This window comes from Actinomadura sp. GTD37, from assembly GCF_041951365.1.
Classification (GTDB): Bacteria; Actinomycetota; Actinomycetes; order Streptosporangiales; family Streptosporangiaceae; genus Spirillospora.
Genome location: NZ_JBGNUS010000003.1, coordinates 567,969 through 625,042, shown reverse-complemented (window position 1 = coordinate 625,042; position 57,074 = coordinate 567,969). Strand labels below are relative to the sequence as shown.

General features: G+C 70.4%; 51 protein-coding genes, 2 tRNA genes, 5 pseudogenes and 1 other annotated feature (1 of these 59 only partly in view). Of the genes and pseudogenes, 29 read left to right on the top strand and 29 right to left on the bottom strand.

Annotated features, from left to right (window positions below; genetic code table 11):
• Positions 1–781, bottom strand: the 5' portion of a protein-coding gene (gene mshD / locus ACA511_RS21340) for a mycothiol synthase (protein ID WP_375026198.1). It extends 80 nt beyond the left edge of the window; the window shows 781 of its 861 coding nt (coding positions 1–781); the start codon lies at positions 779–781; the stop codon falls past the left edge of the window.
• 118 nt (positions 782–899) lie between these two features.
• Between mshD and ACA511_RS21335 the strand changes: the two genes are divergently transcribed.
• A complete protein-coding gene (locus ACA511_RS21335; RefSeq protein WP_375026197.1) occupies positions 900–2,582 on the top strand; it encodes a bifunctional metallophosphatase/5'-nucleotidase in 1,683 nt (560 codons plus the stop codon).
• 298 nt (positions 2,583–2,880) lie between these two features.
• On the opposite strand, the gene ACA511_RS21330 is transcribed toward ACA511_RS21335, so the two are convergent.
• The 5 genes from ACA511_RS21330 to ACA511_RS21310 all read right to left on the bottom strand — a co-directional run bounded on the left by ACA511_RS21330 (position 2,881) and on the right by ACA511_RS21310 (position 10,029).
• Positions 2,881–3,906 (bottom strand): anion permease, encoded by a 1,026-nt coding sequence (locus tag ACA511_RS21330; RefSeq protein WP_375026302.1) that lies wholly within the window; start codon positions 3,904–3,906, stop codon positions 2,881–2,883.
• A 137-nt stretch (positions 3,907–4,043) separates the two neighbouring features.
• The gene (locus ACA511_RS21325) at positions 4,044–4,661 is read right to left on the bottom strand and encodes a DUF47 domain-containing protein (RefSeq protein WP_375026196.1); all 618 of its coding nucleotides are present in this window, start codon (positions 4,659–4,661) and stop codon (positions 4,044–4,046) included.
• Between the two features lie 330 nt (positions 4,662–4,991).
• Positions 4,992–5,189 carry a hypothetical protein gene (locus ACA511_RS21320; RefSeq protein WP_375026195.1) on the bottom strand — a complete coding sequence of 66 codons (198 nt, stop codon included), beginning with the start codon at positions 5,187–5,189 and terminating at the stop codon, positions 4,992–4,994.
• Positions 5,190–5,345: 156 nt separating this feature from the next.
• Entirely contained in the window at positions 5,346–9,380 is a 4,035-nt protein-coding gene (locus tag ACA511_RS21315; RefSeq protein ID WP_375026194.1) for a hypothetical protein, read from the bottom strand.
• 127 nt (positions 9,381–9,507) lie between these two features.
• Positions 9,508–10,029 carry a gamma carbonic anhydrase family protein gene (locus ACA511_RS21310; RefSeq protein WP_375026193.1) on the bottom strand — a complete coding sequence of 174 codons (522 nt, stop codon included), beginning with the start codon at positions 10,027–10,029 and terminating at the stop codon, positions 9,508–9,510.
• Positions 10,030–10,328: 299 nt separating this feature from the next.
• On the opposite strand from ACA511_RS21310, the gene ACA511_RS21305 reads away from it, so the two are divergent.
• The 5 genes from ACA511_RS21305 (at position 10,329) to ACA511_RS21285 (ending at position 15,819) form a co-directional block, all read left to right on the top strand.
• Positions 10,329–11,321, top strand: a complete 993-nt coding sequence (locus ACA511_RS21305; RefSeq protein ID WP_375026192.1) for a DivIVA domain-containing protein — start codon at positions 10,329–10,331, stop codon at positions 11,319–11,321.
• 363 nt (positions 11,322–11,684) lie between these two features.
• Positions 11,685–12,215 carry a peptide deformylase gene (def, locus tag ACA511_RS21300; RefSeq protein ID WP_375026190.1) on the top strand — a complete coding sequence of 177 codons (531 nt, stop codon included), beginning with the start codon at positions 11,685–11,687 and terminating at the stop codon, positions 12,213–12,215.
• Between the two features lie 106 nt (positions 12,216–12,321).
• Positions 12,322–13,059 (top strand): response regulator transcription factor, encoded by a 738-nt coding sequence (locus ACA511_RS21295; RefSeq protein ID WP_375026188.1) that lies wholly within the window; start codon positions 12,322–12,324, stop codon positions 13,057–13,059.
• A complete protein-coding gene (locus tag ACA511_RS21290) occupies positions 13,059–14,582 on the top strand; it encodes an ATP-binding protein (protein ID WP_375026187.1) in 1,524 nt (507 codons plus the stop codon). Before ACA511_RS21295 ends, ACA511_RS21290 begins: the two co-directional genes overlap by 1 nt.
• A 301-nt stretch (positions 14,583–14,883) precedes the next feature.
• Positions 14,884–15,819 carry a S1C family serine protease gene (locus tag ACA511_RS21285; protein WP_375026186.1) on the top strand — a complete coding sequence of 312 codons (936 nt, stop codon included), beginning with the start codon at positions 14,884–14,886 and terminating at the stop codon, positions 15,817–15,819.
• Between the two features lie 145 nt (positions 15,820–15,964).
• Here the strand turns inward: ACA511_RS21285 and ACA511_RS21280 are convergent, their stop codons facing one another.
• Complete coding sequence (locus ACA511_RS21280) at positions 15,965–16,789, bottom strand: oxygenase MpaB family protein (RefSeq protein ID WP_375026185.1); 825 nt, start codon at positions 16,787–16,789, stop codon at positions 15,965–15,967.
• A gap of 89 nt (positions 16,790–16,878) precedes the next feature.
• Between ACA511_RS21280 and arfB the strand changes: the two genes are divergently transcribed.
• Complete coding sequence (gene arfB, locus ACA511_RS21275; protein WP_375026183.1) at positions 16,879–17,304, top strand: alternative ribosome rescue aminoacyl-tRNA hydrolase ArfB; 426 nt, start codon at positions 16,879–16,881, stop codon at positions 17,302–17,304.
• A 114-nt stretch (positions 17,305–17,418) separates the two neighbouring features.
• Here arfB and ACA511_RS21270 read toward each other — a convergent pair whose 3' ends face one another.
• From ACA511_RS21270 to ACA511_RS21250, 5 genes are all read right to left on the bottom strand, one after another.
• Positions 17,419–17,559 carry an SAM-dependent methyltransferase gene (locus ACA511_RS21270; RefSeq protein ID WP_375026300.1) on the bottom strand — a complete coding sequence of 47 codons (141 nt, stop codon included), beginning with the start codon at positions 17,557–17,559 and terminating at the stop codon, positions 17,419–17,421.
• Positions 17,552–17,749, bottom strand: coding sequence for a M4 family metallopeptidase (locus ACA511_RS21265; RefSeq protein ID WP_375026182.1), 198 nt, complete (start codon positions 17,747–17,749; stop codon positions 17,552–17,554). The genes ACA511_RS21270 and ACA511_RS21265 overlap by 8 nt, the downstream gene beginning before the upstream one ends.
• Positions 17,750–17,840: 91 nt before the next feature.
• The gene (locus ACA511_RS21260) at positions 17,841–18,917 is read right to left on the bottom strand and encodes a hypothetical protein (RefSeq protein ID WP_375026181.1); all 1,077 of its coding nucleotides are present in this window, start codon (positions 18,915–18,917) and stop codon (positions 17,841–17,843) included.
• A 170-nt stretch (positions 18,918–19,087) separates the two neighbouring features.
• Positions 19,088–19,891: a crotonase/enoyl-CoA hydratase family protein gene (locus ACA511_RS21255; protein WP_375026180.1), complete on the bottom strand. Its 804-nt coding sequence runs from the start codon at positions 19,889–19,891 to the stop codon at positions 19,088–19,090.
• A gap of 8 nt (positions 19,892–19,899) precedes the next feature.
• Positions 19,900–20,673, bottom strand: a complete 774-nt coding sequence (locus tag ACA511_RS21250) for an SDR family NAD(P)-dependent oxidoreductase (RefSeq protein WP_375026179.1) — start codon at positions 20,671–20,673, stop codon at positions 19,900–19,902.
• Positions 20,674–20,836: 163 nt separating this feature from the next.
• Between ACA511_RS21250 and ACA511_RS21245 the strand changes: the two genes are divergently transcribed.
• Entirely contained in the window at positions 20,837–21,685 is an 849-nt protein-coding gene (locus tag ACA511_RS21245; protein ID WP_375026178.1) for an SDR family oxidoreductase, read from the top strand.
• A gap of 161 nt (positions 21,686–21,846) precedes the next feature.
• On the opposite strand, the gene ACA511_RS21240 is transcribed toward ACA511_RS21245, so the two are convergent.
• From ACA511_RS21240 to ACA511_RS21225, 4 genes are read right to left on the bottom strand one after another with little or no spacing between them, the layout of a single operon-like run.
• A complete protein-coding gene (locus tag ACA511_RS21240; protein WP_375026177.1) occupies positions 21,847–22,605 on the bottom strand; it encodes a metallophosphoesterase in 759 nt (252 codons plus the stop codon).
• Positions 22,602–22,847 carry a BON domain-containing protein gene (locus tag ACA511_RS21235; RefSeq protein WP_375026176.1) on the bottom strand — a complete coding sequence of 82 codons (246 nt, stop codon included), beginning with the start codon at positions 22,845–22,847 and terminating at the stop codon, positions 22,602–22,604. The genes ACA511_RS21240 and ACA511_RS21235 overlap by 4 nt, the downstream gene beginning before the upstream one ends.
• Positions 22,848–22,886: 39 nt before the next feature.
• Positions 22,887–23,525: a hypothetical protein gene (locus tag ACA511_RS21230; RefSeq protein ID WP_375026175.1), complete on the bottom strand. Its 639-nt coding sequence runs from the start codon at positions 23,523–23,525 to the stop codon at positions 22,887–22,889.
• 60 nt (positions 23,526–23,585) lie between these two features.
• On the bottom strand, positions 23,586–24,935 hold the full coding sequence (locus ACA511_RS21225) for a glycoside hydrolase family 1 protein (protein ID WP_375026174.1): 1,350 nt from the start codon (positions 24,933–24,935) through the stop codon (positions 23,586–23,588).
• A gap of 851 nt (positions 24,936–25,786) precedes the next feature.
• Between ACA511_RS21225 and ACA511_RS21220 the strand changes: the two genes are divergently transcribed.
• Positions 25,787–26,287 carry a C40 family peptidase gene (locus ACA511_RS21220; protein ID WP_375026172.1) on the top strand — a complete coding sequence of 167 codons (501 nt, stop codon included), beginning with the start codon at positions 25,787–25,789 and terminating at the stop codon, positions 26,285–26,287.
• A gap of 158 nt (positions 26,288–26,445) precedes the next feature.
• On the opposite strand, the gene ACA511_RS21215 is transcribed toward ACA511_RS21220, so the two are convergent.
• Positions 26,446–27,519 (bottom strand): alkene reductase, encoded by a 1,074-nt coding sequence (locus ACA511_RS21215; protein WP_375026171.1) that lies wholly within the window; start codon positions 27,517–27,519, stop codon positions 26,446–26,448.
• Between the two features lie 101 nt (positions 27,520–27,620).
• Between ACA511_RS21215 and ACA511_RS21210 the strand changes: the two genes are divergently transcribed.
• Positions 27,621–30,230: a helix-turn-helix transcriptional regulator gene (locus ACA511_RS21210; protein ID WP_375026170.1), complete on the top strand. Its 2,610-nt coding sequence runs from the start codon at positions 27,621–27,623 to the stop codon at positions 30,228–30,230.
• Between the two features lie 58 nt (positions 30,231–30,288).
• Here the strand turns inward: ACA511_RS21210 and ACA511_RS21205 are convergent, their stop codons facing one another.
• A complete protein-coding gene (locus tag ACA511_RS21205; RefSeq protein WP_375026169.1) occupies positions 30,289–30,975 on the bottom strand; it encodes a dienelactone hydrolase family protein in 687 nt (228 codons plus the stop codon).
• A 1-nt stretch (position 30,976) separates the two neighbouring features.
• Positions 30,977–31,405: a PaaI family thioesterase gene (locus ACA511_RS21200; RefSeq protein WP_375026168.1), complete on the bottom strand. Its 429-nt coding sequence runs from the start codon at positions 31,403–31,405 to the stop codon at positions 30,977–30,979.
• Between ACA511_RS21200 and ACA511_RS21195 the strand changes: the two genes are divergently transcribed.
• The 5 genes and pseudogenes from ACA511_RS21195 to ACA511_RS21175 all read left to right on the top strand — a co-directional run.
• The gene (locus tag ACA511_RS21195; protein WP_375026167.1) at positions 31,400–32,686 is read left to right on the top strand and encodes a cytochrome P450; all 1,287 of its coding nucleotides are present in this window, start codon (positions 31,400–31,402) and stop codon (positions 32,684–32,686) included. The genes ACA511_RS21200 and ACA511_RS21195 overlap by 6 nt on opposite strands.
• 43 nt (positions 32,687–32,729) lie before the next feature.
• Positions 32,730–32,805, top strand: a tRNA-Lys gene (locus tag ACA511_RS21190).
• 544 nt (positions 32,806–33,349) lie between these two features.
• Entirely contained in the window at positions 33,350–33,646 is a 297-nt protein-coding gene (locus ACA511_RS21185; RefSeq protein WP_375026166.1) for a transposase, read from the top strand.
• Between the two features lie 17 nt (positions 33,647–33,663).
• Positions 33,664–34,569: an integrase core domain-containing protein gene (locus ACA511_RS21180; RefSeq protein ID WP_375026165.1), complete on the top strand. Its 906-nt coding sequence runs from the start codon at positions 33,664–33,666 to the stop codon at positions 34,567–34,569.
• A 37-nt stretch (positions 34,570–34,606) separates the two neighbouring features.
• A pseudogene (locus tag ACA511_RS21175) lies at positions 34,607–34,930 on the top strand (transposase); the annotation flags it as partial.
• A 105-nt stretch (positions 34,931–35,035) separates the two neighbouring features.
• Here the strand turns inward: ACA511_RS21175 and ACA511_RS21170 are convergent.
• Positions 35,036–36,100, bottom strand: a complete 1,065-nt coding sequence (locus tag ACA511_RS21170; RefSeq protein WP_375026164.1) for an IS630 family transposase — start codon at positions 36,098–36,100, stop codon at positions 35,036–35,038.
• A gap of 522 nt (positions 36,101–36,622) precedes the next feature.
• Here ACA511_RS21170 and ACA511_RS21165 point away from each other — a divergent pair.
• Together ACA511_RS21165 and ACA511_RS21160 are read left to right on the top strand one after the other, a co-directional pair.
• Positions 36,623–37,000, top strand: coding sequence for a hypothetical protein (locus tag ACA511_RS21165; RefSeq protein WP_375026163.1), 378 nt, complete (start codon positions 36,623–36,625; stop codon positions 36,998–37,000).
• 336 nt (positions 37,001–37,336) lie between these two features.
• A complete protein-coding gene (locus ACA511_RS21160; RefSeq protein ID WP_375026162.1) occupies positions 37,337–37,675 on the top strand; it encodes a hypothetical protein in 339 nt (112 codons plus the stop codon).
• Between the two features lie 217 nt (positions 37,676–37,892).
• On the opposite strand, the gene ACA511_RS21155 is transcribed toward ACA511_RS21160, so the two are convergent.
• The gene (locus ACA511_RS21155; RefSeq protein ID WP_375026161.1) at positions 37,893–39,344 is read right to left on the bottom strand and encodes a hypothetical protein; all 1,452 of its coding nucleotides are present in this window, start codon (positions 39,342–39,344) and stop codon (positions 37,893–37,895) included.
• A gap of 203 nt (positions 39,345–39,547) precedes the next feature.
• On the opposite strand from ACA511_RS21155, the gene ACA511_RS21150 reads away from it, so the two are divergent.
• A protein-coding gene (locus ACA511_RS21150) for an IS5 family transposase (protein ID WP_375026299.1) occupies positions 39,548–40,413 on the top strand; the annotation gives its coding sequence in 2 pieces (ribosomal slippage) (positions 39,548–39,896 and positions 39,896–40,413; 867 coding nt in all).
• 211 nt (positions 40,414–40,624) lie between these two features.
• Here the strand turns inward: ACA511_RS21150 and ACA511_RS21145 are convergent.
• On the bottom strand, positions 40,625–40,834 hold the full coding sequence (locus tag ACA511_RS21145; protein WP_375026160.1) for a hypothetical protein: 210 nt from the start codon (positions 40,832–40,834) through the stop codon (positions 40,625–40,627).
• 364 nt (positions 40,835–41,198) lie between these two features.
• Here ACA511_RS21145 and ACA511_RS21140 point away from each other — a divergent pair, with 364 nt between their 5' ends.
• The 4 genes from ACA511_RS21140 to ACA511_RS21125 all read left to right on the top strand — a co-directional run bounded on the left by ACA511_RS21140 (position 41,199) and on the right by ACA511_RS21125 (position 43,950).
• A complete protein-coding gene (locus ACA511_RS21140; protein ID WP_375026158.1) occupies positions 41,199–41,975 on the top strand; it encodes a hypothetical protein in 777 nt (258 codons plus the stop codon).
• Positions 41,976–42,424: 449 nt separating this feature from the next.
• A complete protein-coding gene (locus ACA511_RS21135; RefSeq protein ID WP_375026298.1) occupies positions 42,425–42,706 on the top strand; it encodes a LuxR family transcriptional regulator in 282 nt (93 codons plus the stop codon).
• Positions 42,707–42,855: 149 nt separating this feature from the next.
• On the top strand, positions 42,856–43,530 hold the full coding sequence (locus tag ACA511_RS21130) for a hypothetical protein (protein WP_375026157.1): 675 nt from the start codon (positions 42,856–42,858) through the stop codon (positions 43,528–43,530).
• A gap of 18 nt (positions 43,531–43,548) precedes the next feature.
• Entirely contained in the window at positions 43,549–43,950 is a 402-nt protein-coding gene (locus ACA511_RS21125) for an integrase core domain-containing protein (protein WP_375026155.1), read from the top strand.
• Between the two features lie 471 nt (positions 43,951–44,421).
• Here the strand turns inward: ACA511_RS21125 and ACA511_RS21120 are convergent, their stop codons facing one another.
• The 3 genes and pseudogenes from ACA511_RS21120 to ACA511_RS21110 all read right to left on the bottom strand — a co-directional run.
• The gene (locus tag ACA511_RS21120; protein WP_375026297.1) at positions 44,422–45,081 is read right to left on the bottom strand and encodes a WD40 repeat domain-containing protein; all 660 of its coding nucleotides are present in this window, start codon (positions 45,079–45,081) and stop codon (positions 44,422–44,424) included.
• 24 nt (positions 45,082–45,105) lie between these two features.
• Positions 45,106–45,390, bottom strand: a pseudogene (locus ACA511_RS21115) (WD40 repeat domain-containing protein); the annotation flags it as partial.
• Between the two features lie 113 nt (positions 45,391–45,503).
• Positions 45,504–47,894 (bottom strand): annotated as a pseudogene (locus ACA511_RS21110) (WD40 repeat domain-containing serine/threonine protein kinase); the annotation flags it as partial.
• 203 nt (positions 47,895–48,097) lie between these two features.
• On the opposite strand from ACA511_RS21110, the gene ACA511_RS21105 reads away from it, so the two are divergent.
• Positions 48,098–48,247 carry a hypothetical protein gene (locus ACA511_RS21105; protein ID WP_375026154.1) on the top strand — a complete coding sequence of 50 codons (150 nt, stop codon included), beginning with the start codon at positions 48,098–48,100 and terminating at the stop codon, positions 48,245–48,247.
• Positions 48,248–48,564: 317 nt separating this feature from the next.
• Complete coding sequence (locus ACA511_RS21100) at positions 48,565–49,869, top strand: VirB4 family type IV secretion system protein (RefSeq protein WP_375026296.1); 1,305 nt, start codon at positions 48,565–48,567, stop codon at positions 49,867–49,869.
• 14 nt (positions 49,870–49,883) lie between these two features.
• On the opposite strand, the pseudogene ACA511_RS21095 reads toward ACA511_RS21100, so the two are convergent.
• From ACA511_RS21095 to ACA511_RS21085, 3 genes and pseudogenes are all read right to left on the bottom strand, one after another.
• Positions 49,884–49,982, bottom strand: a pseudogene (locus ACA511_RS21095) (hypothetical protein); the annotation flags it as partial.
• Positions 49,983–50,037: 55 nt separating this feature from the next.
• Positions 50,038–50,802, bottom strand: coding sequence for a hypothetical protein (locus ACA511_RS21090; protein WP_375026153.1), 765 nt, complete (start codon positions 50,800–50,802; stop codon positions 50,038–50,040).
• Between the two features lie 82 nt (positions 50,803–50,884).
• Positions 50,885–51,433: a hypothetical protein gene (locus tag ACA511_RS21085; protein WP_375026152.1), complete on the bottom strand. Its 549-nt coding sequence runs from the start codon at positions 51,431–51,433 to the stop codon at positions 50,885–50,887.
• Positions 51,434–51,555: 122 nt separating this feature from the next.
• Between ACA511_RS21085 and ACA511_RS21080 the strand changes: the two are divergent.
• The 3 genes and pseudogenes from ACA511_RS21080 to ACA511_RS21070 all read left to right on the top strand — a co-directional run.
• A pseudogene (locus ACA511_RS21080) lies at positions 51,556–52,031 on the top strand (hypothetical protein); the annotation flags it as partial.
• Positions 51,867–51,995, top strand: a sequence feature (AL1L pseudoknot). It overlaps the preceding pseudogene by 129 nt.
• A 761-nt stretch (positions 52,032–52,792) precedes the next feature.
• Positions 52,793–53,503 (top strand): hypothetical protein, encoded by a 711-nt coding sequence (locus ACA511_RS21075; RefSeq protein ID WP_375026151.1) that lies wholly within the window; start codon positions 52,793–52,795, stop codon positions 53,501–53,503.
• A 417-nt stretch (positions 53,504–53,920) separates the two neighbouring features.
• Positions 53,921–54,032: transfer RNA gene (locus ACA511_RS21070), tRNA-Lys, on the top strand.
• Between the two features lie 237 nt (positions 54,033–54,269).
• Here the strand turns inward: ACA511_RS21070 and ACA511_RS21065 are convergent.
• Entirely contained in the window at positions 54,270–55,571 is a 1,302-nt protein-coding gene (locus ACA511_RS21065; RefSeq protein ID WP_375026150.1) for a site-specific integrase, read from the bottom strand.
• Between ACA511_RS21065 and ACA511_RS21060 the strand changes: the two genes are divergently transcribed.
• Both ACA511_RS21060 and ACA511_RS21055 read left to right on the top strand, forming a co-directional pair.
• Positions 55,555–55,875, top strand: coding sequence for a transposase (locus ACA511_RS21060; protein WP_375026295.1), 321 nt, complete (start codon positions 55,555–55,557; stop codon positions 55,873–55,875). The genes ACA511_RS21065 and ACA511_RS21060 overlap by 17 nt on opposite strands.
• A 25-nt stretch (positions 55,876–55,900) precedes the next feature.
• On the top strand, positions 55,901–56,491 hold the full coding sequence (locus ACA511_RS21055; protein WP_375026148.1) for a hypothetical protein: 591 nt from the start codon (positions 55,901–55,903) through the stop codon (positions 56,489–56,491).
• Positions 56,492–57,074: the final 583 nt, after the last annotated feature.

Here is a 57,074-nt window from a genome sequence, read left to right as displayed (position 1 = left end):
CCACGTAGAGCATGATCTGCTCCATGCCGTTGTCGCGCAGGTGATGCAGGCCCTTCAGGGTGAGGGCGCGGCCGAGCCCGAGGCCCTGCGCGTCGGGGTCGACGCCCACGACATAGACCTCGCCGATCTTGCCGGGATGGACCTTCGTCCAGTGGAACCCGGCGAGCCGCCCATCGCGTTCGGCGAGGAAGAAGCCGGCGGGGTCGAACCAGCCCTCGGCCTCCCGCTCGCGGACGTCGTCCATCGTCCAGGCGCCCTGCTCGGGGTGGTCGGCGAAGGCGCGGGCGTTGACGTCGAGCCACGCCCGCTCGTCCCGTCCGGGCTCGAAGGTCCGGACGGTCACCCCGGCGGCGACGCGCGCCTCCGGCAGCGGATCGGACGCCGGGCGCCGCATCTGGAACAGCGCGCGGACCCGCGCCATCCCCTCCGAGGCGGCCAGCGCGGCGGCCGCCGGAAGATCACCGTGCGCCCACACCCGCAGCGGGGCCTCGTCACGCAGCGCCCGCAGCAGGGCGCGCCCGTGGCCGCGCCGCCGATGCTCCGGATGGACGACCAGCTCCCCGGCCGCCGGCTCGTCCGCGGTGGCCGGGTCGAAGTGCGCGTAGGCCACGATCGCCCCGCCGTCGGAGACCGCCGGGCCGGACCGCCCGCCGCGCAGCGCCAGCACCGCATGCTCCGACAGCGGCCCCACCCCGTCGGCCCGCGCCGCCGCGTCGACCAGCGCAAGCGCCTCCGCGACCTCGGCGTCCCCCAGCGTCCCGCGCGCCCGCAGCTCACTCACGTCCGCAACCCTATGCGGCCGGACGACGATGAAGATCGTCCGGGTCCTGATCGATTCGTCACAGAAACGTCATCGCGCCGCCGGGATCCGTATGCCGGGCGGACCTACCGTCCACAGAATGACTCGACGACGCACCATCCTGGCCTGCGCCGCGGCGGGGCTGACGGTCGTGGGACCGGCCGCGCAACCCGCCGCCGCCCGTCCCGCACCGACCGCGTCCGTTCGCCTGCTCGCGCTGAACGACTTCCACGGCAACCTGGAGCCGCCGTCCGGAAGCTCGGGCAGGGCCATCGACGAGAACGGCGACACCGTCCTCGCCGGCGGCGCCTCCTACATCGCGGCCCACCTCAAGCAGCTGCGGAACCGCGACACCCTCACCGTCGCGCAGGGCGACCTGATCGGCGCCTCGCCGCTGATCTCCGCCGCCTACCATGATGAGCCGTCCGTCCAGTTCATGGGCGACATCGGCGTGACGGCGTCGGCGGTCGGCAACCACGAGTTCGACGAGGGCTACCAGGAGCTGCTGCGCATCCAGAACGGCGGCTGCCACCCCGTCGACGGATGCTCCCCCGAGGGACGCTGGCGCGGCGCGAAGTTCGACTACCTCGCCGCGAACGTCCTGCTGGCGAAGGAGCACGACCGGCCGGCCATGAAGCCGTGGACGATCCGGCGCGTCAACGGCGTCCGCGTCGGGTTCATCGGCGTGGTCACCAAGACCACCCCGAGCATCGTCACCGCCGAGGGCATCAAGGGCCTGGAGTTCGACGACGAGGTCGCCGCGGCGAACCGGGCGGCCCGCGAGCTGAAGCGGCGGCACGTCCGCGCGATGGTGCTGCTCGTCCACGAGGGCGACCAGGTCCAGGCGGGCACCCGTCCCGACCAGTGCGGCACCGTCCCCGGCGCCGGCTCCCGCATCGCGCAGGAGGCCGACCCGGAGATCGACATGGTCCTGTCCGGCCACACGCACCAGCAGTACCTCTGCTCGGTCGAGGACCCGAACGGGCAGCCGCGCCTGTTCTCCTCCGGCTCGTCCTTCGGCCGCGTCATCACCGAGGTGAACCTCAAGGTGAACCGGCGGACCGGCGACATCGTCCGGTCCTCCGTGAACGCCGACAACCACGTCGTCACCCGCGACGTCCCGCCGGACCCGGCGACGGAGAAGTTCGTCCAGACCTGGAAGGACCGCGTCTCCACCATCGCCGACAAGCCCATCGGCAAGATCACCGCCGATCTGACCCGCGCCCCGTCCCCCGCCGGCGAGACCGCGCTCGGCGACGTCATCGCCGACGCCCAGCTCGCCGGGACCAAGGACCTCGGCGCGCAGGTCGCGCTGATGAACCCCGGCGGCGTCCGCACCGACCTCACCTACGCGGCGAGCGGCTCGGAGGGCGACGGCGTCGTCACCTACGGCGAGGCGTTCGCCGTCCAGCCCTTCAGCAACGTGATGGGCGTGACGTCCCTGACCGGGGCGCAGCTCGACGCCCTCCTCGAACAGCAGTGGACGTCCGCGGGCGAGAAGATCCTCCAGCCTTCGGCGAGCCTCCGTTTCACCATCGACCGGACCAGGCCGGTCGGCGACCGCGTCTCCGCCATCACGATCGACGGCGCCCCGGCCGACCCGTCCGCCACCTACAAGGTCGCGGCGAACAACTTCCTGCTCGGCGGCGGCGACGGCTTCACCGTCTTCACCGAGGGCCAGGACCAGGTCCTGGGCGCCATAGACCTGGACACCTTCGTCGCCTACTTCAACGCCCAGGGCACCATCGCCCCACCACCCCTGACCCGCATCTCCGGCCAGTAGAACGTGAGCGTGGCCCGGGTGACCACCCACCCGGGCCACGCACACCAACCCCCAAGCCCCCTCCTGGACGTGTCACAACCGCCCCTCCTGGAGTGGGACCCGAGCATCGACACGGACCTGAGCGACGACCACGGGCAGGCACGCGGAGCGAGCGCAAGCGAGCGCAGCGGGCATGCCCGTCGAGCCGGGCGACCGCAGCGACACGACGCCAACCCGCACGGTCGCGACCAACCCGCACCGTGGCGTGAGGATCGACCGGCTCGTGACGGGGGGAATGGGGGGTCGCCCCCCCAATAAGTCACGCCCCGAAGAAGTGGACGACGTAGTAGACGACCGCGGCGACCGCGGCGGCGGCGGGCATGGTGAGGACCCAGGCCAGGAGGATGTTGCCGGCGACGCCCCAGCGGACGGCGGAGAGGCGCTTGGTGGCGCCCGCGCCCATGATCGCGGAGGTGATGGTGTGGGTCGTGGAGATTGGAGCGTGCCAGATGAACGCGGTGGTGTAGAGGACGATCGAGGCCGTCGCTTCGGCGGCGAAGCCCTTCGGCGGATCGACCTCGATGACCTTGCGGCCGAGGGTGCGCATGATGCGCCAGCCGCCCGCGTACGTCCCGGCGGACAGGGCGCCCGCGCAGGAGATGACGACCCACCAGGGCACCGTGCTGCCGTCCGCGTGCCCGGTGGTGACGAGCGCGAGGACGATGATGCCCATCGTCTTCTGCGCGTCCTGGAGGCCGTGCCCGAGCGCGAGGGACGCGGCGGACATGGTCTGCGCGATGCGGAACCGGCGGCCGACCCGGGACGGGTTGGCTCGCCGGAAGATCCACAGGATGGCGACCATCACCAGGTACGCGAGACAGAACCCGACGACCGGCGACGCCACCATGGGGATGGCGACCTTGTCGACCACGGTGGACCAGTTCACCGAGGACATCGAGGCCAGCCCGGCGCCGACGACGCCGCCGATGAGGGCGTGCGAGGACGACGACGGCAGCCCGAAGTACCAGGTGATCAGGTTCCAGGTGATCGCGCCGAGCACGCCGGCGGCGACCACGGTGAGCCCGTGCAGGCCGGCCGGCGGGCTGATGACCTCGCTGATGGTCTTGGCGACGCCCACGCCGAGCAGGGCGCCGATCATGTTCATGGCCGCGGCCATGCCGAGCGCGACGCGCGGTGTCAGCGCGCGGGTCGACACGGCCGTGGCGATCGCGTTGGCCGCGTCGTGGAAGCCGTTGGTGTAGTCGAAGACGAGCGCGACGACGATGACCAGGATGAGGACGGCCATCTGCGCGTCGGACCGGAGCCCGAGCGCGCCGCCGACCATGACCAGCAGGATGCCGGCCAGCAGCAGCAGCCAGGCCCGGCCGGTGACCCGGCGCGTGGCCTGCTCGCCAAGGGAGGCGGCATCGTCCTCCGCGGACGGTTCCCGGGTGACGGTCACACCGGGGTCTTTGGCCGGGCTCATGATTCCTTGACCGCGATGGTCTCGACCGTGTTGGCGACGTGCTCGAACGCGTCGGCGGCGTCCTCCAGCCGGTCGATGACCTGCTTCATCTTCAGCACGGTCAGCGTGTCGTACTCGCCGCTGAACAGCTGCGCGAGGAGCTTGCGGTAGACCTGGTCACCCTGGTTCTCGAGCCGGTTGATCTCGATCCAGTACTCGTTGAGCTCCTTCATCGAGCGCAGCCTCGGCATGGCCTCGGCGGTCAGTTCGGCGGCGCGCTCCAGGACCTCCACCATGTGGACGATGCCCTTGGGGAACTCCTCGATCTTGTAGAGGACGACGAGGTCGGCCGCCTCCTCCATCTCGTCCATCACGTCGTCTATGGTCGACGCCAGCCGGTAGATGTCCTCGCGATCGAAGGGCGTGATGAACGTTTCGTTCAACCGGCGCATGATCGCGTGGGTGCATTCGTCGCCCGCATGTTCGCAGGCGCGCATCTTCTCCGCGATCGCCGCCCGGTCGGCGCCGTCGCTGATGAGTTCCACGAGCAGCCTGGCGCCGGTGACCAGGTTGTTCGCCGAGTCGGCGAACATGTCGTAGAAGCTGTCCTCACGCGGCGTGAGACGCAAGCGCACGTCGTTCTCCTGATGTGCCGGAACAGTCCGCAGAGGATCGTAGGCGCTACCCGCCGTAAAAAGAACCTTTGCCCCAGCTTCGACTGGTGTCACCCATCCTCTCACCTAGAAGATTGCCCCAGACCACCAGGTACATACCCCTCGCAGGCACCCCTATCTGGAGGAACGCCCGCCGTTTCGGGCGTCTGCGGCGGTCACCTGCGCGGCCGCCCGCGGGCGCGAGTGAGATTGGTTACACCACGCAGGGCGAACCCCCCGGGTGGGACGGCCCTTAAACGACGAACCGGGGACGCCCTGAATCGGCGTCCCCGGAACCTGCGAGCCTCCGGACTACGTGCAGTCCTGTGACGTCAGCTCACGACGACCGGCTTCGTCGGACCGTACCCCGAGCACCATGTCGATTTCCGCGACGGTCAGCGGCCGCTCGGCCGCCGCCACCGCACTGAGCATCTCGGCATAGAGTTCGATCTCGTCCAGCGCAACACGGTCGTGGACGCGCAGATCGAGATTCTGGCGCACCGCGTCCACCTCCGTTCGTTCCCCACACCCAAGTCGAGGCTACGCGTCCGGCCCCGACCGGCACATGACCCAAGAGGGCCATTCGCGGGCCACCTTGCAGACTGGTCTTCCCGGGTGGTGCCCGTCTGATGCCACCGTCCCTCGCGGACGGCACGCGACGAAGGGTCAGCCCCCGGAACGGAAGTCGCCGAGCAGCTGCTCAAGCGGTGTTTCGGGCAGGTCCCGGGCGGTCAGGCGGGCCACGGTCGCGGCGTTGACGTCGGCGCCCGCGAGCCGGGCCGCCTGCCGCGCCACCGTCTGCTCGAACAGGGCGCGGACGGTGCGGGCGTAGGCGAACCGGGGGTCCTCGCGCATCCCGGCGAGCCGGGACAGCAGCTCGACGCGCAGCTCCTCGTCCAGCATGTAGAGGTCGCGTTCGGCGTAGCTCTGGAAGAGCCGCACCATGTCGCGGTCGCCCATCCCGGTGAACTCCATGACCCGGCCGAACTCGGCGCGGAACGCGGGATTGCCCGCGAGGAAGCCCTCCATCTCCGCCGCCGGGCTCGAACAGACCACGATGAACCGGACGCCGCCCTGGTTCATCCGGCGGAGCAGCTCGTCCACGACGCCGGGGGCCCGGTCGAGCCGGAACGCCTCCTGGATGAGCAGCACCCCGCCGAGCGCCTGGTCGACCATGCCCGCGACCCGGTTGCGCGTGTCGACCTGGTCGCGTCCCGCCAGGTGGACGGGACGGCACGCCACCACATGCCCGGACTGCAGCAGCCCCAGAGCCGCGTAGACGCCGCCCACGAGCCCCGCCACGGTCGTCTTGCCGGTGCCGGGCGGACCCGTGAAGACCAGATGGCGGGGGTCGTCGCCGGACACCCCGAACCGGGCCCGGTCGGCGGCGAGCGCGGCCTCGTCGGCCAGCTCCCGCACCGCCGCCTTGACCTCCTCCAGCCCGGTGAGCTGGTCGAGCTGCCGCACGTAGCCGTCGATGTCGCCGGGCGGGCGCAGCGCGGGCTCGATGCCCTCCGCGACGCCCGCGAGGTCGTCCGGGGTGAGCACGAGCCGGTCGTGGGACGCGCCGGCGCGCTCCATGTTCCGCTGGGCCGCCTGGTCCAGGTACGCCTCGACGAGGCGGGCGTTGACGAGGTCGCCCGGCCCGCGCAGCCGCTCCAGGTCGGCCCGGACGGCCTCCAGCGCGGACGCGCCGATCGTGACGCGCCGCTCGTCCGCCAGCAGGTGCAGCAGCGTCATCCGGTTGTCGAGGTCGCTGAAGTCGGGCAGCCGGTGGACGCGGAACGCCTGCACGAGCTTCGGGTGCTCCTGGAGGAGGCGCCGGTACGCGCGCGGCTCGCACGTCGCGATCACCGGCGTCGTGTTCACCGGGTCGCGGCGGGCGCGGCGCACCGCGCCGACGACGGCGGCCGGGTCGGGCGCGTCGCCGATCGCCACGTCCAGCCGCTCGAAGAGGATCACGGGGCCGGGCTGGGCGAGGAGCTGCCCGATCCGCTCCGGCGGCGCGTTCCGGACGTCCTCGGCGTCGTGCGCCCGGATCGACCCGTCGCCGAGGCCCGCGTTCGCCAGCGTCAGCGCGATCATCCGGGACAGCCGGCGCTGCCCCGAATGGGGGTCGCCGACGAGCAGCACGCCCGGCACGCCCGACTTGATCGCGCTGGGCGCGCCGTCCACGCGGGTGGCCTCGATCTCGTCGCCGGACGGCGCGTTCCACTCCTCGGCGTGCGCGCGGACGTCGCCGAGCAGCACCGACGCGTCGTGCTCGCCGTACACGAACCCGAACCCGAACCGCTCCAGGACGCGGCGGGTGCTGCGGTCGCTGGGCGGCGGGATCTCGGCGACGGGACGCTCCGGCGACGGCGTGTCGTCCAGGAAGTCGAAGTCGCCGACCATCGTCTTGGACATGACCTTCGTCCCCGGACCGCCTCCCGGAACGGGCGGCGGGGGCACGGGCGGGCCGTCCTCCAGGTCTTCCTGACCGAGGATGCGCGTGCCGGGCGGCCGGCCGGGCTGCGGCGGGCCCGGCTGCGGAGACCCCTGGCCCTCGACGCGGGTGGCGGGCGTGTCGAACGTCGTCGCGTGCACCTCCGGCGGACCGGCCTGGGCCGACGGGCCGGGCGGGGTCTGCGCGACGGGCTCCGGCGGGGCCGCCGCCACCGGCGGGACCGGCGGGACGCCCGGAGCCGGCGGCGCGCCCGCGGGCTGGTAGCCCAGCTGGGTGTACGGCGGCGCGAAGTGCCCGTCCTGGTTGTCCTCCCCGGGCGGGGAGAAGCCGCCGAGCTGCGGCTCCGGCTGCGGAGCCGCCGCGTGGACCGCCTGCACCGGCTCGGGCGGAGGCGGCGCGGGGCTCTGGCTCGCCACGGGCGGCGCCGGGCTCTGCATGGGCGCGGGCGGGCTCTGCACGGGCGGGCTCTGCACAGGCGGGCTCTGCACGGGCGGGGGCGGCGGCGCGGCGGCGCGCTGGAAACCGAGTTCGGTGTAGGGCGGCGCGGCGCTCGCCGGGTCGTCCTCGGCGGCGGACCCGCTGATCAGCGGGTCGGGCGACGCGAACGCGGCCTGCTGGCCGGGGCCCGGCATCTGGTTCTGCGCCTGCGCGGCGGCGGGTCCGGGCGCGTTCTCCCAGCCCGGCTGCGCGGGCGGCTGGACGAACGGGCGGTCCGGCTCGGACGGCGTCCCCTGCTGCTGCGGCGGCGTCCCGGGGGCGAGGCCGGGCTGGCTCTGCATGTGGAACGGCGCCGGCTGCGCGGGCGCGGGGTTCGGCGGCGGCGTGGCCGTCGGCGTGGCGGCGGTGGCGCGGGCCCGGTTGCGTCCGATGATCCCGGCGATGATCGCGGTCGGCACCGGGAAGCCGCGGGGGCGCGCGGGCATCCCGCCGAGCCGGCACCAGGCCAGGTCGACCTCGTACATCGCGGCCAGCAGCGACTCCGCGCCCACCCCGGACCCGGCCGCCGACCTCAGCGGCTCCGGGAGGCGCATGTCCTCGGGCCAGAGGCGGCGCAGCGGATGCCCCTTCTGCTCGGCCACCGCCTGCACCGTGTAGCGGATCTCGGGGTCAAGCCAGGGGACGATGGTGCCCACCATGTCCTTGCGGACGACGTTCAGGTCGGCGGCGAGCAGGGCGGCGGCCACCAGACGGGGTTCCAGGTAGGCCGGGTCTGCCGCGTCCCCGGACAGGTCGGCTATCAGCTCGCTGAGCGTGTAGAAGGCGTGCCGGAAGTTGTCCCCCGGCGAACTCTCGTTCCTCAGCGAGGGAACCAGGTTCGGCGGGCACCGCGTGAGCCACTGCTGGACGATCGCCTGGTCCCCGTACGGCAGCGCGCCGTAGTCGACGGTCGGGTTGGCGAGCGTGGTGCCGAGGATCGCGAGCAGCGCGTCCGCCCGTACCTGGAACCGGACGTCCTCGCGGAGCGCGCTGGCGACGGCCCACATCGTCCGCAGGATGACGACCGCCGCGTCCACCCGGCTGGCGCGCAGGCGCTCGGCGTAGAGCGCGACGAGCGATTCGAGGGTGGGCGGGGTGAGCCAGCGCGGGCCGTCCACGTCCGGGAGGGGCTTGGCGCGGTAGGGCTTCCAGAGGTCGAGCATCTGCGCGTCCAGCCGCGCGTCGTACGCGGGTGCGGCCGAGCACCACAGCGTCACGCCCCACGCGGCGGCCACGGTGGACGGCGTCTCGCTCGTGAAGTCGGGCCACCAGTGCGGGTAGTCGGGCGCGGCGAGCGCGGCGGCCGACTCCAGGGTCGACCGGACGCGCGACGTCAGCTCGGTCGCGAACCCGTGCCCGACGAAGGGCAGCCCCGACGGCGGGTCGTAGGCGAAGTCGGGCCCGGCCGGGACGACATGGGGCGGCAGGTTCGGCACCTGCCCTGCGGCGCCCTGCTGCGCGGGCCTCGCCGCCATCCGGACGGCGGGCGTGCGCGGCGGCGGGCACAGGTACCACTGGCCGTCGGACGGGTGCAGCCGGTACCAGCGGGCCCACGCGCCGAACAGCCACCACGTCCCGTCGGGCAGCACGAGCATGCGGCCGCCGATGGCGTGGTGGCGCTGCTGCGGAGGCGCGGACGGCCACCACGCGGCGGCCACCATGGCCCGCGTGTCCCGCTCCGCCTCCGTGAACGGATCCTGCGTGTACGGATCCTGCCCCCGCTGCGGGCCCGGCGGCGGAGCGCTGCCATAGCCCGGTCCCCACACCACGTTGGTCATCGTAGTCAGCAGAAAATGCGCGGGGCCTCCCTGACCGGCACGGAAGCCGCGTCGCCGCAGGTCAGCGGTTTCTTAAACCGGCCTTGACGGCGGTCGCGCGCCACTCCCGCGGGTCACTCCCGCGGTGTCACTCCCACTGGGCGGCCCGGTGCCGCCGGGCCTTCTCCACGTACACCGCGGGCGTGTGCTCGAGGACGAGCCGGTCGTTGTCGTTCAGCTCCCGGACGATCTTGCCCGGCGTCCCGGCGACGAGCACCCCGGACGGGATCTTCTTGCCGGGCGGCACCAGCGCGCCGGCGGCGACCAGCGTGCCGGCCCCGATCCGGGCGCCGTTCAGCACGATCGCGCCGATCCCGATGAGCGACCCGGTCTCGACGTGCGCGCCGTGCACCATCGCCTTGTGGCCGAGGCTGACGCGGTCCTCCAGGACGGCGGGCATCCCCGGGTCGCAGTGCAGGCAGGACAGGTCCTGGATGTTGCACTCGTCGCCGACGACGATCTCCTCGTCCTCGCCGCGCAGCACCGAGCCGTACCAGACGCTGGACGCGCGGCCCAGCGTCACCCGCCCGACCACGACCGCGCCGGGCGCGATCCACGCCTCCGGATCGATCTTCGGCCGGTCCTCGCCCAACGCTCCCAGGTAGCTCATGGCGCCGATGCTAGGACGCGTCCGGTCCCGGCGGGGAGGCCGCCCCCGTCCCGCCGGGTCCGGTCGGGGCCGCCGAGACGGCCCGGCGGCGGACGCGCTTTTTGCCCGGTGTTCAGATAGTTTGTCGACCGCATCCAGATGAAGAAACGGCAGCAAGAACCGCGTTCCGGTTGCGCGAATGGGGTGGACCGGACAAGAGTCGTCCTGACGTTTCCATGTGGGCCCGCTCAGGCGGGTGAGGCTTATCACAACCGACCCTGACGGGGTGATGACCCCCGCCAACGACCCCCCAAGGCACCATGAGCAACGAAGCCGAGATCCTGCCGAACCTCCTCCAAGACGAGTCCTTCGAAATCGTCATGCGCGGCTACAACCGCCGCCAGGTCGACGACTACATCGCCCGCGCCCACCAGAAGCACCGCGAACTGGAGGCGCGGCTCGCCCGCGCCCAGGACGACGGCGAACGCCTCCGCCGCGAGATGGCCGAACTCCGGGAGGCACGCAAGCCCACCGGCGACGACCTGAGCGACCGGCTCCGGCAGATCATCAACCTCGCCGAGGACGAGGCCCAGGACAAGGTCGCCGAGGCCGAGGCCAAGGGCGCCGAGATCCGCGAGGACGCCGAGCACGAGTCCAAGCGGATCATCGACGACGCCCGCTCGCACGCCGACAAGAACCTCTCGCAGGCGCAGGAGAAGGCCGACCACGTGCTCGCCTCCGCCAAGAAGGAGTCGGACAGCGTCCTCTCGGCCGCCAAGCAGGAGGCCGAGCAGACGGTGACGAGCGCGCGGCTGGAGGCCGAGCGCACGCTCACCGCGTCCGAGCGCCGCGCCAGCGTGATCAACGAGGGCGCCACGCAGCGGCTCACCTCGCTCACCAAGAACCACACCCAGGCCCTGCAGCGGCTCACCGAGATCAGCGACACGCTGCACCGGCTGCTCACCGCCGAGAACGAGGCCGGGCCGCTGGAGAAGATGGTCGAGGACGCCGTCCGGCAGAGCGCCCCGCGCAAGCAGGCCCCGCCCGCGCAGCCCGCGCCCGTCCAGTCCGCGCCGGCCGCCCAGAAGCCGATGCCCGCCGCCCCCAAGCCCGCCCAGGCCCCCGCGCCCAAGCCGGCCCAGCCCGCCGCCCCGCACGCGGCCCCGTCGATCAAGAAGCCCGAGCAGCCGTCCGCCGAGCCCCCGGCGCAGCCCGTGCCGCCGCAGGCCAAGCCCGTCCGCCCGGCCGAGGACGCCGCCCCTGGGCAGCCCCCGATCCCGCCCCAGCAGCCCCGCGGTCCCATCGAGTTGTGACTCCCAGGGGGGCTGTGTTTGCCCAGGGGGGCGACCCCCTGGAACCCCCGTTGCGACGCAGGCGATCCTCACGCCGCCGTTGCGGTCTGTCTTGCCCGTGCGGGTGTGCGTGGCGTCGCTGCGGTCGCCTGCGTCGGCGGGTCGGACGGCCTCCGGGCGCAGAGCGCCCTCCGGCCGCCCGACCCGTGGACCGTGGCTGAGGTCCCTCGCGGGTGGACCGGTGGCTGACGTCCATCCCAAGGTGAGGGGTGGCTGACGTCGATCCCAAGGTGACCGGTGGTTGGGGTCCGGTCTGTGGGGGTGCCGGTTGGCTCGTCTGGGGGACGCGTTGGGCGGGGCTTGGGAGCCTTTAGGATTTTTCGGATGAGGAAGCGGAGACATTCGCGGGGCGGGAGCGTCCGGCCCGTCAGGTTCCTGGGTGATCCGGTGCTGCGCACCGAGTGCGATCCGGTCCGGACGTTCGACGCATCCCTGGAGCGCCTCATCGACGACATGTTCGTCACCATGTACGAGGAGGACGGCGCCGGGCTCGCCGCGAACCAGATCGGCGTCGGCCTGCGGCTGTTCGTCTACGACTGCGGGGACGACAAGGGGCGCCGGCACGTCGGCCACGTCGCGAACCCGGTGCTGGTGGCCGCCGACGGCGAGCTACTGGTCGAGTCTGAAGGCTGCCTGTCCGTCCCCGGCCTGCGGTTCGAGACCCCGCGCTACGCGCACGCCGTCGTCGAGGGCGTCGACATGAAGGGCAGGCCCGTCCGCGTGGAGGGCACCGGGTACTTCGCGCGCTGCCTCCAGCACGAGTGCGGCCATTTGGACGGCGGCGTCTACATCGACGTCCTGTCCGGCGATGCGCGGCGCGAGGCCATGCGGGCCATCCGCGCACTCCAGCAGTAGCCTGGCCCGTGAACGGATCCGTGCTCAACGGATCCTCTGCGGGCATTCAGGGGGCGTTCAGGTTCGGCCGTCATCCTCTGTAATGATGTCGAGGGGGACTGGGCAATTGTCTGAACGGACGGCGAACGGCAACGGCAGCGGCAGGGCGGCGGAGGCGACCCTCCTCGTCGTCGAGGACGAACCCAACATCCTGGAGCTCCTCGCCGGCAGCCTGCGCTTCACCGGCTTCGACGTGGTCACGGCGACCAACGGGGCGGACGCGGTGCAGTCGGCGCGGCGGCACCGCCCCGACCTCATCGTCCTGGACGTGATGCTGCCCGACATCGACGGGTTCGACGTCGCGCGGCGGCTGCGGTCCGGCGGCGACCACACCCCGGTGCTGTTCCTGACCGCGCGGGACGCCGTCCAGGACCGGATCAAGGGGCTGACGATCGGCGGCGACGACTACGTCACCAAGCCGTTCAGCCTGGAGGAGGTCATCGCCCGCATCCGGGCGGTGCTGCGCCGGTTCCGCGGCGGCGTGTCCGAACCCCCGCCCCGGCTGGTGTTCGCCGACGTCGAGTTGGACGAGGACAGCCACGAGGTGTGGCGCGGCGGACGCGCGATCCAGCTGTCGCCGACCGAGTTCAAGCTGCTGCGCTACTTCATGGCCAACGCGGGACGCGTCGTGTCGAAGGCGCAGATCCTCGACCACGTGTGGAACTACGACTTCCGCGGTGACGCGGGGATCGTCGAGTCGTACGTGTCCGCGCTGCGCCGCAAGGTCGACAACACCGAGCCGCGCCTCATCCACACGCTGCGCGGCGTGGGGTACGTCCTGCGCGAGCCGTCGAGATCGGGCTGATGGCCGCACGCGTCCCGGCCCGTCCGGACGTGCCGGAACCGGGGGACGTCCCGGCCGGGCCGCCGCGCCGCACGCCGGGGCGGGTGTGGGGGCGTGCGTCGCTGCGCGTCAAGCTGCTCGCCGGGACGCTCGTCCTCGTCACGCTCGGGATGACGGTCATGAGCGCGGCGGGCGCGTCGGTGCTGCGCCAGTACCTGGTCGGACGGGCCGACGACCAGCTGCGCGGCTCGGTGGGGCGGGCGGTCGAGCAGGTCATCCCGCAGTTGCGGCGCGGCGCGGAGAACATCGAGGTCCGGATCCCGAGCGAGATGTACGGGCAGGTCCGCACGAACGACGGCCACGCGCTCGGGCAGAACCCGGCGTGGAGCGAGACCGGCCACCCGAAGCTGCCCGCCGATCTGAACAAGCACATCGACCGCCCGTTCACCGTGCGCGGGACCGGCGGCTCGCAGTGGCGGATCCTGGCCGAGCCGATCCCCGGCGGCGTCATCGTCCTCGCGTTCAGCCTGGACGAGGTGGACCGCACCGTCCAGCGGCTGGTGGTGATCGACGCGATCGTGGGCCTGCTGGTGCTCGCCGTCCTGGTCGTGCTCGGCGCGTGGGTCGTCCGGGCCAGCCTGCGGCCGCTCGCCGCCGTCGAGGAGACCGCGGGCGCGATCGCGGCCGGCGACCTGTCGCGCCGCGTCCCGGAGGCGGACCCCCGGACCGAGATGGGACGGCTCGGCCGGTCGCTGAACACGATGCTCGGGCAGATCGAGGCGGCGTTCGGGGCGCGCGCCGAGTCGGAGGCGGCGGCGCGGCGCTCGGAGGAGACGGCGCTGCGGTCGGAGGAGCGGATGCGGCGGTTCATCGCGGACGCCAGCCACGAGCTGCGCACCCCGCTGACCGCGATCCGCGGCTTCGCCGAGTTCTACCGGCAGGGCGCGGCCCGCAGCCCCGCCGAGCTGGACCGGCTGATCGGCCGGATCGAGGAGACCGCGTCCCGGATGGGCCTGCTCGTGGAGGACCTGCTGCTGCTGGCCCGGCTGGACCGGCAGCGTCCGATCGAGCGGCGCCCGGTGGATCTGCTCGCCGTGGCCGCCGACTCTGTCCAGGAGGCGAGAGTTCTCGCACCCGACCGCAAGATAGAGCTGTCGGTCGAGGGCGGGCTGGCCTACCAGGTGCGGGGGGACGAGCCGCGGCTGCGCCAGGTGCTCGGGAACCTCCTGTCCAACGCGATCGCGCACACCCCGGCGGGCACGCCGGCCCGGGTGCGGCTCATGCCCGGCACGCTGCGCGGCGCCCCCGCGGCGGTCATCGCGGTCGCGGACGAGGGGCCCGGCCTCTCCCCCGAGCAGGCCGAACGGGTCTTCGAGCGGTTCTACCGCGCGGACGAGGCCCGCTCCCGCGACTACGGCGGCGCCGGTCTCGGCCTCGCCATCGTCGCCGCGCTCGTCGCCGCGCACGAAGGCGTCGTGGAGGCCGACTCCACCCCGGGCGAGGGCGCCACGTTCCGGGTCGTCCTCCCGCTGGACGACGACTAACCGCCGGAAGGCGCGCCCAGGAGAGACATCGGGCACATTCAGGAAATGCTCAGGTATGTGCGCTTAGGTGGTTCGCACAGGGCGCGCCCCGGTCTCGACGGGGAACGGGAATCCGCGCCCTGGCCAGCCGCACTCCGGGATCGTCCGGACACCGCGGCCGAGGGGGACGAGACGCCGCACGTCCCCTTCGGCCGCGGTTTTTCATGCCGTACCGGCTTTCAGCGCACTTTCAGGTTGGATCCAGGCGTTCTGCAGTCCTGCGGCGCACTCTCGATGGCGAGTGGACGACAGGGGGATCCGAATGAACACCGACAGGCCGCAGCCGCCGCCTTGGGAGCCGCGACGACCGGACTTCGCCCCGCACGGGCAGTGGTCCTGGGAGGGCGCTCCGCCGCCCGGACAGCCCGCCCGTCCGAGCCTGTTCGGCACGGCGCGGCGCAAACTCGCGGCGGTGGCCGCCGCCACCGCGCTCGCCGTGGGGGCCGGTGGCGCGGGCGCCGCGGCGACGCTGGCACTGACGCACGAGAGCACCGTCTACGCGAGCCCGACTGCGGTCTCCGGGGCGGCGGCGGGCGGGACGACCGCGCGGGTGGCGGCCGCCGTCCAACCGAGCGTGGTGTCGATCCAGGCGCAGACGTCGTCCGGCGCCGCCACCGGGTCGGGGGTGATCCTCCGCTCGGACGGGGTGGTCCTCACCAACGCGCACGTGGTGTCGGAGGCGCGGCAGGTCGCGGTGAAGTTCAGCGACGGCACGTCCGCCGCGGCGGACGTGCTCGGGGCCGACACGGGCGACGACATCGCAGTGATCAAGGCGCAGGGCGTGTCGGGCCTCAAGCCGGCCACGCTCGGCGACAGCGGACGGCTCGCCGTCGGCGACCAGGTCCTGGCCGTGGGCAGCCCGCTCGGGCTGGACGGCTCGGTGACGTCCGGCATCGTCAGCGCGCTGGGCCGCCAGATCCAGGAGGGCGACTCCGAGCAGGAGCTGCCGCCGGGGCTGCGCGGGCAGCTGTCCCGGCAGCAGCAGACCGTGATCAGGAACGCGATCCAGACGGACGCCGCCATCAATCCGGGCAACTCCGGCGGCGCCCTGGTGAACGCGTCGGGCCAGGTGATCGGGATCAACACCGCGATCGCCACGTCCGGCGGCAGCGACGGGAACATCGGGGTCGGCTTCGCGATCCCGGTCGACTCCGCGAAGAAGACCGCCGACGAGATCATCGCCGGCGCCTCGGTCTGACCCGGGATCGCCGTCCGGCCAGGCTCTGGGGGGAGCGGGCGGACGGGCGGCGGACCGGTCAGAAGGTCCTCCCCGGCCGGGCCGGGCGGGGAGGACCGGCAAGGGAGAACGGCCGCGCGACCCGCCCGTGGGGTCGCGCGGCCGTTCAGCTCCGCACGCTGATCGCCGGACGGCGCTTCACCTTCGACAGCATCGTGCGCGTCGAGTGCAGGTAGTACTCCCGCGGCAGCGTCCGGATCCGCCGCGGCAACCGCGGATACACCAGGGCCAGCGCGGACATGAGCAGCCGGAACCGGAACGCACGGGCCCTGCTCCACTTCCACCCGTACTGCACGCGGATCGGCTCCGGCATCAGCCCGGCGGTGAGCAGCCGGATCATCATCAGTCCGGGCGCGTTCAGCGGCCCGCCCGGCAGCCTCGGATGGAGCACCTGCTCCGCGACCGCGCGCGACGCGTCGCTGATCTCCAGGGTGTTGAGCATGTCCGCGTAGTACCGGCGGAAGTCGCGGTAGGTCTCCGGCATCCGTCCCTCGGGGCAGGCGAGGATCGTCGCGTAGACCTTGGTCTGCCGGTAGAACTCCTCAAGCTCGGCCTCGCTGAACGTCCGGCGGAAGAGCAGCTGGTAGAACTGCGTCGCCACCGCGAACAGCGTGGACGCGACCCACACCTGCAACTCGGGGTCGTTGGCCTCGTAGTCCGGCCCGGTGATGGCCTCGTGCCCCTTGGTGACGAGCGCGCTGAGGGTCTCGGCCTCCTCCCGCGTCCCGAACTGCACGATGTAGAGCCACCCCATCGTGTTGCGCAGCCGCCGGGTCGGATCGTCCGCGGTGTAGCTGTGGTCGAAAACGCCCTGCGCCACCTTGGGGTGCGCCGTCTGCAGCAGGGACGCCGCCCCGCCGGCCGCGATGAGCGCGCCCTCCTGCGAGATGACGCGGATCAGGTCGCCGTCCTTGAAGATTCCGTCGGTCATGGCGATCAGTGTAAGTAAGTACTTGCAGTTGCCGCTACCGGGGGGTAATCCGGAGGACAGGACCAGATCACCCCTGCGACAATGGGGACATGCCCTCCGAGATCCACGTCCGCGGCTCGGTCTCCGTCCCGGAGTCCGAGCTCAGCTGGCGTTTCTCCCGCTCCTCGGGGCCGGGCGGGCAGCACGTCAACACCAGCGCCACCGCCGCCGAACTCTCCTTCGACATCGCGAACTCCCCGTCCCTCCCCGAGCACCTCCGCGCCCGCGCCCTCGACCGCCTGGCCGGACGCCTCGTCCGCGGCGTCCTCACGATCCGCGCGGAGGAGTACCGCTCCCAGCAGCGCAACCGCGACGCCGCCCGGACCCGCCTCGCCACCCTCCTCGCCGAGGCGACGGCCCCGCCCCCGAAGAAGCGCATCCCGAAAAAGGTCCCGCGGGGCATCAACGAACGCCGCCTGGAGAACAAGAAGCGCCGCGCGGCCGTGAAACGCCAACGCTCCTCCCGCTGGGACTGACACCCCCGCCGGCAACGGCCAGAGGAATCCAGCGGCGAAGAAGACGGTGATCGCGACCATGGTGATCGGTCACCCGGTCGGGATGGTGGAAACGGCCTGTCCTTGAGGTGACCTCTATGGTTTGCGGGCCACGCCGCCCCACATGCCGGTCGTGGTGACGCCCGGCCTGATGGTCGGGGTCGCCCGCATGACCTGCTCGGCGGCCGCCCGGTCGGCGGCGTAGTTGTCCTTTCCGCCGAGCCAGTAGTCATAGATGCGCGCGATGGTCGTCCACGCGGCCGCCGACGTTCACGCCGGCCCACGCGTTGGCGGTCGCGGCGTACTCGGCGCCGTCCGCCCCGTACAGGCCGGACGCGGCGGCGAGGGTGGCGCGGCGCGCGTCCGCGTAGTCGGTGGTCGGGCGCATCTCCTCGGTGAGCGCCTTGTACCAGATCGCGGCGGCCATCAGGAGACGCCGCGCGGCATGGCGACCTGCGCGCAAACGCCGACGCCCGTCCTGCCGGGGCGGCGGGACGGGCGTCGGGGGGTGGTCCAGGTCAGCTGAAGTACTCGATGAAGGGGACCCGCTTGCTGGGCTCGGACGCGGTGCCGGTGCTCACGATGGCCGTGGTGCCGGGGCGCGCGTCGGCGTCGGACGCCTGGACGGTGCCCGTGCGGGCGGGGCCGTTCAGGGTCGTCCAGGCCGAGCCGTTGTAGTGCATGTACTGGCTCTTGGTGCCGGTCGTGATCGGGAGCATGACCACGCCGCCCTTGCCGTCCGCCGACAGGCCGATGCCGGCCGCGTTCAGCGGGGTGTTGATCGTCTTCCAGGACGTGCCGTCGTAGCGCTGGATCGCGTTGGTGATCTGGGCGTTCTGGCGGACGCGCAGCACGTACACGTTCGTCGCCGAGTTGGCGACGATCCGGTGCAGGGTGCCCTGGTAGCCGGGGACGCCCAGGGAGCCGGGGACGTCGATCTTCTTCCAGGACGTGCCGTTGAAGTGCATCACCAGCCCGGTGACGGACGTGCCGGTGGCGGACGTGGTTCCGGCGAGCCACACGTCGTTCTTGGAGCGGACGTCCACCGCGGTGATGGACGAGGAGGCCGGCAGCGGGACCTTGGGGTCGACCCAGGCGGTGCCCGTCCAGCGGAGGATGGCGGACGGACCGCCGGCGGCGGCGTCGACCCCGGCGACGGAGTAGGCGGTGCCGTCGGGGGCGGCGGACACGGCGGTCGGGAAGCCCACCATCGGGTAGGCGACCTGGGCCCACTTGGTGCCGTTCCAGTAGAGGCCGAGGGTGCCGCCGAGGTTGTACCCGATGACCCATGCCTTGGACGCGCTGGAGACGGCGACGTCGGTCGGGGTGAAGCCGACCGGGCTCTTGTCGGCGGCCCAGGCGGAGCCCGTCCAGCGGGCCATCTTGGCCTGCGGGCTGAAGAAGGAGCCGGCGGCGCCGACGGCCCAGCCCGCGTTCTTGGCGCCGAAGTCGACCCGGTCGAGACTGCCGTCGTAGTTCAGTGCCCCGCTGGAGATGTTCTTCCAGCCGGCGGCGTTCGCTGGGGCGGCCACCGCTACCGTCCCGGCGCCACAGGCCAGGACGGTGGCGACCACCAGCGCCGCGTTGCGTCTCATATGCTCCCACTCCCAAGATCACAGCAAGCGTGCGCAAAAGAGTACGGCATTACTTACTGCACGGTAAGGGGAACCCCCGACCCGACCAGATCAGGACGCATCAGGCACATCAGTCACAGACGTCAAGACGCCCGGAACCGGACGGTTCCGGGCGTCTTGGTCCGGGAGGGCTACTCGCCCTTCCAGTTCGGCTTGCGCTTCTCCGCGAAGGCCGCCGGGCCCTCCTGGGCGTCCTTGGACGTGAAGACCGGCAGGGTGATCTCCTGCTGCTTCTTCCACGCCACGTCGTCCGTCCAGTCCGCGGACTCGACGATGATCTTCTTGGTCGCCGCGAGCGCCAGCGGGGCGTTCTCGGCGACCTTCAGGGCCAGCTCCTTGGCCGCGGCGAGCGCGCCGCCCGACTCGGTGAGCCGGTTGACGAACCCGAGCTCGGCCATCCGCTCCGCCGGGTACTTGTCCCCGGTGAGGGCGATCTCCATCGCGATGTGGAACGGGATGCGCTGCGGGAGGCGGAGCAGTCCGCCGCCCGCGGCGACCAGGCCGCGCTTCGGCTCGGGCAGCCCGAACTGGGCGTCCCGGGCCGCCACGATCATGTCGCAGGACAGCGCCACCTCGCAGCCGCCCGCGAGCGCGTAGCCCTCGACGGCGGCGATCAGCGGCTTGGCCGCCGGTCGCTCGACGATGCCGGCGAAACCGCGTCCCTCGACGATGGGGTTGTCGCCCGTCAGGAAGCCCTTGAGGTCCATGCCGGAGCAGAACGTCCCGCCGGCGCCGGTCAGCACGCCGATGGACAGGTCCTTGCGGGAGTCGAGCTCCTCGATGGCCGCCGCGATCCCCCGCGCCACCTCGCCGTTGACCGCGTTGCGGGCCTTCGGGCGGTTGATGGTGATGATGAGGACCGCGCCGTCCTCCTCGGTCAGCACAGCGTTGTCACCGGAGGGGCTTCCCCCCTCGGCCGATACTGCGTCGGTCATTCAGGGCCTCACTTGGGCTGGAAGCGGATGCCGCCGTCGAAGCGGATCGTCTCGCCGTTCATGTAGTCGTTCTCGATCAGGGACTTGACGAGGTGCGCGAACTCCGACGCCTTGCCCATCCGCTTCGGGAACGGGACGGGCGCGGCGAGCTTGGCCTTGAACGCGTCCGCCTGCTCGCCCTGGCCGTAGATCGGCGTGTCGATGATGCCGGGGCAGATGGTGTTGACCCGGACGCCGATCGCGGCGAGGTCGCGCGCCGCCGGCAGCGTCATGCCGATGATGCCGCCCTTGGACGCGGAGTAGGCGATCTGCCCGGTCTGGCCCTCCAGTCCGGCGACGGACGCGGTGTTGATCACCACGCCGCGGGCGCCGTCGGCGTCGGCGGGCTCGGTCTTGGAGATGGCCGCGGCGCCGATCCGCATCAGGTTGAAGGTGCCGATCAGGTTGACCCGGATGACGGTCTCGTAGGAGGCCAGGTCGTGCGGGCTGCCGTCGCGGTTGACGGTCCGCGACGCCCAGCCGATCCCGGCGCTGTTGACGATGACGCGCAGCGGGGCGCCGGTGTCGACGGCGGCCTGGACGGCGGCCTGCACCTGCTCCTCGTTGGACACGTCGGTCTTCACGAAGACGCCGCCGATCTCGTCGGCGAGGGCCTTGCCCCTGTCCTCGTTCAGGTCGGCGACGACCACCTTGGCGCCTTCGGCGGCCAGCGCGCGGACGGTGGCCTCACCGAGGCCGCTCGCGCCACCGGATACGACGGCGGAAACTCCGTTCAGGTCCATAAGCGACACCTTACGTGAGGGACCGAATGTGGTTCGGGGTGATGCTATCCAGACGTCGTCGCACGCTCCGCTCACACCCCGGCGGATCACGGAGGCACGTTATTACTCACGGGTTACAATAGGGGGCGCGTTTGCCTCCCGCAGCTACGGGCACCCGCCGAACATGAGCGAGCGTCCACCGCAGAGCCAGTCCTACCCCGGCCGGACGGGGGACATGACCCCCGAGCCCCGCGACGAGATGCGCGACCACATCGGCAGCGACCTGCTGCACGGCCGCCGCGCGCTGATCACCGGCGGCGACTCCGGCATCGGCCGCGCCACCGCCGTCGCCTTCGCCAAGGAGGGCGCGGACGTCGCGATCACGTACCTGACGGAGGACGACGACGCCCGGCACACCGCGGCCCTGGTCGAGGCCGAGGGGCGGCGCTGCGTCACCTTCGGCGGCGACATGGCCGAGGAGCGGCACTGCCGCGAGGTCGTCGAGCACACCGTCCGCGAGCTGGGCGGGCTGGACGTGCTCGTCCTGCACCACGGCACGCAGGCGCCCGTGAAGGACGTCCGGGAGATCGACGACGCGCAGCTCCGCCGGACGTTCGAGGTGAACGTGTTCGCGGTGTTCTGGACGATCCAGGAGGCTCTCGACCATATGGGTCCGGGGTCGTCCATCGTCATCACCGGCTCCATCAACGGGCTGCGCGGCAACAAGTCGCTCATCGACTACTCCGCCAGCAAGGGCGCCGTGATGTCGCTCACCGGGAGCCTCGCCCAGAACCTCATGGACCGCGAGATCCGCGTCAACTGCGTCGCGCCGGGCCCGGTGTGGACGCCGCTCATTCCCGCGACGTTCGACGAGGAGAGAGTGGAGGGCTTCGGGAAGAACGCGCCGATGGGACGTCCCGCCGATCCCGACGAGATCGCGCCGTCCTACGTGTTCTTCGCCTCCAACCGCCAGTCGTCGTACTACACCGGGCAGACGCTGGTCCCCGCCGGCGGAGAGATACATCCCGGTTGACGGATCCGCGACGCAGCGAACCCGGGGAGCCCGGCTACGGGCGGCTCTACGAGGAGGGCGCCGGTCCGCCGCCGGCCGAGCGGGCGGTGGGACGACCGGGAGATCACTCCCCTCCGCGCGATCTCACGATCGCCCACCGGCCCATCTCGTAGTGGCGAACGTCACCAGGCCGACGCCCGTTCCCGGACGCGGCCGCTTTCCGCGGTCCCGGGCGTCTCCATGAGGTAGACGGCGTAGGCGTGCTGGATCACCGGCAGCGCCACGTTCCGGACCCGCACCCCGCCGGACGTGAGGCCCTTCTCCGTCCCCTTGTGGGCGTGGCCGTGGATCGCGAGGTCGACGCCCGCCGCGTCAATCGCCTCCCCCAGCAGGTAGCTGCCGAGGAACGGGTAGATCTCCGGCGGCTCGCCTTCGAGGGTGTCCGCGCACGGCGCGTAGTGCGTGAGGGCGATCGTGACGTCGGTGCCCAGGGTCGCGAGGGACGTGCTGAGCCGCCCGGCGAAATCCTTGGTGTGCCGGATGAACTCCTTCATCTCCGGCTCGCCGAAGTCGCTGGCGCAGCGGCCCTCGAACCCGCCGCCGAACCCCTTGCCGCCCGCGATGCCGAGGCTCGTCCCGTCGCAGTCCAGGATCGTCCCGTCGCCTTCGAGGACGGTCACGCCGGAGTCCCGCAGCACGCCGGTGATCTCGTCCTCGGCGTCGGAGTGGTAGTCGTGGTTGCCGAGCACGGCGACCACCGGGACGCCGAGGTCGCGCAGCTCGCCGGCCGCGACCAGGCCCTCCTCGACCGTCCCGTGCCGGGTCAGGTCGCCGGCCACGAGGAACACGTCCGCGTGGTCGGCCAGCGCCGACAGCCGCGCCCGGTACTCGCCGGACTCCGGCCCGACGTGCAGGTCTCCCGCCGCCGCGACGCGGATCATGAGATGTGCTCCTCTCCGTCCGGCTCGGGCACCGCGACGACGTGCAGCTCGTTGCAGATCTCGCGGCCCCCGGCGGCGACGCGGGCGGCCTCCTCGACGTCCCGGCTCCGCTCCTCGCTCACCACCTCGCCGCGAAGATGCACGACGTCGCCGCGCACGTCCACCCGGATGCCGAGCTCGTACGCCTCCACCGCGAGCCGCTCCTGGATGTGCGCGGCCAGATACCCCGACATGTCGGTCATGGCCTGCCCCCTTTCGATCACAGCACGTCCCCCCTTCGATCACGTTCCCGCGAGCACGTCGCCGTCGATCACGTCCAGGCGGGCCAGCAGCGTCAGGAACGCGTACGCGTACGGGGACTCCGCGGTCTCCGCGGCGACCCGCCGCCAGTCCACCTGCTCCCGCAGCGCCCGGCCGACGTGCAGGAACCCGCTGAAGTCGCACGCGGTCTCGGCGAACGCCAGCAGCCGCATGACCATCAGGTCGGTGGCGGGCAGGACCGGCATGAACACCGCCCCGACCGTCATCTCCTCGGCCCGGCCCAGCAGATCCCCGTCCACCGGACGGCCGGACGGAGTGTGGATCAGGTCGACGAGGTGCTCGCCGTCGTACGCCTTCTCCAACCAGTTCTCCGGGCTCTCCAGATGGTTCAAGCCGACCGCGGCAAGAGCGTCCAACGCGGCCTGGACGTCACGCTCCCGCACCACGAAGTCGACGTCATGGGTCGACACGGCCGCGCCGTGCGCGTACGCCGCGAAACCGCCCGCGAGCGCGTACTCGATCCCCGCGTCGCGGAGCGCGGCCGCGGCCCGCTTCAGGACGTTCAGCAGCCCGTCGGCGACGCCTCCCGAGCCCGGCCCCGGCCCCGCGGTGCCGGACCCGCGCGTCGCGGCCTTCGGCTCCGTCTGCACGTCCCCCACGCGTTTCCCTGGTCGTTTGCGGTCGCGGTGGCGGTACCCGGGGACGGGCCGGTCATGCCCTCACCCTGGGACGCGGTACGCGGCGGGTGGGGTGGGGGTCGTGCCGAGACAGGTGGCGACAGGGTCCTCGATGGAGCACCAGCCCGGTTCGCGGACCGGGACGTACCCGGACGCCACGCCCCGGTTCGCGATGATCGAGCGGTACGCGGGGACGGCGTCGGTCGGACGGCGCGTCAGGGTCGGGTCTGCCAGCGCGTCCACCGTGTACAGGCCGAACCGCGGCCGGTAACTGCCCCACTCGTAGTTGTCGGTGAGGCTCCAGTAGTTGTAGCCCATCATCTTCACGCCGTCGGCCATCGCGCGCTGGATCCAGTAGATGTGGTCGCGGAGATGGTCCGAGCGTGTGTAGCCGTCCTGGCGCGGCTTGCCGTTGTCGGTGGGCATGCCGCTCTCGACGACGTAGACCGGTAGATGCGGCAGTCGCCGCTGATAGTTCTTCAGGACGTAGTACAGCCCCTCCGGCTCGGGGTCGATCTTCCAGAACTCGCCGGTGAGCGCGTACGCCGAGGTGAAGTTCTCCAGGTTCGCGCCGTAGTAGTAGTCGATGCCGATGAAGTCGAGCTTGTCGGTGGCGTCGTTGAACAGGGCCGCGTCGAAGATGCCGTTGAGGGCCGTCCCGTAGGCGACGTTGCTCGACACCAGGGCGCCTGGGTCGACCCTGTGAATCATGTCGTAGGCGGTGCGATGCGTCTTGAGGAGGGCGTCGCGCATCTTCAACATCTGCCCGAGGTCCATCGGACGGGTGGTGAGCTCCTTGTAGATGTAGGCGCTGGCTTCGTTGAACGTGATCCAGATGACGCCCTGGCCCTTGTAGCGGTCGACGACGAACCGGGCGTTGCGGAGCCAGTCGTCCTGCGTGCGCGGGTTGTCCCAGGCGCCCTGGTCGGCGACCCATCCGGGATACACCCAGTGGTCGAGCGTGAGCATGGGACGCATCCCGTTCGCCTTGATGCGGCGGACCAGGTCGTCGTAGTAGGCGAGCGCCTTCGGGTCGCGGTGGCCTCTGCGGGGCTCTACGCGGGCCCACTCGATGGACGTCCGGAAGACGTTCACGCCCAGGCCCTTGGCGAGCTTCAGGTCCGACGGATACCGGTGCAGGAAGTCGACGGAGTTTCCGTAGGGGTCGGTGACGCCGTTCGCCTTGCGGTCGGCGTACCGCGTCCAGTTGCTGTCGGGGAAGTGCCCCTCGCCCTGGAAGCCGGACGTGGACACGCCCCACAGGAAGCCCGGCGGGAACTTGGCGGTCGCGGGCGCGGGCGCGGTCGCGGGCGCGGTCGAGGTCGCGGGGCCGGTCGCGGCGGACGCCGATGGCATCGCCACCAGCCCGGCGACCAGCACGATGACCGCCACGAGGTGAGCGGGAGAGCGGAGGAGGACGGGAGAGGGGAGGAGGACGGGCCTTGGTCTGCGGGATCTGCCGGGCCAGCCGAACACGGAACTCCCTCCGGGAGCGGAACCTGCCTCTCCCTCGGACTACAAGCGGCCGGAACCGGTCCGTCAACCCCCCGGCCTGGCCGAATCCGGCGATCTCGGCTGTCCGCGACCGGCGTTCTATACGAGACATAACCCACATTTACCGATACGTGATACACGCCACAAAGCACGAACCCGCGGCTGCGTGGTTATCCACAGAACGCGGTTCCAGTGCCGGATCGGCCGGGCACGCGTCACCATGGAATCGATCTTCTTTCGGCACTTCGTGACCCACTTCACACTTTCCCGGAGATGCTCGGAATAAGTGCAGGCCACGCCCCGGGCGGACGCCTTCTCACCGGCGTCCGCCGTCCCGAAACGCAGGGATGGATTTGCCATGTTCACCCGAGACTGCATACGTTCCTGCCCGGTTCATGCGGCACAGCAGCCGCCCAGAAAACAGAACACGCACTCCGACGCGCGGCGGCGGCGCGCACGGCCACCTGTGACCGGCCGGGCGCGGCCCCCAGGCCGTCCCCCCGCGGACCCCGCTCGAAAGCCGCCGTCGGACGCCGAATCCGTGCAGCCGAGAGGCACGGAACCGGAAAGCGGCCACGAATTCCCCAGCGTCCCCTCGAATGACGCCGCGCAATGGCCGACGCATCCCGATCCCGCAGTGAAGACCAGTGCGGATGACGGCTGCCCGGTAGGCATCGACCGCGAGATCTGGAGTCATTCTGCATACCCCCCGAAACTCCCTGAAGGCTGGAATCACCACCGGTGGCCTCGTGCTCACCACGACCGCGGCGCTCGGCGCGAGCGTCCTCGCCGCGGGCCCGGCCGGGGCGGCGGCGCCACCGCGGCAGGCCGCCGCGGTGACGGCGGCGAAGACCTCCGCCGCGCAGTCCCGGGCAGCGACGCAGAAGAAGCGCGCCGCCTACGCCGTGGCGTACGCGGCGAAGCAGATCGGCGACCCGTACCGCTACGGCGGCACCGGCCCCGGCTCATGGGACTGCTCCGGCCTCGCCGGCGGCTCCTGGCGCAAGGCCGGGGTGAAACTCCCCCGCACCAGCCAGCAGATCTACCGCTCCGTGAAGAAGAAGGTCTCCTGGAAGGGCGCCGTCAAGGGCGACCTCCTGTTCTTCTACAGCGGCCGCACCCACATGGGCGTCTACGCCGGCTACGGCTACATGATCCACTCGCCCAGCTCCGGCAAGCGGGTCAAGAAGATCAAGCTGACCAAGTACTACAAGCGCAACTTCAGCGGCGGTGTCCGTCCGGGGCTCTGACCCGGCACGAGCACTCTCCGCACCACCTGTGGGCCCGCACGCCTCCCCCGCCCCGTGCGGGCCCACACCCGCACCCGCGCGCGGCCACCCGGACGGCGACCGCGCGGTGCGGGCGATCGCGGGCCCCGCACCACGCGGCGCGGGGCCGTGCGCCCGGGTCATGGAAGAGGCTGGTAGTCGGTGTAGCCGCGGTGGTCGCCGCCGTAGAACGTCGCGCGGTCGGCCTCGTTGTACGGGCCGCCGGCCTTGATGCGGGCGGGCAGGTCGGGGTTGGCGAGCCACAGCTCGCCGAACGCGATCGCGTCGGCCACTCCGTCCCGCAGCGCCTCCGCGCCGCGCTCGGGCGTCGCCGGGAAGGCGTCCGCGGTCGGGTGCGGGTTCAGGATCAGCGTTCCCGGCCACCAGGCGCGGATACGGCCGGTCATCTCGCGGTTCCGCTCCTCCATGACGTGCAGGTACGCGAGGTCCAGCGGGGCGAGCGCCGCGATCAGCGCGGAGTACAGCTCCGGTGTGTCGCTCTCGCTGACGCCGCTCGACGTGCCGCCGGGCGAGACGCGGAGTGCGACGCGTTCCGGTCCGATCGCGTCCGCCGCCGCGCGGACGGCCTCCACGGCGAACCTGATGCGGTTCGCGACCGTCCCGCCGTAGGCGTCGGTCCGGGTGTTGCTGCCGTCGGCGAGGAACTGCTGGATCAGGTAGCCGTTCGCGCCGTGCAGCTCCACGCCGTCGAAACCGGCCGCGACCGCGTTGCGCGCGGCGGCGGCGAACTCCTCGACGGCCTGCGCGATGTCGGCCGCGGTCATCTCCTGGGGGACGGGATGGTCGAGCATCCCGCCGGGAGTGAACAGCCGGTCGCCGGACGCGATCGGCGACGGGCCGAGCGGCAGGCCCCCGTCCGGGTACAGCACGGGGTGGCCGACGCGGCCGGAGTGCATCAGCTGCGCGAAGATCCGCCCGCCCTCGTCGTGCACGGCGGCGGTCACCGCCCGCCACGCCTCCACCTGCGCATCGGAGTGCAGGCCCGGTGTGTCGACGTACCCCTGGCCCCGGACGCTCGGCTGCGTCCCCTCCGTGATGATCAGCCCGGCGGCGGCGCGCTGCCGGTAGTACTCGGCGGTCAGCTCGGTGACGGCGCCGCCCGCGCCGGCTCTGCTCCGCGTCATCGGCGCCATCACGATGCGGTTGGGCAGCTCCAGCTTCCCGGCCGAGAGGGGCTCGAACAATTCCTGCATGACGTCCTCCTAGGGCGTTGTCACTGGTCAAGAACGTACGAGCCGCCGGGTACGGGGCGAATCCGTAGGGTTTCGGTACTTGGCCCCGTAGTTTGGGGTCCGTGCTCTACGGGCGGAACGACGAACGGGCGCGTCTCACGTCGCTGGTCGACGGGGCGCGCGGCCACCGGCGCAGCGGCGCGCTCGTCCTGCGCGGCGAGGCCGGCATCGGCAAGTCCGCGCTGCTCGCGGAGGCCGCCGCCGGGGCGTCGCGGGTGCTGCGGGCCACCGGGGTCGAGGCGGAGTCCGGCATCGCGTTCGCCGGGCTCAACCAGCTGCTGTGGCCCGTCCGCGACCGGGTGGACGCCCTGCCGCGGGCGCAGTCCGCCGCGCTGAGCTCCGCGCTCGGCTCCGCACCCGGCTCCGCGCCCGGCTCTGCGGTCGGTGACACGTCCGCCGGTCAGGGCCGCTTCGCCACCGGCCTCGCCGTGCTGACGCTCCTCGCCGACCTCGCCGAGGACGGCTCCGTGCTGTGCGTGGTCGACGACGCCCACTGGGTCGACACCGCGACCGTCGACGCGCTGCTGTTCGCGGCGCGGCGGCTGGCGGCCGAAGGCGTCGTCATGCTGTTCGCCGCCCGCGACGACGGGTTCACCGGGACGGGCCTGCCCGAGCTGCGGCTCGACCGGCTCTGCCGGGCCGACGCCGAACGGCTCCTCGCCGCGCGCGACCTGGCGCCGCTCGTCCGCGAACGCGTCCTGCGGGAGGCCGACGGCAACCCGCTCGCGCTGCAGGAGTTCGCCGCCGGCGGGGAGCGGCCGCCCGAGACCACGCCGCTGCCCGTCGCCGACCGCGTCCTCGGGTCGTTCCAGGCCCAGATCGCCCGCCTGCCGGAGAAGGCCCGGCTGATGCTGCTGATCGCGGCGGCCGAGGGGCGCGGCCACATGGCGAGCCTGCTCGCCGCCGCCGGCACGTTCGGCGTCGGGCTCGCCGACCTGGAGGAGGCCGAGCGCGCCCGGCTGGTGGAGGTCACCGGGCGCAGCATCGCGTTCCGGCATCCGCTGATCAGGGCCGCCGCGTACCAGGGCGCGACGGCGGCGCGGCGCGTCGCCGTGCACCGGGCGCTCGCCGAGTCCGCCGACGACGTCGACTGCCGCGCGCGGCACCGCGCGTCCGCCGCCCTCGCCCCGGACGAGGACGTCGCCGCCGACCTCCAGGAGGCGGCCGAACGCGCCCGCGTCCGCGCCGGCCACGCGCCCGCGGCGGCGCTCTACCGGCAGGCGGCCGACCTGACGCCGGGCCGCTCGGCACGGGCGGCGCGCCTCGCCGCCGCCGCCTCACTGACCCTGCAGGCGGGGCGGCTCGACGAGGCGGAGGAGCTCGCCGGCCTCGCCGAGAAGTTCGGCGCCGCCGACCGGGCCGGGCTCGCCCGCGTCCACGCCGCCGTCGAGTACGAGCGCGGCGACCCGCGCGCCGCGGCCCGCATGATGGTCGACCGCGCCGCCGGAGCCGAACGCGCGGCCATGCTGCGGACCGGCGCCATGTACGGGTGGACGTCCGGTGAGCTGCCCGCCGTGCTGCGCGCGTCCGAGCTGCTGCCGGACGACCGGGCCCTCCGCGGCCTCGCGCTGCTCGCGGACGGCGACCCGGCGGGCGGCCTGCCGCTGCTCGCCGAGCACGTCGCCGCGGCGCGCGACGGCGCCGGCGACCGGCTGCGCGGCGCCCAGCTCGCACTGGTCATCGGCGCGGACGCGGCGGCGCTCGACCTGTCCGCCGCCGAGGTCGCGCACTGCCGCCGGCACGGCCTGCTCGGCGAGCTGCCGACGATCCTGCAGGTCCGGGCGCAGACGCTGATCGCGGCCGGCCGGCACGCGGACGCGGCGGCCACCGTCGCCGAGGCGATCGCGCTGGCCCGCGACACCGGCCGCCCGCACCGCGAGGGCCGCCTCGCCGCCGTCCTGGCCCGCGTCGCGGCGATCGAGGGCGACGAGCCCCGGCTCCGCGAGCTGACCGCCTCGGCCCCGCCGGGCCTGGCCGACGGCGCCCTCGCCCTCCTCGACCTGGGCCTCGGTCGCTACGACGACGCGTCGCGCCGCCTGGAGGAGATCGCACGCGGGCCGCACCGGCACGGCAACGTCCTGGCCGACGCAGACCAGGTGGAGGCCGCCGTCCGTTCAGGTGAGGCTTCGCTCGCGCGCGCGGCCTTCACCCGGGTCCGCTCCTGGGCCGAGGCAGGTGAACAGCCCTGGGCTTTGGCCGTTGCCCTGCACTGCGAGGCCCTGCTAACGGACAGCGAAGAACCGTACCTACAGGCTCTGCGCCTGCACGAGCAGTCGTCGCGCCCGTTCGAGCGCGCCCGCACGGAACTCCTCTATGGCGAGTACCTGCGCCGTGCCCGCCGACGTTCGGACGCACGTGTCCCGCTCCGCTCGGCGGCGTCCATCTTCGAACGCCTACGCGCCACCCCATGGCTGGATCGCGCGCGCGCCGAACTGCGGGCCACCGGCGAGTCCGGGCCCTCGACACCGACCGCTCCGGACCTGCTCGACCGCCTCACCCCGCAGGAACTCCAAGTCGTCCGCCTGGCGGCCTCGGGCACGAGCAGCCGCGAGATAGCCGCGCAACTCTTCCTGAGCCCCCGCACGGTCGAGTACCACCTCTACAAGGCATATCCGAAGCTCGGCATCTCGTCCCGCAAGGAACTCTCCCACCTCACCCTGGAGCCCGCCTGACCGCCTACGCCTCCCCACAGGCGACGTCGTACTGCGAGGCGCCGACGCCCCCTGGGCGCTACGACAGGGTCCGTCCAAGGAAGTCTTCTGTGAGGCGCCAGGCGCGTTCGGCGGGCTCCGGCTGGTAGAACATCGGCGCCTTTCGGTTGTGGAACGCGTGACCGCCGTCCTTCTGGACGTGGACCTCCACATTGGCTCGTCCGTCCGCGGCCTGCTCCACCCGGGCGACGTCCTCGCTGGGGATGTACGCGTCAGCACCACCGAAGTGGAACTGGACAGGAGCCTGGATGGCGTCGAGCTGGTCCAGCGCCGCAGGCACGCCCGACCCGTAGAACGACACGAGGGAATCGACCTCAGCCTGGGCGGCGAGCAGATAGGCGAGCGTCCCGCCGAAGCAGAACCCGAGGACACCGACCTTGCCGACGACCTCTGGCAAGCCCTTCAGAACGTCCAGCGCGGCCTTGGCGTCCGCCACGCCCTTCTCCCAGTCGAACTGGGACACCATCGACATCCCCTTGGGGAGAGCCTCTTCGTTGTGGACGGTCGTCCACCCGGGTTCGATTCGCCAGAACATGTCAGGGGCGGCCACCACGTACCCGAGCGCCACCAGATCCTCGGCGACGGCCTCCATGTACTCGCCCACCCCGAAGATCTCCTGGACGAGCAGAACCCCCGGCCCGCGCTCGCCCCAGACCCGCAGGTCGAACTCACCGTCCGGAACAACGACCTTCTCAGTCCGCGTCATATCAGCCGATGATGGCGTACACGGCGCTGGCGCGGGCCACGGTCGCGGAATCCACCGTCATGTCGATCTCCGCGAACGCCAGCGTCCGCCCGAGCTTCGTCACCTCGACCGCGATACGCACGTCCCGTCCCACCACGGGCCGCTGGAACGACGTGCTGAGCTGCACGGTCGTCATCGGCACGAACCCGCCCTTCGCGCCGGAGACCGCCAGGACCACCGCCGTGTCGGCCGCCGCCATCAGCGCCTGCCCCGACAGCGCACCGCCCTCCCGCGCCAGCCGGTCCGACCAAGGCAGCCGCAGCACCGCCGTCCCGTCACCCACCTCCTCCGCGACGAGGCCCAGGTCCAGCACCCAGGGCGCGAAATTGTCACGCAGGATCTCATCAGGCTTCAACGTCACCCCGACATGATGCACGCTGATGGCATGCACGAGGAGATCTTCCTGCCCGCGACCTACGCCGCCGGGGTCCCCTACGAGACCTTCCGGACGCTGCGCACCGAGTCGCCGGTCATCCGGGTCCCCGAACCCGCCGTCGGCCCCTGGCCGGCGGGCCCCGGCTACTGGGCGGTCTTCCGGCACGCCGACGTCAAACACGTCCTGCGCTCCCCGGACCTCTTCTCCTCCAACCTCGGCGCCACCCAGATCCGCGACCCCGACACGCCCGAGGATCTCGCGTTCGTCCGCGCGATGATGCTCAACCAGGACCCGCCCGACCACTCCCGCCTGCGCCGCATCGTCGCCGCCGCGTTCACCCCTCGCGCCGTCCGCGCCCTGGAGGAGACGATCGACGCGCGGGCCCGCGGCCTCGTCGCCTCCGCCCTCAACGAGGACACCGACTTCGTGGAACTCGCCGCCGACCTCCCCGTCTGGACGCTCGCGCACATCATGGGCGTCCCCGACGCCGACCGGCGCCTCCTCTACGACTGGGCGTCCCGCGTCATCGGCTACCAGGACGACGAGTACGCCGGCCTCTCCACCGCCGACGCCGCCTCCATGACCCCGATGGCCCGCAAGGCGATGGCCTACCGCCCCACCACGTCCACCCACCCGGACGGACGCCCCGTCAACCCGCGCTCCTACACGGCCCTCGCCGACATGTTCGCCTACGCCCACGCCCTGGCCGCCGAGAAACGCGCCAACCCGTCGGACGACATCATGTCCCGCATGCTGGAGGGCGGCCTCACCACCCACGAGTTCGAGAACATGTTCTTCCTCTTCGCCGTCGCCGGGAACGAGACCCTCCGCAACGGCATCCCCGGCGGCCTCCTGACCCTCCTCGACCACCCCGCCGAACTGGACCGCCTCCGCTCCGCCCCGTCCCTCCTCCCGTCCGCCGTCGAGGAGATGCTCCGCTACTGGCCCCCGGTCATGGACTTCCGCCGCACCGCCACGTCCCCCGTGACCCTCTCCGGCCAGAAGATCGACGCGGGCGACAAGGTCGTCGTCTACCACGCGTCCGCCAACCGGGACGACACCGTCTTCCCCTCCCCCGACCGCTTCGACATCACCCGCACCCCCAACGACCACGTCAGCTTCGGCTTCGGCCCCCACTTCTGCCTAGGCGCCCACCTGGCCCGCACCCAGATGCGCGCCATCTTCCGCGAACTCCTCCCCCACGACATCACCCTCACCGGCGCCCCCGTCCGCCTGGCCTCCAACTTCCAGAACGGCCTGAAGCACCTCCCCGTCCACTTGACCCCCACCCCGTAACCCCGTCGCAAACCCCCCGCCGATCTCGGTACCCTTGCGGGACGGGTCGCTAGCTCAATTGGCAGAGCTCCGGACTTTTAATCCGTAGGTTGTGGGTTCGAGTCCCACGCGACCCACCACCCCTCACCAGGGAAAACACGAGAATGCCCGGTTTGCCCACCACCCGACATGCCCCGGTTCGTCCCCGTGGCGGCTCGGTGGCGGCTCGGTGGCGGCTCGGCGGCTCGATCCGGGCCCTGCGTCGCCCCTGGTAGCGCCCCGAAACCGGGTACTCTCCACCCGCCCAAGCCGGTCATGGCGCCCACAGAACCGCCGGCCAGGGCCGCCAGAGCAGTCAGCAACGCACTTCCGCGGGCGTGAATCCGCAGGCTCGCATCCCCCCCGGGCGGCACCATCAAGCTTGCTGAAGGTCCGCTCGACGCCGACGCGTCGCCGTCCTCGGCGGGCGGCAACGGTGGAGGTGGTCTGCGGCCTTGCGTGCCCCGCAGGCGGCCAGCGCGCTCAGGTCGGCGGTGAACAGGGTGCCCGCTACCCGGCCGCCGGCCGGCGCCTGCCGCTTCTCAGCAGCCAGCTGTCGCGCGTCAGACTTAGTGGCGCAGGAGTTAGTTGGGACTCCTGCGCTGTGAAGGAGACGCATCGTGAGTCGCCCCCCCGCAGTTCTCGGTGGAGGACAAGCTGCGGATCGTGTTGTCGGTCCTGGCTGGTGAGATGACGGTCGCTGAGGCGGCTCGGCGGAACAAGACGTCGGGGACCTCGGTGGCCAAGTGGAAGGCCCAGTTCCTGGAGGGTGGGAAGCAGGGCCTGGCGTCGGCCCGGTCGTCGGGTGCCTCGGCGAGAGAGGAGCAGCTGGAGGCCGAGATCGCCGAGTTGCACACGGCGCTGGGGGAGGCGCATGTGCAGCTGCGGGTGTGGAAGAAGTCGGCCGAGGGGCGCCTGGCCCCTTCGCGGACCTCGAGGTGATCCGCCAAGACGCGGCGATGCCGGTCTCGAGGTTCTGCCAGCTGACCGGCATCCCGCGCCGCACCTACACCCGGTGGCGTGCCAAGCAGGCGGCCGGGGAGCCGTCCAAGGGACCTTGGCCCGCCCCCGTCGTGGACGAGATCGAGCCGGTGGTGGCCAAGTACGCAGCGGACTGGCCGGCCTGGGGCCACCGCAAAATTCACTGGCTGATGGCTGCGGACGGGCACGCCGCCTCGGCGTCGAGCGTCGAGCGGGCGATGCGCCGCCGGAACCTGCTCCAGCCGATCGACTACCAGAGCGAACGCCGACAGCTCGCGCAAGCGCGCAAGGCCGCGTTCGCCGATCCGCCGACCGCACCGAACCAGGTGTGGCAGCTGGACTTCTCCGAGTACGAGACCACGGCCGGTGGAATCTGGCGGCTGGCCGGGGTCACCGACTACTTCACCAAGTACGAGCACGGCTGGCACATCGCCCCGACCTGCACCGGCGCCGACGCCATCGCCGCGGTGCGGATCGCCATCAGCGAGGCCGAGCACCTGGCCGGACGCCCGCTCGCCCAAGCCCTGACCGACCCGCGGACAGGCGAGATCGTCAAGATCAAGCTGGTCACCGACAACGGCAGCGCGTTCAAGGGCGCCGCATTCGCCCGCTTCATCGCCGGCCGGACCGAGTTCGTCCACATCCGCACCCGCCGCCGCTCACCGGGCCAGAACGGCGTCCGTGAACGCGCATTCGGGTCATTGAAGTACGAGCACCTGTACCGGATCGAGATCGACGACCTGCCCGCCCTGGCCCGCGAGACCGAGACCTACCGGCAGATCTTCAACCACGTCCGACCCCACCAGGCCCTCAGCGGCCACCGACCGATCGAGATCTACACCGACCCGAGCCTGCACCCCCAACTTTCAGACCCGGGTTTCTGAGCCAACAACTTGACGCGGGACACCCGACGACCAACACCGACTCGAGGCTCTCTGCGGCGCCTGCCCGCAGCTGAGCGCCCTGCGCACACACGTCCGGCACTTCGCCGAGATGATGACGAACCGCACCGGCCAGCACCTCGAAGCGTGGATGGTCGGCGTGCTCGACGATGACCTGCCCGAGTTGCACTCGTTCGTCACCGGCCTTCGCCGTGACCAGGATGCCGTCACCGCCGAGCTGACCTTGCCCTACAGCTCCGGACCGGTCGTGGGCAACGTCAACCGCATCAAAATGATCAAGAGGCAGATGTATGGCCGGGCAAGCTTCGACCTTCTGCGCAAACGAATCCTCCTGACCAGCTGACAGCCCGATCACGGAATGTGTGCCAGAGCCAGGATTCGCCCGTCGTTGACATGATCGTGCTCACCGAACAGAAGAGCGCGTCCGGCCAAAGGCGGCTAACCAGGGTTAATTAGTGTTGGCGGGTGTGGTGGTGAAGGTGAGGCCTGTGGTGAGGCAGCCGTCGATTACGTCGGGGTGGTGCTGGATCACTTTGAGGCGGTGCTTGATCATGTCGGTGAGGTGGTCGAGGTCGGTGGCCAGGAAGTTGGCCATGGAGCGTTTCAGCAGGGACCACACGCTCTCGGCGGGGTTGAGTTCGGGTGCGTAGGCCGGCAGGTAGAACACCGTCAGCCAGTCGGCGTGGGCGTCAAGGAACGCCCGCATCGACCGTGAATGGTGGATGCCCGGGTTGTCCCAGACCAGCACGATCTTCCCGCCGGGTAACTGCTGGTGGGCGGCCTGCAGCATGCTCTTGTACTCGCCCAGGGTGAAGGCGGCGCGTTCGCCTTTGCGGCGGCGGTAGTGGTGCAGCCGGTAGATCAGCCGTGGCCGATCCCCGGGCCGGTAGCAGACGATCCCGGCCACCGACACCCGGCCGCCGTGGTCGCCGCCGTGCACCCTCACCTGCGGCCGGTGTCCCCGCCGGCTCCAGGAACGTCCTTGGGGCGGCCTGAGCCCCTGACCGGTCTCGTCCTCGAAACAGATCCCAGGCGCCCAGGTCGCCCGCGGTGCTTCCACCTGCGGCCACACCTGCCGCTTCCACACCTGCACGGCCTGGTCGTCGCGTTCGATCGCGCGGCGTCCGGGAACCTGCACCGACCAGCCGTTACGGCGCAGCAGCAACGACACCCCGGGCAGGGTGTAGTCGATCCCGAACAGAGCCTTGATCAGCGCGGCCACCCGGCCCAGCGTCCACCGCTGGTCATCGGCATACCCGTGCGCGGCCGGACCGCGGTTCAACTCGGCCTCCAACCGCGCGAACGCCGCATCGTCCAGCCGCGGCCGCCGGTGCGGACCCCTGGACCGCAACGCCTCGACCCCACCCCGGCGCCAGGCCTGCCGCCACCTCTCCACCTGCCGCAGCCCAACCCGCAACTGCGCGGCGATCCACGCGTTGGGCCGGCCCTCACCGAACCACTCCGCGGCCTGCAGCCGCACCTGTTCTCGCCGCTCACGGCCCGCGTCGGTCATCCCGCCGCCCTGGGGGTATCTGGCCATACCACCGGCATACGCCCACCCGACAGGCCCGTCCACTCACCCAACCGCCATGACCCATTAACCCTGGTTAGCGCTTCTCATCGCCCCTCCCGCACTCAGGAGTTCCTGAAGTGAGATAACGCCGCGTCTCCAGAACCTCGAGGCGCAGGCTCCTCCATGACCGCCCGACACCAAATCACTTCCAAGTATTTACCCGCTCATGCAGCACGCGAACACTCACCACTATCTCCAAAGTGTCATATAGATCACTCGAGCAACCCCCCAACAAGGCCAAGCCCGCCACAAAGGGGAATATGCACATCTGATTGCATCGCATCCCAAACGCACCTCATCCCGCAAATGCACGACAGCCTCGGATCGTGCCGCATATCAATGTTTGCGAGGCTTCGCCCCAAGCCGGGTCGAATTGTCAACAGTTACATGAGATAACGCAGACACGCCAGCAACTGTAGATGACGGACTGTTGCATCTGCCGGGCGCAATCATCAGTGAACTATGAATGCCTCTGCACTGGTCGCCCCCGACGAGTTCCCTCTGGACTTCGATGTCCCAGTTCCGTTGTGCCATGCCTCGATCGAGCTGTCCGACAGCGAACTTGCCGAACTGGTCCGCCGCCCCTGGCGCCACGACCGGCTGCGTCTGATCAACGGCCCGGAACCGGTCCTGCACTGCACTCACGAGCACCAACATCCCGGAAGGCACGTCGCCTTCGGTGCGGAGAGTGGCAGGTTCATCGTCTGGGTGGCCTGGGACGCCTACCGCAGCAGCCGCATCTTCCTCGCCGGCTACTGCCAACACCAGTCTCGCTCAGGTGGCCTCTGCGTCCTGCCAGACCGGCATGCTGGCCGCCACGCCATCGGCGGCGGGAGCTGAGCACACGATCTACCAGAGGCGTGGCTGTCAGCATCGACCGACGGTGTGAGACGTCAAGCGTGGCACGAGAGCTGATACCGATCTTCAACACCGTGACCAAATAGCACGCCCATGCACGGCGAACCATGGCGTTCCGATGATGGGGCCGAGGGTGCCCGCCCTCCCGACATCGCCGGACGATCCGGGCCTGGGCCGGCGGGTACGCCTCATCGAGCCCGTAACCGCCGAGGCGACACGCGCTCGGGGAGCCGCCGTACGACCTCCCGCGTCCGCACCTGGTGGGCCTGATCCGGTTATCGGCTGACGCGCCTGGTACGGCCGTCGATACCGGACGACATGACTCTCGAAGTCGCCCCGACGCGGGTCGGCGCATCGGTCGCGAGCCCCGCCGCCGCCCCCTGGCCCGCGAGCCGGTCGAACCACGACGGAGCCGGCAAGGACCTCACCGAGCTGATCAAGACGGGTCTTCCTGATGAACTCAAGCGCCGCAACGTCCATCGGCAGATCAAGGGGATCGCCGATTTCGTCACCGAGCGGCTCCTCAAATTCGCCGGCCACGAGTTCCGCAGCTTGGCCGGAGGCGACCGCGAGGCCGCGCTGCACCAGGCTGTTTCACACTCGAGTGCGCCGATCTCTCGGACGACGCATGGTTCGCCGTCGGCATGGACCCGGTGAAACTGTCGCGGGGGCCTTCGCTCCCGCTTGTCCCCCGGAGGTCGCGGTGGACGACCCGGTGTGGCTGACATCTGAAGCCACAGTCTTCTCGATCTCTGCCTGGATAACGGTCGCCGCACAAGGTGGGCGAGAACAGGCGCAACCGGACCTACGGGAAGACCACGCGTCTGGTCGACCGCCGGAGAGCCGATGTACCTGCGGTCGGCCGTGACTGATCTCAGGATCCGAACAGTGGTTGCTGTCCGGCCCCGGGTTCCCGGAACTGCCTGCGTCGCATCCTGGTGGCGAGGTTCTTGTCGTACCCGCGGGCGTGATTGCGTTTGTGTCGCTCCCTGACTGTCTCGCGCGGCGGGGCCGTGGCCCGATCCACGACGATGGACACCGACATTCCTTCATCCGCCCGCTCCTCGCCGAGCGTCCTCAGTTCGTCGAGTGTGGTGCCCACCGTGCCGACGAGCCCGTTCTTTACAAGCGCGGTGAACTCGGTGTTCCCCAGGTATCGGTCGACGTAGCCGTATCCGAGGCGTGTGCCCCCGCCCGTGCCCCGCGTCGCATCGTCCTCCAGCAGAAGCCGCACGTACGGCACCGGCAGATACATGCCTGGCGCCGGACCTGGGTCGACTGTTTCCTCCAGTGGCCAGTAGGCAAGTTTGACGAAACAGGGGTCCGAACCCAGCCGCCACTCGTGAGGCGCCTGCGGGGTTCTGCTCAACTCGGCGACCTGCTCGAGACGGTCGAGTTGCCCGCGCAGCTGCTGATCCACATAGATCCACCGAGTGCCTGCGTCAGGAGGAAGCCGTTTGGCTTGCACGAGAATGAAGCTTTGGGTGGCCTCGTGGTAGTAGATCAGGTCCGCGCCGAGCCGGGCTTCTACTGGTGTTGCGTTGATGTTCGCTACCTCGATCCGGCTCCCGAGGTGTTCGAAGACCTGGATATCGCAGCGGAAGGATGCCCCGGTGGCGTGTCTTCCGGAGGGCCATCCCGCTTCAGTGAACACATCGTCACCGAACTGGATGTGACGCGCGTCGTTCTCGATCAGTCCCTGTTCGAAGGGTTCCGTGATCAGTCCCGCCAGATGGGGGGCGTTGGGGTCGCTTGGACGTCGCCAGGCCGCGAGCCGTGACGGAGGGATGTTACCGATGGACAGTCCCAGCCGGGTCATGTCGTACTGCTCTTGCCAAGCACGGTCCGCAACTCGTCGAGGGTCGAACGGGTCGGGCGCGGCCGCCTCTCCGAGGAAGTCGAGTGTCCTGCGCAGCAGCTTGTCCTGTTGCGCAAGAGCCTTCAGCAAGGCTTCCGATGCCTCCTCTCCGAGCACGGTGACCTCGCCTGAGAGTGCGCGCGTTACTGCATGCCGTACGCGATGCGGCACCTTGTCGAGGAACGAGCGCATAATGACCTGGATCGGACACTCCCGCACCAGTTCGACGGTGATCCGGGAATCGACGGCCGCAACCTTCTCCCCTCGGGGCCGCCGCACGACTCCCAGCCAGAGCAGCGGACACGGGTCGGTCTCGGCCGAACTTCGCGTGACGAGCAAGGTGATCTGGGGTGTCCGATCGCGAGGAAGGGAAGCGGCGGCGACCGTCTTCGTGAAGGACTGCTTGATCCGTAAGTCCGTATCGATGCGGTCCAGTTCCTCGGCGGTGAGCGCTATGACGTAAACCATGCACGGAGCGTACGTGGATCACCGCTCACCCGTCGTCCCGCACCCCGGCCTGCCACCGCTTCAGCAGGAGCTTGTGGTCGGTGTAGCGGGGCGCCGCAGATCCAGCAGATGCGGCACCTGGCGACCGCCTGCGCGGGCCTGTCCGGTAGATCTTGGCGTTTGGCTGAGGTCGATCTTTGGGTGTGGGTTGATGGTGTGTCGTGGTGCGACGGCATGAATTGACCGATGCGGCGTGGCGGCGGATCGAGCCGCTTTTGCCCGCGCAGCCCGCTCGGGGCGGCCGGTGGGCCGATCACCGCGCGGTCTTGAACGGGATCTTGTGGAAGCTGGCCACCGGTGCTCCGTGGCGGGACCTGCCCGACCGGTACGGCAAGTGGAAGACGGTCTATGAGCGGTACCGGCGGTGGGCCGCCGACGGCACCTTCGACCGCATCCTCACCCACGTGCAGGTCCACGACGACTCGGTCGGGCGGATCGACTGGACCGTCAGCTTCGACTCCACCATCGTGCGCGCCCATCAGCACGCCGCCGGTGCCCGCAAAAAGGGGAACCGGGCGGGACGAACCCGACATCAAAGAGCAATCAGGCGCTTGGGCGGTCCCGGGGCGGGTTGACCACCAAGGTCCACCTGGCCGTCGACGGGCGCGGAATGCCGCTGTCGATTGTGGTCACCGCCGGCAACGTCAACGACTGCACCGCCTTCCCCGACGTCCTCGCGGGGATTCGGGTGCCGCGGCTGGGGCGGGGGCGGCCGCGGTGCCGGCCGGACCGGGTGATCGCAGACAAGGCCTACAGTTCGGCGGCGATCCGCAGGACCCTGCGGGAGCGGGGCATCGCCGTCACCATTCCCCAACGCGCCGACCAGAAGGCCGGACGCGCCCGCCGCGGCCCGCGCGGCGGGCGCCCACCAGTGTTCGACCCGGCCCTCTACCGGCGCCGCAACGTGGTCGAACGCTGCATCGGCCGCCTCAAGCAATGGCGCGGCATCGCCACCCGGTTCGACAAACTCGCCCGCAATTGCCTCGCAGGAATCGTCCTGGTCACAGCCCTGCTCTGGATCAACTCATGATCCACCGGACACGCCCTAGTACTTGGAGGCTCGCCGGGCGCACGCCGGGCATCGTCAACTACTGACACAGCCGCATGCACCGCGCGAGCGGGCGCTGTGGCGGACGCTGCACGAGACCGCCACCCGCGCCGCGTCGTGCCGCCTGCGCGCATGGCTTGCGTGCGCCGTGGTTGGTGCCCCGGGACCACCTCCTGGGCCGGTGGCACCAGGGTTAACGGCTGGTGATCCACCACCAGGCCAGGCTGACCAGGGCAGTCCCGGCGGCGGTACCGAGCGCGTAGGCAAGGCCGCGTACCGCGGCGAACATCGCAGTGTGTGCCAGCCGGCGCAAGGTCTGTGTGAGCTTACGGCGGCTCAGGTTCTTCGGCTGGTCGGCCGCGTGGGGAGCGGTCGGCCTGGTGACTGGGTGGGTCGGCGACATGGTGACAGCTCCTGGGATAACGCGAGATTGTTGCCCCTACACCCGCAGGGTGTAGATGGCCGACCCTCTCGATTGCCTCACCAAAACGCCCTCCAGCACCCCGCAGAAAATCTTGGAACTGTGTGAGGCAAAGTCCGGCGACCGTCATCTACAGCGTGTGCAGTACGGCCATCCGGGCCACGCACCCCTATTGGAGGAGTCGATGGGGCGAGCCGAGGAGGCTGGGGAGCCACCACGGCCCGACTCACCGCAAGTACAACTCGAGTGCGGACGGCCGGATCAGGCCAACGTCCCCGCCCAACCATCCTCATCGCAGCAGCCAGGCGCCAACGCTGCGCAGGTCGATCGGGGCGAGACGCAGCCGGTGACCGATGAGCAGATTGATCAGCTGGAGGCAGCTCTCATTGAGGACGACTTCGCCGGGCCGCAGAACCAGTTGGCCGTCGAACGAGCCCGGCGGCGGCTGGCCGACCAGCGTTACGTCGAGGAGATGGAAGCCGAGAAGTTCACCGGGCCAGCCACCGAGATCTGGAAGGCCGAAGCAGCCGCTTACGGGCTGGCGGTCATGATGGGGTGGACTCGCACCGGGCAGATCGTGCAGGAGTGCAAGGCCAAAGGGCGGCCAATCTTCTTGGCCGAGTTCGGGCCTGGCCGATGGAGCCGTGAAGATCGCCTGGAGTTGGCAGGCGAGACCGTCAGCAAGGCGTTGGCCTACTTCATCAACGACGTGCTGGCCCATGGCCGTTGGGATCACCGAAAGGGCGCCAGCCTGAAGACCTTCTTCATCGGCGCCTGCCTGTTCCAGTTCCCCAACGTCTACAACGCCTGGGCGCGCGGACAGAACCGCTGGGGGCGGACCTGCGATGTGTCGGTCTCCCCAGACGAAGTAGAGGTGACGGCTCCACCTGCCCAGGTGAGGTGGGACGACCCCACCAGCGACGAAGGGACTCGGCGTGCGCTTCGACGGCATGCCCTCGATCTCATCGCCGATCCGGTCACCCGTTCGGCTGTCGCCTTGATCATGCGCGGACTGTCGATCAACGAGGCAGCGCGGACTGTCGGGCTGAAGGAGAAGACGTTGCGAACCCGTCTTGCGCGGCTCAAGGGCGTCGGTGTCACCACACGGGGAAAGGCGGACTGAGCACAATGACCCGTACTGACCACTCCGCCGCGGCACGACAGCAGGCCGATGCCGTCCCCACCTTTTGCGTTGGAGGGGATCTTGTGATCGCGGGCTCCGCCAGCAACCGTAGCCAGGCGCCAGGGGAGGGCGATGACCTGGTTCTCGTCTTGTGGCGTCGGCTTCGAGGCCGAGTCCCTCACTTTCCTCCCACTGTGCTTGATCGTCTGCTGGCTGATGTGTGGTCTGGTCAAAGAGTCGAGCCCGCTGACATTCGAGCCCGGTTGGAGACCGCAGCCGCCGCCGCGGACGAGCCGGAGGAATGGGCGGCGACCCTGGCCGACGAGCGACAGCGAGAGCTCCTGAGCGAAGTGCTACAGAGTCTGGTCTTGGTTGAGAGTTCGTCTCTGGGCACAGCTTCCGCTCGCCAACTCCGGGATCTCCCCGACAGCGACGACGTGGTTAGGGTCATGGCCACCGCCCGCCCCACCTCTCCTGCGGCTAGCCGTCCCCGGCAGGAACGTGCGCCTACGACGCTGGCGGGGAGGGGGACGGATGATTTCGGGCTGTCCGAGGACGAGATTCGGCTGCTGGCGCAGATCGCCTCAGGCGTTACCGCCGATGTCGCCGCCCAGAAGCTGGAGCTGTCCGTCCGGACTCTACGGCGGCGACTCCGCAGCATCTGCGATCTTCTTGGGGTCACCACCCCAATCGAGGCGGTTGTCTGGGCAGCCCGACGCCATCTCATTTAGCAACAGATCAACGCTGCGGGCGCCGAAATTGTCATCCACGCAGGTGAGAGCACATGCGGCTGGTGATCAAGCAGCGGGTGCAGTCCCTACTGGTTGTTCAGCTCCAAATGGGAGCGTTAGTGGTGCTTGCCCCGGCATGATGGCCGGCTGTGCTGTTGCGATTGGCGTACCTGACGGTGGCGAACACCTTCACGGTCCTGCGTCTGCTTCCGGTGAGCGATCGGGGCAAGAACACCGAGATCCTCGTACTGCGGCATCAGATCGCAGTGCTGGAACGTCAGTTGAGCGGTCAGAAGGTGCGGTTCACCGCACCGGACCGGGCGTTCCTGGCGGCACTGCCGCACCGTCTGACGCCCGAGGCGCTACGCCGGATGCGGCTGCTGATACGTCCGGACACCGTGCTGCGTTGGCACCGCGACCTCGTTCGTCGTCGGCACGCTGCCCGGTCCAGGCCGAAACGACCAGGCCGACCGCCGACGGTGCGTTCCATCCGCGTCCTGGTGCTGCGCCTGGTCCGCGAGAACCCGAGTTGGGGATATCGACAAGTGCACGGCGAACTGCTCGTACTCGGCGTGAAGGTCGCCGCCTCCACCGTGTGGGAGATTCTCAAGGACGCCGGGATCGACCCGGCACCCGAACGAGCCGCCGACACGTGGGCCGACTTCCTGCGCTCCCAGGCCGACGCCCTACTGGCCTGCGACTTCCTGGAGACCGTCACCCTCACAGGTGCACGGTTGTACGTGCTGGCCGTGATCGAGCACCGAACCCGCCGGATCCATATCCTGGGCGCGACCACTCATCCAACGCCCGCATGGGTGACGTAGGCCGCCAGGAACCTCGTCATGGACCTGGAAGACGCCGGGTGCCGGGCACGGTGGCTGATCCGTGATCGCGACGGCAAGTTCCCCGACCTGTTCGATACCGTTCTGGCTGACGCAGGCATCAAGATCGTCCTCACCGGCGTCCGGATGCCGAGAATGAATTCGATCATGGAACGGTGGGTTCAGACCTGCCGCCGTGAACTCCTGGACCGGACCTTGATCTGGAACCAACGCCACCTGCTACACGCACTGCGGGAGTTCGAATCCTTCTACAACGCCCACCGCCCCCACCGCAGATTGACTGGCGCACCGCTACGGCCGGCCCCCGAACCGCTCACCGAACCAAGCCAACTCGAGCAGCTTCACATCCTCCGACGCGACCGACTCGGCGGCATCCTCCACGAGTACGAACATGCCGCATGACCTGCACGGACATAATAATCGGCACCCACAAGGCCGAGACCGACGTCGCGGACATGGTGAGCTGGTTGCGCAGCAACCACGGACGTGAACTGTCCTACGCTGGCATTGCGTCCGGTGTCGGCATGAAGAACAGCCACCGGCTGCGGCGGGCCGCCCGGTCGTCCGCGTGGTCGCGTCCGACCGGGCGACCGGCTGGAGCGGTTCATTCCCCGGGCCGCCACCGCGGCGGCGTGTTCACCGAAGCCGCTCCAGCCAAGACGCGCCCTCCCGGACAGCAGCTCCGACGTCAGGCCCGTGTCTCGCCCGGCCTCTGGCCCGGTCCCGGACCCGCCGCCTCTGGCGACCGCTCCCCAAGGACGATCACGTAGGGAGATCGACAAGGGTCTTCAACCCCGGGTCCTCGGGGAGGTGCGCGCCTCCTGACGGACCGGCCCGATCACCCCGTGCGCTTCTCGGAACGACGAGGGGGGATCAGGGGCAGACCTTCCTGTAATCGAGTCCGTGGGGGGCATACTGGCTCCATTCCTGGCGGGTCAGAGTACGCCCCATCGCTGTGCAGACGGAGCTGGTGAGCTCCCTGTCCTCCGGCATCCCCGCATCCCACAGCCGCACGGTGTTGTCGGCGCTGCTGGTGGCCAGGGTGCGGCCATCGGGACTGAACGCCACCGAGAGCACGGGGCTGGTGTGGCCGGTGAAGGGTTGGCCGATCGGCTTGCGGGTGCCCACGTCCCACAGCCGCACAGTCTTGTCGACGCTGCCGGTGGCCAGGGTACGGCCATCGGGACTGAACACCACCGAACCCACGTCGCTGGCGTGGCCGGTGAAGGGTTGGCCGATCGGCTTGCGGGTGCCCACGTCCCACAGCCGCACAGTCTTGTCGACGCTGCCGGTGGCCAGGGTACGGCCATCGGGACTGAACACCACCGAACCCACGTCGTCGGTGTGGCCGATGAGGGGTTGGCCAAGCTGCTTGCGGGTGCCCACGTCCCACAACTGCACGGTGCTGTTCTCGCTGCCGCCGGTGGCCAGGGTGCGGCCATCGGGACTGAACACGACCGACTTCACATCGCTGGCGTGGCCGATGAGGGGTTGGCCGATCGGCTTACGGGTGCGGGTATCCCACAGCCGCACGATGTTTTGGTCGCTGCCGGTGGCCAGGGTATGACCGTCGGGGCTGAACGCCACCGAGTACACGAAGAGGGTACCGTCGGTGCGGAGCTGGCCGATCGGCTTACGGGTGCGGGTATCCCACAGCCGCACAGTCTGGTCGCCGCCGCCGGTGGCCAGGGTACGGCCATCGGGACTGAACACCACCGAGTACTCAAAGTCGGTACCGTCGGTGCGGAGCTGGCCGATCGGCCGACGGATGCGGGTATCCCACAGCCGCACAGTCTGGTCGCCGCCGCCGGTGGCCAGGGTACGGCCGTCAGGACTGAACACCACCGAGACCACACCCCGGCGGTGTGGCCGGTGAGGGGTTGGCCAAGCTGCTTGCGGGTGCCCACGTCCCACAACCGCACGGTGCTGTCGTCGCTGCCAGTGGCCAGAGTGCGGCCATCGGGACCGAACACCACCGAGAGCACGGGGCCGGTATGGCCGGTGAAGGGTTGGCCAAGCTGCTTGCGGGTGCCCACGTCCCACAACCGCACGGTCTTGTCGCCGCTGCCGGTGGCCAGAGTATGACCGTCGGGACTGAACGCCACCGATCTCACGTCGTAGATGTGGTCGGTGAGCGGTTGGCCGAGTTGCATGTGTGTGCCCACGTCCCACAGCCGCACGGTGCTGTCGCCGTCGCTGCCGCTGGTGGCCAGGGTGCGGCCGTCAGGACTGAACACCACCGAGACCACCCCGGCGGTGTGGCCGGTGAGGGGTTGGCCAAGCTGCTTGCGGGTGCCCACGTCCCACAACCGCACGGTGCTGTCGTCGCTGCCAGTGGCCAGAGTGCGGCCATCGGGACCGAACACCACCGAGACCACCTCGGCGGTGTGGCCGGTGAGGGGTTGGCCAAGCTGCTTGCGGGTGCCCACGTCCCACAACCGCACAGTCTTGTCGAAGCTGCCAGTGGCCAGGGTGCGGCCATCGGGACTGAACGCCACCGATCTCACCCAGCCGTCGTGGCCGGTGAGGGGTCGGCCGAGCTGCTTGCGGGTGCCCACGTCCCACAGCCGCACGGTCTTGTCGCCGCTGCCGGTGGCCAGGGTATGACCGTCGGGGCTAAACGCCACCGATAGCACGATGTTGGTGTGGCCGTGGAGGATGCCACGTTCTGGGTTGGCCAGGACGTCAAGGAGGCGAGCGCGGTTTTCGGGGGTTTTCTGGATGTCCCGGGACGCTACGGCGAGAAGTCCCGCTATCGCCGGGTCGGCGGCCTGTTCGCTTTGCATGAGGAGCTGGCTAGAGACGGCGGAGTCGCGTTGCTGGTCGGCGGTGCGTTGGGCTTGGAGGGCCCATCCGGTGGCGGTCAGGGACAGCAGGGTGGTGACGGCCAGCACCAGTGCGATGGCGCGGGTGCGGCGGGTGCGGGTGGTCTGAGCGCGGGTGGAGGCGTCCAGGAAGGCGCGTTCGGTTCGGTTGGGGTGGGGCGGGTGTCCAGCGCCGGCCCAGTGCACGGCTTGGTCGAGGGTGGCGCCGGTGAGTAGGTCGCCGCGGCGGCGGCCGTTGGTGTCCCAGGTGCGGGCGGCGTGGCGGGTCCGGTGGTGGACGGCCAGGTCCGGGCGGTAGTGGTCGAGCCAGTCGCCCAGCCGGGGCCAGGCCCGCGGCAGCGCCGGCCGGGTCACCGCGACCTGTTCGCCAAATCCCGCGTCCGGCTGCTGCCTGGTGGGGCCGGGGTCCTGGCCGGTGGTGACGGCCAGCAGCGGTGTGAAGGCATCGACCACCCGCCGCAGCGCCTCCGCCTCGGCGGGGGTGTGGCGGTCGAACAGTTCCGTGGCCGGCACCGGGCGCAGGGACCACCCTCCCGCCTCGGCGGGCACCAGGCACCGCAAGAACACCTCAGGGACCAGACGCTGGTCCTCGGGCGGCAAGGCGCCATAGATGTCCTCGGCGAGTTTGCCCAGTGCCGGGTCGCCCGGCTCCCAACCAGTGTGCGGGACGGCCTGCACCGACCCCAGCCCCATCAGGTCGTCCAGGCCGGTGCCCTGGTGGGGGTCGCCCGTCAGGGCCGTCAGGATCGCCCGCGCCGGCGGGCGCCGCAGCGGGTCCTTGTCCAACGCCGCGGCCACCAGGCCCCGCAACGGCCCGGGCAGCACCGACAGGTCGGGATGGCAGCTGCGGACCTGGTGGGCGATCTGCGGCAGATCACTGCCGGTGAAGGCGTGCCGGCCGGTGGCGGCGAACACCATGATCGCGCCCCAGGCGAACACATCGGCCTCAGCCCCGGCCCGCCGCCCGGCATACACTTCCGGCGGCATGTACCGCAGCGTCCCCGCCAGCCCGCCCGCCTGGGTCGCCGACTGGGTGTCCACCGTCCGCGCGATCCCGAAATCGATCAACCGGGGACCATCGGGCCCCAGCATCACGTTGCCGGGCTTGAGATCGCGGTGCACGACCCGGGCCTGGTGGATCGCCGTCAACGCCGTGGCGATACCGATCCCCAGGCGGTGCAGCTCGTCCCCGCCGAACTGGCGCGGCCCGCGCCCGCCGCCCCCTGCCACGGCGGCCTGCAAACTCACGCCGTCGATGTACTCGCTGACGATGTAGGGCCGCGGCGGCTTCAGGTGTACCTGCACGATCCGCGCCGTGCAGAACGGGGCGACCCGCTGCGCCGCCCGTGCCTCGGCCGCCATCTGCTCCAGCTCCTGCGGCGAACCAGCCGCGGAGTGCAGCACCTTCATCGCCACCCGCGCCCCCTCGGGCCCGTACGCCTCATACACCACCCCCTGCCCGCCCGCACCCAACCGCCCCGCCAGCCAGAACTCCCCGATCCGCTCCGGATCCCCCGGCACCAACTGATCCACCAACTCCACCGACTCCCTTCCCCGGCCCGACCGGCACCCATCTGGCCACCGGCCGCGCACCCACAGCAACAGTGGTTGTGACGCCCCCTAAACAAGGGAAGTTCGCCACAGAACCACCCCAAGGGAGAAACGCAACGAGCAGGGCGGGAAGGCATCTCGAATGCAGCGTCCGGAAACTCGGCTCGGAAGATATGGAGGAAGTAGCCGACATGGTCGCTGGCCAGTTTCAACCTCCGGTGACGTTGCCTCGCGGGCTGATGCGCAGCGCCTTCGTGATCGTGCACTGGATACAGGTCGCGGGCTGCGGTATGAAGGTGCTGGTCGAGCAGAAGGCCTTGTAGCTTGGCGATTTCTCGTTTCTTGAGCGCGATAGTTGTCGCGCGATGCGGCTACTCTAGACGGTCGGCCACCTTCCAGTTCTCGGCCGTTAACGTCTGGACCTGCCGTTTAAGGGTGGCGTTCACCGTTGCCAAGCGCTGGACCGCCTCAGCGGGCAGGGCAAGTTCCAGGTCGCGGATCTTGCCAAGTAGTTCGCCGATGCGTTTGCGCTGGCTCTGGATATCGGCGACCGCCTACCTCAATCCGTCCTCAGCGTTTAGCCCCAGTTCCCGGCGGTGTCATAGCGTCGTAGCAACATCCGAGGTGGCGGGGGTTGCTGGTGGCGAGACGTCAGCCGTTGACTGTCGAGGAACGTGAGGTCGCCGTCATCGACCCCGAAGACGAGTACCAGCGGCTGTGCGAACACGTCGCCGGCACCCACATCGCGCTCGGCGCCCCCGGTCTGTGCTTCAACCCCTTCGATCTACCTGAGGGGCAGGGCGCCGACACCCTCATCCGGCGGGCGCTGTTCCTGCAGACCCTCATCGCGGCGATGCTCGCCGAGCCGCTCACACCGGCGGCGCGGGCGGTGCTGGACCGCGCGGTCCTGGCCGCCTACCGGGCGCGCGGCATCGGCTCCGACCCCCGCACCTGGGCGCGTCCCGCCCCCGTCCTGGCCGACCTCACCGCCCAACTCGACCACGTCGCCGGATCGCAGGCGCCGGAGGCGGGCACGGCGGCCGATCTGTCGGCGCGGCTCACCCCCTACACCACCGGCTCCTACCGGAACCTTTTCGCCGGACCCACCACCACCCGCCCCACCGGGCACCTGGTGCTGTTCTCGCTGCGGGACCTACCCGACGAGGTCCGCCCAGTCGGGATGCTCCTCGCACTGGACACGATCTGGCGCGCCGCCGCCAACCCGCAGGCTCGGCACCGCCGCCTGGTCGTGGTCGACGAAGCCTGGACGCTCATGCGCGAAGACGAGGGCGCCCGGTTCCTGTACCGGCTGGCCAAGTCCGCCCGCAAACACTGGGCCGGCCTCGCCGTGGTCACCCAGGACGCCGGAGACCTGCTCTCCACCGATCTGGGCCGAGCAGTGATCGCCAACTCCGCCACAGATCCTGCTCCGCCAAGCACCCCAGGCCATCGACCAGATCACCGACGCCTTCGACCTCACCGACGGCGAGAAGACCTTCCTTCTCGCAGCCGACCGCGGCCACGGCCTGCTGTGCGGAACCGGCACCGGGTCCGACCGGGCCGCCTTCGCCGCCATCGCCAGCCCGCGCGAGCACCGGCTCGTCACCACCGACCCCGCCGAACTCGCCACCCGCACCCAAACCCACACCGCAGCCACGGAGGCCGGCCACCAATGACCCGCACGCCCCTGCTCCACGACACCGCTCTGTTCCAGAACACCGCCGGCGGCACGGGCCTGTACGGGATCCTGTACCGCTCGATTATTGAGTTAGGTGGCATGAGCTGGGGTTATGCGGCGTGGCGGTATTCGTTGATCACGCCGGTGACGACGGGTCTTCGCCGGATGGATCGCAGGTCGTTGAGTTCAGCCGGGGTCCTGATGGGCTGGCATTCGGCATCTGGAGGTCGTTGCCGGCGGGCCTGGTGTGGCCGGTGGCCGTTGTAGTGCTCCAGGTACTCGCCGAGCACCAAGGCCAGGTGCCGCTCCCCCAGGATCAACACCCGGTCCAGCAACTCACGGCGAAGGGTTCCGATCACGCGCTCACAGATCGCATTCATCCGCGGCGTCCGCGGCAAGGTCCTGACGACCCGGAGCCCTTCAACCTTGAACACTTCATCGAACGCGGCGGTGAAGATCGGATCGCGGTCGTGGATCAAAAACCGCAGCGCGCCGATACGACCCTCCAACTCCATGGCCAGGTTGCGGGGCCTGCTGGACCGCCCACGCCCCCGTCGGGCACGCGGTCACCCCGGCCAGATGCACCCTGCGGGTGCCGTGCTCGATGAACACCAGCACGCACAACCGCTTGAGCAGCACCGTCTCCACCACCAGGAAGTCACACGCGATGATCGCGTGAGCCTGGGCGATCAGGAACTGCCGCCAGCTCGGCCCCTCCCGCCGCGGTGCCGGGTCGATGCCAGCGGCTCGTAGGACTTCCCACACTGTGGAGGCGGCGATCGCGTGACCGAGCCGGGCCAGCTCGCCCTGGATTCTTCTATGGCCCCAGGTTGGATTCTCGCGCGCCAACCGCACGATCAGCGTCTTGATCGAAACACCGGTGGGTGGACGTCCCGGCCGGCGCCGGTCAGTGTAAGTCCATTTGCGGGCGACCAGGTGGCGGTGCCAGCGAAGGATCGTGGCCGGGGTGACCGGGAAGATCTCCGCCCACCGGCGGCGGTGAACCAGCCGGGACAACGCCGCCAACCACAGCCGGTCGCCGTGATCCCACCGCGGCCGACCGCCCAGCTGACGACGCAGCACCTGGTTCTCATGCCGCAGCACAAGCAACTCGACGTCCTTGGACGGATCCGACCGAACCAGCACCGCCAACAAGCCGAACAGGCACCTCACCAACCGGTACAGCAGCGACAGCAGCACCTCGAGATGGTCCCAGCCAGATACGTGATCCCGCAGCGAGACCCCAGGTCACAGCATGAATCGAGCTTCCGAGCGGCACACGTCAGTAGGAGTAGCCGGCGAACTGCCCCGGTATCCGCTTGACGTCGATTGCGGCCTTCGGGCAGACGGTTCGCCAGGACTGCTGCAGTCGATCGAGTTCCTCGGAGTCCATCCCCGCCGGTCGGCTGATGAACCGCAAGCCCGCGATCTGGAGCCGCAGCGTCGCCATCCCCGCGCCGCCGAGCTGCTGCCGATCTTCGAGGTCGTCGTAGCAATGGCCCCGGTGGGTGATGTGCACGTTGGTCGCCATGCGGGGGTCGTGATCAGTGGTCCGCCCGCTGACATGGTGCATGCGGATGCAGCGGAGGACGTCGTCAGCGACGGTCACCCGCACCAAGCGCCGCCGGTCCCGCAGCCAGTGAAGGGTGGCCCAGATCGCGTAGGCCAGCGCTCCGCAGAACGCGGCGACGGCGAAGACACGCACGCCGCCCAGCCAAAGCAGGCCGCCGAAGCCGGCGAGTGCAGCCGCCGCCACGACATGGCGCAGCCAGCGCAAGCCCCAGCCGCTTCGGTCGACGGCCTCCCAGAGCAGATCGTCCTCAAAGCGCACAGGACCATCATCGGGTCCGCCGTGTCATGAGGGAAGCCGCACCGCTGGGCCTGTTCCGGCCGCACCTGCGGTTCAGCACCAGCTCCGCGATCGATCCGTAGCGGTGAAGCGCCCCGGGTCGGATGGAGTCTTGTTTTCCTGAGAGGATCGAGTCATGGCACGTCCGCCCCTATCCCCCTGAGCTGCGCAGGCGCGCGGTCCGCATGGTGGCCGAGGTCCGTCCGGACTACCCCAGTGAGTGGTCGGCGTTGAAGGCCGTCGCAGCCAAGCTGGGAGTCACCTCGACCGAGACGGTGCGCAGTTGGGTGCGTCGGGCCGAGGTCGACGCCGGCGCCCGGCCGGGGACCACGACCGAGGAATCAGCGGAGCTGAAGCGGCTCAAGCGCGAGAACGCCGAGCTGCGGCAAGCGAACGAGATCCTCAAGGCCGCTGCGGGTTTCTTCGCGGCCGGGCTCGACCGGCCACACAGGTACTGATCGCGTTCATCGACACATTCCGCAAGGTGTTCGGGGTCGAGCCGATCTGCCGGGTGCTGTCTGCACACGGCACCAAGATCGCACCGTCCACCTACTACGCCGCCAAGTCACGTCCGGCCTCAACTTGGAGATCTTCCACAACCGCCGACGCCGCCACAGCGCCCTGGGGATGCTCACCCCGATCGAGTACTTAAGACTCCACACAGCCCAACTGCTCGCATGAGATTCCGGTATCCCGACACCACCGAACGCGGGGCACATCAGACTTCACTGAACCCGGTGGACTCCAGTGCGGTCGGGGACGATGAACCGCACCCGTGCGCCGTCGAGTTGGCGCTCCAGCACAGTGATCTGGTGCCGCAGCACCTCGCCACCGCCTGTTTCGCAGCTGATCAAGCGCGGCACCCGAGCACCCCTCTACGCCTTTGACCTGCCCGGACGTAATTCTCGGTACGCGCACCGCTCCCCGTACATATCCAGCGGCCCCACGCGTCCTGACGCCCGCCGGACTAGTGCGAGTTCGCGGGGCGGTTGGCGTCTGACCACCGGAGCCGGTCCAGATCATGCATCATGTTTCCGGGCCGCTTCCGGGTGTGGAAGTCGGTGGTGACACCCTGAGGAGTTCCTTTTGACAGGTCCCGCCGGTCCGCCGTGGGGGCAGGGTGGGCAACGGCCGCCCCCCATACCGCCGCAGGGCAGGCCGCCTCATCACGGGTACGGAGGGCCGCCGCCATGGCAGCAGGGGCCGCCGCCGCAGTATCCGCCGTACCCACCGCGGCCTTACCCACCGCAGTATCCGCCTCCGCCCTACCCGCCACCGCATTGGCAGCCGGAACCTCAGCCGCCTCCGCGTCCGCCGACGCGCGCGGGACGGATCCTCCGGATGCTGAACCCGTTCCTGGCCGCGCGGGCGGCTTTTCTGCCCTCCCGACCGGACCTGATCGTCGATTCGCGTGTCAAGAAGTTGCAGTTCGCCCGTGCCTGGGCAGGCATCGTGGTGTCTCTCGCCGTGGCCGCGGTCTACAAGGTCACCGCCCCCAAAGAACTGGCGAGTGAAAGGTTCAATGACGCCTGGATCAACGTTTTGATCCTCACCTGCGCTCTGCCGCTGGTCGTGGGCGGCTTTGTCCTGGCCGCCCGGCCGCCGAACCGGGGCGCGTTCGCGCGCCGGGTCCGCCACCCGCTGATCGCGGTAGGGGCGATCTTCGGCTCCATGTTCACCTTCGTGATCGCGGCCGCGCCGGAGTTCGGCGGTCTGCGCGAAGCGGTCGGACCGATCGTTCTGATCCCGGGCGGCGTGGTTCTGTTCCTCTGGATGCTCCCCTTCGCGGTCTACGGCATTGTCCTATCGCTGACCAACGTGTTCCGGACAGCCGACATCCACGAGGTTGTGCCGCCCTTGGTGAGCGTGTCAGCGTCCTGGGTGATGGCCCTGGTCAACCTTTTCACCGATGCCTATGAGGGAGTGCCGGGCATCTTGGCCATGGCGCTGCTGCTGGGGGCGCCGCTGACGGTGTCCGCCCTCGCCCACTACGAGCTGCGCAGGCTGCGCCTTCGGCACAGCATCACGTTGCGGAACACGCTGCTGCGGTGACTTCGCGTAACCAGTGGCCCCAGCGCCGGCTACGTGACACGTCTGACACGAAGACGGCCACCAAGCCTGGACCGGTGCTGCGGGCGCGGGCGGCGCCCGGTCGCCAGACGTAGCCCGGCTGCCTGGCGAGTGCCCAGCGCGTCCATGCCTTGCTGGCGTATCGGACCCAGTCGGCGGTTTCAAGCTCGTCCCACGGCTCGGCAAGCCCAAGGGGGCACGAACCGGCAGGGCGCGGAGACAAGCGAAGCGGGCCTACGGGGCGCGAACCCTGCACTTGCCGATTACTCCGTCCGAAAAGGTCAGGCGAGGCCGCCGCCGAGCATGCCACAAGATCACCAACGCCCCATGGCGGCTCGTTGTCGGCCCGGCGGTTCTGAAACGAATCGGCATGCAGTGACATTGCATGGCAGGGAGATCGGGCGATAAGCGGATGTCTCGGCATACAATGACACTGTGAAACACGTTCCGACATGACAATTTCGGACTTTTAATCCGTAGGTTGTGGGTTCGAGTCCCACGCGACCCACCACCCCTGACCAGGGCAAACACGGCTTCGACAGCCCACTGGTGATCATGCCTGGGGCCGGGCTGAGGCCACCCTGGGGCCGCCATAGACGCAGACCAAGCCCAACACCCCCGCGTCCTCCCCGTTCTGACGGGGGCAAGGCCGAATTCCCGCGCCGAGCTGCTCGCAGCCGCCGCGCCTCCGGTATGCGGTTAGTCCTTCGCAGGTCGACGGGCAAGGACAGGGAGCGGTTGCTCTCGATTACGCCGCAGAAGCCGTGTTATCGGCGCGAACCCGGACAGCAGACCGAGCCCGGATGCGGGGCCCCGCCGATTCGGGGCGCGGGGCAGTCGACCGGCGCCGCACCAGGCCCGCCCGGGTATGACTCGCCGCCGGCCGTTGACGCCGGGCCGGAGCACGGCCCCGGCGCTGGGTGGTGCCGGGCACCACACCAGCCGCGCGGAGCAGGTACGCGGCGGTCTTCTCCGCGGCGGTGTGCGCGACCTCGGGTAGCACGGAGGTGTAGGTGTCGGCGGTCAGCACGATGCTGGAATGCCCGAGCATCTCCTGCACCACCTTCAACTCCACCCCGGCCGCCAGCGCCAGCGTGGCCGCGCCGTGCCGCAGGTCGTGCAACCGGATCGGCGGCACATCATGCTCGGCGATCAGCTTCTGGAACACGTGCGTGAGCCGGCCCGGGGCGACCGGGTCACCGTTGCGGTTGGTGAAGACATACCCGCTGTCGCGGTACCCCTCGCCATAGGCGTCAGCCTCCGCATGCTGCCGGGAGCGGTGCACGCACAACGCCGCGATGGTGGTGCGGTCCAGCGCGATCACCCGGGTGCTGTGCGCGGTCTTGGGCGGGCATACCGTCAGCCGCCCGTCCCTCGGCTGCAACTGCCGACAGATCACCGCGGTGCCCTCGTCCAGGTCGACATCGCACCAGCGCAGCCCGGCTGCCTCACCGCGCCGCAGCCCGCGCAACGCGATCAGATGGTAGGCCGCATACAGACGATGCGGGGCGATTGCGTCCAGGAACTGGGCGGTCTGAGCGGCGGTCCATACGGCCACGGCGGGCCGCTCCCCGGTCTTGCGCCAGTGCTGGACACGGGCGGCGGTCCACACCACCGCCCGAGGGCGCCGGGTCGGCGGCAACGCCACCAGCGACGCCGGGTTCTCCTCCACCAGCCCCGCCCGCAACGCCGCGTTCAACGCCGCCCGCAGCGTCGCGCGGATCCGATCCAGCGTCGAGGCCGACAACCGCCGGCCCGCGGCCTGATGCTCGCGGGTGATGACCTGGAACATCTCCTCCACATGCGCTACCGCCACCTCCGCCAGCAGCAGATGCCCCAGCAACGGGCTCAGGTACCGCCGCACATGATCGGTGTAACCGGTCACCGTTGACGGCGCGCCCTGATGGTTGTCCAGCCACCGCTGCAGCCACTCGGCCACCGTGAGCGGACTCCCGGCCGGGCCGCGCAACCGCACCAACGCCTCCAGCGCGGCCTTGCGGGTCGGGACTCGGTCGCCGGCGCCACCCTGATCGATCAGATCGCCACCCACCATCCCAGCGTCCGTACCACCTGGGTGGACGGCGGCTACCGCCAAGCACCTGGTCGAACACGCCGCCACCCGCGGCATCGACATGCAGATCGTCCAACGCGATCCCGGCAGCCGCGGTTTCACCCCGCTGCCCCGCCGCTGGGTCGTCGAACGCACCCTTGGCTGGCTCATGCTCCACCGCCGCCTAGCCCGTGACTACGAGACCCTGCCGACCAGTTCCCAAGCCATGATCCACATAGCCGCGATCGACCTGATGAGCCGCCGCCTCACTGGCGAAACCACTCCTACCTGGCGCGGAACCTGACCCGGAATCAAACAGAATCCGCAGGATGAAACACCCTCTCAGCCTGTACCTGCAGAGCATCCCCGGCTTCTTCCACGACGGCGGCGCCTCGATGGGCGGCTCGCCCCGGCCGCGCATCGACTACTGGCCCACGCTACTGCCGATGACCGCGCTCACCCACCGCGCCGTCCGCGCCGACGGCCGCACCATCGACGTCCCGCCACCGCCCAAGAGCGAAACGACGGCCCAGCCCGTGCATCCCGAACCGGCCGAGACCACGGCAGCGCATCGGGTCCGGCGTGCTCCCCTCGGCGCGATAGCCCATGCCCGCAGCGGCGACAAGGGCGGAAACGCCAACGTCGGCGTGTGGGTACCAGACGAACGTGCCTGGCCCTGGCTGCGCGCGACATTGTCGACGACCGAGCTGCGCAGACTGCTGCCCGAGGCCAAGGACCTCGACATCGTGCGGCACGAGTTCCCGCACCTGCGCGCCGTCCACTTCGTGCTCCGCGGGCTGCTCGGCACCGGCGGCTCCTCCAACCTGCGAATCGACCAGGTGGGCAAGGCCATCGGCGAGTACCTCCGCGCGAAGCAACTACCGATTCCAGAGGAGTTGCTCGAAACCCCCGACCACTGACCACCCGGTGCGCCTTCCAGACCAGCCGCCGAAGGGCGGTCCGTATTGTGCCTGCCGAAGATCACGCCCGTGCAGGTGAGAGGCATAGGGTGGTGGGCTCCCGGCGCGGGACTTAATCAGTCGCTGGGACGGGCCGCGGCTAGACGGCCGCGCGGGATTATGGGTGGCTGTGCTGTTGCGACTGACTTACTTGACCGTCACCAACGCGTTCGCGGTGCTTCCACGGCCCAGCACCGCCGCCAGGCAGATGCTGGCGGGCGAATCGCAGCAACTGCCGATAGCGTCGGTGTTGGTCGGAGCTTCGGTGTGGCCCAGGGCGGCACCGACAGCGGCGGCAAGCGTGTGCGGTGGGTGTCGACTCGATGACTCCGTCGATCGACTCGGTCAGTACGTTCACGCGGTGCCTCTCCTACAGACGGCAACAGTGTCGATGTGCGCCGGCCCTGGTGGGACACCCAGGCGGAACTGTGATGAGTCACGCCTCAAGGGCGGACGGGCTGCTTATCAAGCCAACAGGTGGGCCAGGGCGGCCCAGCGGCTTGGGAGACGAGTAGGCAAGGCACGTCCGAAGACGGCCAGTATG

Coding starts and splice junctions, on each gene's coding strand:
- ACA511_RS21335 (WP_375026197.1), top strand. CDS start 900: ATGACTCGACGACGCACCATCCTGGCCTGCGCCGCGGCGGGGCTGACG.
- ACA511_RS21330 (WP_375026302.1), bottom strand. CDS start 3,906: ATGGTCGGCGGCGCGCTCGGGCTCCGGTCCGACGCGCAGATGGCCGTC.
- ACA511_RS21315 (WP_375026194.1), bottom strand. CDS start 9,380: ATGACCAACGTGGTGTGGGGACCGGGCTATGGCAGCGCTCCGCCGCCG.
- ACA511_RS21310 (WP_375026193.1), bottom strand. CDS start 10,029: ATGAGCTACCTGGGAGCGTTGGGCGAGGACCGGCCGAAGATCGATCCG.
- ACA511_RS21305 (WP_375026192.1), top strand. CDS start 10,329: ATGAGCAACGAAGCCGAGATCCTGCCGAACCTCCTCCAAGACGAGTCC.
- def (WP_375026190.1), top strand. CDS start 11,685: ATGAGGAAGCGGAGACATTCGCGGGGCGGGAGCGTCCGGCCCGTCAGG.
- ACA511_RS21290 (WP_375026187.1), top strand. CDS start 13,059: ATGGCCGCACGCGTCCCGGCCCGTCCGGACGTGCCGGAACCGGGGGAC.
- ACA511_RS21285 (WP_375026186.1), top strand. CDS start 14,884: ATGAACACCGACAGGCCGCAGCCGCCGCCTTGGGAGCCGCGACGACCG.
- ACA511_RS21280 (WP_375026185.1), bottom strand. CDS start 16,789: ATGACCGACGGAATCTTCAAGGACGGCGACCTGATCCGCGTCATCTCG.
- arfB (WP_375026183.1), top strand. CDS start 16,879: ATGCCCTCCGAGATCCACGTCCGCGGCTCGGTCTCCGTCCCGGAGTCC.
- ACA511_RS21265 (WP_375026182.1), bottom strand. CDS start 17,749: ATGGCCGCCGCGATCTGGTACAAGGCGCTCACCGAGGAGATGCGCCCG.
- ACA511_RS21260 (WP_375026181.1), bottom strand. CDS start 18,917: ATGAGACGCAACGCGGCGCTGGTGGTCGCCACCGTCCTGGCCTGTGGC.
- ACA511_RS21255 (WP_375026180.1), bottom strand. CDS start 19,891: ATGACCGACGCAGTATCGGCCGAGGGGGGAAGCCCCTCCGGTGACAAC.
- ACA511_RS21250 (WP_375026179.1), bottom strand. CDS start 20,673: ATGGACCTGAACGGAGTTTCCGCCGTCGTATCCGGTGGCGCGAGCGGC.
- ACA511_RS21245 (WP_375026178.1), top strand. CDS start 20,837: ATGAGCGAGCGTCCACCGCAGAGCCAGTCCTACCCCGGCCGGACGGGG.
- ACA511_RS21240 (WP_375026177.1), bottom strand. CDS start 22,605: ATGATCCGCGTCGCGGCGGCGGGAGACCTGCACGTCGGGCCGGAGTCC.
- ACA511_RS21235 (WP_375026176.1), bottom strand. CDS start 22,847: ATGACCGACATGTCGGGGTATCTGGCCGCGCACATCCAGGAGCGGCTC.
- ACA511_RS21215 (WP_375026171.1), bottom strand. CDS start 27,519: ATGCAGGAATTGTTCGAGCCCCTCTCGGCCGGGAAGCTGGAGCTGCCC.
- ACA511_RS21205 (WP_375026169.1), bottom strand. CDS start 30,975: ATGACGCGGACTGAGAAGGTCGTTGTTCCGGACGGTGAGTTCGACCTG.
- ACA511_RS21195 (WP_375026167.1), top strand. CDS start 31,400: ATGCACGAGGAGATCTTCCTGCCCGCGACCTACGCCGCCGGGGTCCCC.
- ACA511_RS21180 (WP_375026165.1), top strand. CDS start 33,664: ATGCCGGTCTCGAGGTTCTGCCAGCTGACCGGCATCCCGCGCCGCACC.
- ACA511_RS21170 (WP_375026164.1), bottom strand. CDS start 36,100: ATGACCGACGCGGGCCGTGAGCGGCGAGAACAGGTGCGGCTGCAGGCC.
- ACA511_RS21165 (WP_375026163.1), top strand. CDS start 36,623: ATGAATGCCTCTGCACTGGTCGCCCCCGACGAGTTCCCTCTGGACTTC.
- ACA511_RS21160 (WP_375026162.1), top strand. CDS start 37,337: ATGACTCTCGAAGTCGCCCCGACGCGGGTCGGCGCATCGGTCGCGAGC.
- ACA511_RS21155 (WP_375026161.1), bottom strand. CDS start 39,344: ATGGTTTACGTCATAGCGCTCACCGCCGAGGAACTGGACCGCATCGAT.
- ACA511_RS21145 (WP_375026160.1), bottom strand. CDS start 40,834: ATGTCGCCGACCCACCCAGTCACCAGGCCGACCGCTCCCCACGCGGCC.
- ACA511_RS21135 (WP_375026298.1), top strand. CDS start 42,425: ATGGCCACCGCCCGCCCCACCTCTCCTGCGGCTAGCCGTCCCCGGCAG.
- ACA511_RS21125 (WP_375026155.1), top strand. CDS start 43,549: ATGGACCTGGAAGACGCCGGGTGCCGGGCACGGTGGCTGATCCGTGAT.
- ACA511_RS21105 (WP_375026154.1), top strand. CDS start 48,098: ATGGAGGAAGTAGCCGACATGGTCGCTGGCCAGTTTCAACCTCCGGTG.
- ACA511_RS21075 (WP_375026151.1), top strand. CDS start 52,793: ATGCTGAACCCGTTCCTGGCCGCGCGGGCGGCTTTTCTGCCCTCCCGA.
- ACA511_RS21055 (WP_375026148.1), top strand. CDS start 55,901: ATGAAACACCCTCTCAGCCTGTACCTGCAGAGCATCCCCGGCTTCTTC.